General features: G+C 50.3%; 51 protein-coding genes and 1 pseudogene. 7 read left to right on the top strand and 45 right to left on the bottom strand.

The features are described from left to right. Positions 1 to 265: 265 nt before the first annotated feature. From EHO01S_RS19485 to traM, 36 genes and pseudogenes are all read right to left on the bottom strand, one after another. Positions 266 to 440, bottom strand: a pseudogene (locus tag EHO01S_RS19485) (replication-associated protein RepA4); the annotation flags it as partial. 489 nt (positions 441 to 929) lie between these two features. After that, positions 930 to 1850: a Replication protein gene (locus EHO01S_RS15270; protein ID WP_332270044.1), complete on the bottom strand. Its 921-nt coding sequence runs from the start codon at positions 1848 to 1850 to the stop codon at positions 930 to 932. A gap of 151 nt (positions 1851 to 2001) precedes the next feature. Next, positions 2002 to 2076, bottom strand: coding sequence for a RepA leader peptide Tap (gene tap, locus EHO01S_RS19440; RefSeq protein WP_071991036.1), 75 nt, complete (start codon positions 2074 to 2076; stop codon positions 2002 to 2004). 294 nt (positions 2077 to 2370) lie between these two features. Then, on the bottom strand, positions 2371 to 2646 hold the full coding sequence (locus tag EHO01S_RS18495) for a type II toxin-antitoxin system RelE/ParE family toxin (RefSeq protein WP_071991035.1): 276 nt from the start codon (positions 2644 to 2646) through the stop codon (positions 2371 to 2373). Next, positions 2646 to 2915: a CopG family ribbon-helix-helix protein gene (locus EHO01S_RS15265; protein ID WP_024524788.1), complete on the bottom strand. Its 270-nt coding sequence runs from the start codon at positions 2913 to 2915 to the stop codon at positions 2646 to 2648. The genes EHO01S_RS18495 and EHO01S_RS15265 overlap by 1 nt, the downstream gene beginning before the upstream one ends. Positions 2916 to 3189: 274 nt before the next feature. Beyond that, positions 3190 to 3810 carry a fertility inhibition protein FinO gene (gene finO / locus EHO01S_RS15260; protein ID WP_024524787.1) on the bottom strand — a complete coding sequence of 207 codons (621 nt, stop codon included), beginning with the start codon at positions 3808 to 3810 and terminating at the stop codon, positions 3190 to 3192. Positions 3811 to 3824: 14 nt separating this feature from the next. Then, entirely contained in the window at positions 3825 to 4535 is a 711-nt protein-coding gene (traX, locus tag EHO01S_RS15255; protein WP_232238207.1) for a type-F conjugative transfer system pilin acetylase TraX, read from the bottom strand. A gap of 97 nt (positions 4536 to 4632) precedes the next feature. Next, complete coding sequence (gene traI / locus EHO01S_RS15250) at positions 4633 to 9864, bottom strand: conjugative transfer relaxase/helicase TraI (RefSeq protein ID WP_024524785.1); 5232 nt, start codon at positions 9862 to 9864, stop codon at positions 4633 to 4635. After that, complete coding sequence (gene traD, locus EHO01S_RS15245; protein WP_024524784.1) at positions 9864 to 12068, bottom strand: type IV conjugative transfer system coupling protein TraD; 2205 nt, start codon at positions 12066 to 12068, stop codon at positions 9864 to 9866. Before traD ends, traI begins: the two co-directional genes overlap by 1 nt. Positions 12069 to 12156: 88 nt before the next feature. Continuing rightward, positions 12157 to 12675: a hypothetical protein gene (locus EHO01S_RS15240; protein WP_024524783.1), complete on the bottom strand. Its 519-nt coding sequence runs from the start codon at positions 12673 to 12675 to the stop codon at positions 12157 to 12159. Beyond that, positions 12672 to 15524, bottom strand: a complete 2853-nt coding sequence (gene traG, locus EHO01S_RS15235) for a conjugal transfer mating-pair stabilization protein TraG (protein ID WP_024524782.1) — start codon at positions 15522 to 15524, stop codon at positions 12672 to 12674. Before traG ends, EHO01S_RS15240 begins: the two co-directional genes overlap by 4 nt. Further along, positions 15524 to 16885, bottom strand: coding sequence for a conjugal transfer pilus assembly protein TraH (gene traH, locus EHO01S_RS15230; RefSeq protein WP_370447920.1), 1362 nt, complete (start codon positions 16883 to 16885; stop codon positions 15524 to 15526). The genes traG and traH overlap by 1 nt, the downstream gene beginning before the upstream one ends. Then, a complete protein-coding gene (locus EHO01S_RS17965) occupies positions 16878 to 17627 on the bottom strand; it encodes a hypothetical protein (RefSeq protein WP_024524780.1) in 750 nt (249 codons plus the stop codon). The genes traH and EHO01S_RS17965 overlap by 8 nt, the downstream gene beginning before the upstream one ends. Then, a complete protein-coding gene (locus EHO01S_RS15220; RefSeq protein WP_024524779.1) occupies positions 17620 to 17997 on the bottom strand; it encodes a hypothetical protein in 378 nt (125 codons plus the stop codon). The genes EHO01S_RS17965 and EHO01S_RS15220 overlap by 8 nt, the downstream gene beginning before the upstream one ends. Then, entirely contained in the window at positions 17963 to 18535 is a 573-nt protein-coding gene (gene trbB, locus EHO01S_RS15215; protein WP_232238206.1) for a type-F conjugative transfer system pilin assembly thiol-disulfide isomerase TrbB, read from the bottom strand. The genes EHO01S_RS15220 and trbB overlap by 35 nt, the downstream gene beginning before the upstream one ends. Then, the gene (gene traQ / locus EHO01S_RS15210) at positions 18513 to 18746 is read right to left on the bottom strand and encodes a type-F conjugative transfer system pilin chaperone TraQ (RefSeq protein WP_024524777.1); all 234 of its coding nucleotides are present in this window, start codon (positions 18744 to 18746) and stop codon (positions 18513 to 18515) included. Before traQ ends, trbB begins: the two co-directional genes overlap by 23 nt. Before the next feature lie 10 nt (positions 18747 to 18756). Continuing rightward, positions 18757 to 19509: a type-F conjugative transfer system pilin assembly protein TraF gene (gene traF / locus EHO01S_RS15205; protein ID WP_024524776.1), complete on the bottom strand. Its 753-nt coding sequence runs from the start codon at positions 19507 to 19509 to the stop codon at positions 18757 to 18759. A 30-nt stretch (positions 19510 to 19539) separates the two neighbouring features. After that, positions 19540 to 21375, bottom strand: a complete 1836-nt coding sequence (gene traN, locus EHO01S_RS15200) for a type-F conjugative transfer system mating-pair stabilization protein TraN (protein WP_024524775.1) — start codon at positions 21373 to 21375, stop codon at positions 19540 to 19542. Then, positions 21368 to 21949 (bottom strand): type-F conjugative transfer system pilin assembly protein TrbC, encoded by a 582-nt coding sequence (gene trbC, locus EHO01S_RS17675; protein WP_035370763.1) that lies wholly within the window; start codon positions 21947 to 21949, stop codon positions 21368 to 21370. The genes traN and trbC overlap by 8 nt, the downstream gene beginning before the upstream one ends. Positions 21950 to 22453: 504 nt before the next feature. After that, positions 22454 to 22645 (bottom strand): hypothetical protein, encoded by a 192-nt coding sequence (locus tag EHO01S_RS15190; RefSeq protein ID WP_035370758.1) that lies wholly within the window; start codon positions 22643 to 22645, stop codon positions 22454 to 22456. Positions 22646 to 22680: 35 nt separating this feature from the next. Beyond that, on the bottom strand, positions 22681 to 23670 hold the full coding sequence (gene traU, locus EHO01S_RS15185) for a conjugal transfer pilus assembly protein TraU (RefSeq protein WP_370447921.1): 990 nt from the start codon (positions 23668 to 23670) through the stop codon (positions 22681 to 22683). A gap of 14 nt (positions 23671 to 23684) precedes the next feature. Beyond that, the gene (gene traW / locus EHO01S_RS15180) at positions 23685 to 24320 is read right to left on the bottom strand and encodes a type-F conjugative transfer system protein TraW (RefSeq protein WP_024524771.1); all 636 of its coding nucleotides are present in this window, start codon (positions 24318 to 24320) and stop codon (positions 23685 to 23687) included. Between the two features lies 1 nt (position 24321). Further along, complete coding sequence (gene trbI / locus EHO01S_RS15175; protein WP_232238210.1) at positions 24322 to 24675, bottom strand: type-F conjugative transfer system protein TrbI; 354 nt, start codon at positions 24673 to 24675, stop codon at positions 24322 to 24324. Between the two features lie 11 nt (positions 24676 to 24686). Further along, positions 24687 to 27314, bottom strand: coding sequence for a type IV secretion system protein TraC (gene traC / locus EHO01S_RS15170; protein ID WP_024524769.1), 2628 nt, complete (start codon positions 27312 to 27314; stop codon positions 24687 to 24689). A gap of 176 nt (positions 27315 to 27490) precedes the next feature. Beyond that, on the bottom strand, positions 27491 to 28057 hold the full coding sequence (gene traV / locus EHO01S_RS17670) for a type IV conjugative transfer system lipoprotein TraV (RefSeq protein WP_035370756.1): 567 nt from the start codon (positions 28055 to 28057) through the stop codon (positions 27491 to 27493). 11 nt (positions 28058 to 28068) lie between these two features. Continuing rightward, on the bottom strand, positions 28069 to 28272 hold the full coding sequence (locus EHO01S_RS17665) for a hypothetical protein (RefSeq protein WP_035370755.1): 204 nt from the start codon (positions 28270 to 28272) through the stop codon (positions 28069 to 28071). After that, a complete protein-coding gene (locus tag EHO01S_RS15165) occupies positions 28269 to 28640 on the bottom strand; it encodes a hypothetical protein (protein WP_024524768.1) in 372 nt (123 codons plus the stop codon). The genes EHO01S_RS17665 and EHO01S_RS15165 overlap by 4 nt, the downstream gene beginning before the upstream one ends. After that, entirely contained in the window at positions 28640 to 30040 is a 1401-nt protein-coding gene (gene traB, locus EHO01S_RS15160) for an F-type conjugal transfer pilus assembly protein TraB (protein ID WP_024524767.1), read from the bottom strand. The genes EHO01S_RS15165 and traB overlap by 1 nt, the downstream gene beginning before the upstream one ends. Beyond that, positions 30037 to 30768 (bottom strand): type-F conjugative transfer system secretin TraK, encoded by a 732-nt coding sequence (gene traK, locus EHO01S_RS15155; RefSeq protein WP_024524766.1) that lies wholly within the window; start codon positions 30766 to 30768, stop codon positions 30037 to 30039. Before traK ends, traB begins: the two co-directional genes overlap by 4 nt. Continuing rightward, positions 30755 to 31321, bottom strand: a complete 567-nt coding sequence (gene traE, locus EHO01S_RS15150; RefSeq protein ID WP_024524765.1) for a type IV conjugative transfer system protein TraE — start codon at positions 31319 to 31321, stop codon at positions 30755 to 30757. Before traE ends, traK begins: the two co-directional genes overlap by 14 nt. A 17-nt stretch (positions 31322 to 31338) precedes the next feature. Next, on the bottom strand, positions 31339 to 31644 hold the full coding sequence (gene traL / locus EHO01S_RS15145; RefSeq protein ID WP_024524764.1) for a type IV conjugative transfer system protein TraL: 306 nt from the start codon (positions 31642 to 31644) through the stop codon (positions 31339 to 31341). 15 nt (positions 31645 to 31659) lie between these two features. After that, positions 31660 to 32016: a type IV conjugative transfer system pilin TraA gene (gene traA / locus EHO01S_RS15140; RefSeq protein WP_024524763.1), complete on the bottom strand. Its 357-nt coding sequence runs from the start codon at positions 32014 to 32016 to the stop codon at positions 31660 to 31662. A 71-nt stretch (positions 32017 to 32087) separates the two neighbouring features. Continuing rightward, positions 32088 to 32300 carry a TraY domain-containing protein gene (locus EHO01S_RS18490; RefSeq protein WP_071991034.1) on the bottom strand — a complete coding sequence of 71 codons (213 nt, stop codon included), beginning with the start codon at positions 32298 to 32300 and terminating at the stop codon, positions 32088 to 32090. A gap of 72 nt (positions 32301 to 32372) precedes the next feature. Beyond that, the gene (locus EHO01S_RS18950) at positions 32373 to 33065 is read right to left on the bottom strand and encodes a hypothetical protein (RefSeq protein ID WP_148707567.1); all 693 of its coding nucleotides are present in this window, start codon (positions 33063 to 33065) and stop codon (positions 32373 to 32375) included. 226 nt (positions 33066 to 33291) lie between these two features. Further along, positions 33292 to 34032: a complement resistance protein TraT gene (traT, locus tag EHO01S_RS15135; protein ID WP_024524762.1), complete on the bottom strand. Its 741-nt coding sequence runs from the start codon at positions 34030 to 34032 to the stop codon at positions 33292 to 33294. A gap of 56 nt (positions 34033 to 34088) precedes the next feature. Then, positions 34089 to 34475 carry a conjugal transfer relaxosome DNA-binding protein TraM gene (gene traM / locus EHO01S_RS15130; protein ID WP_024524761.1) on the bottom strand — a complete coding sequence of 129 codons (387 nt, stop codon included), beginning with the start codon at positions 34473 to 34475 and terminating at the stop codon, positions 34089 to 34091. Positions 34476 to 34913: 438 nt separating this feature from the next. Here traM and EHO01S_RS15125 point away from each other — a divergent pair, with 438 nt between their 5' ends. Continuing rightward, a complete protein-coding gene (locus EHO01S_RS15125) occupies positions 34914 to 35384 on the top strand; it encodes a transglycosylase SLT domain-containing protein (protein WP_024524760.1) in 471 nt (156 codons plus the stop codon). Between the two features lie 533 nt (positions 35385 to 35917). Here EHO01S_RS15125 and EHO01S_RS15120 read toward each other — a convergent pair. From EHO01S_RS15120 to EHO01S_RS15095, 6 genes are all read right to left on the bottom strand, one after another. Next, positions 35918 to 36835 carry an ArdC family protein gene (locus EHO01S_RS15120; protein WP_024524759.1) on the bottom strand — a complete coding sequence of 306 codons (918 nt, stop codon included), beginning with the start codon at positions 36833 to 36835 and terminating at the stop codon, positions 35918 to 35920. 584 nt (positions 36836 to 37419) lie between these two features. After that, entirely contained in the window at positions 37420 to 38142 is a 723-nt protein-coding gene (locus EHO01S_RS15115; RefSeq protein ID WP_024524758.1) for a plasmid SOS inhibition protein A, read from the bottom strand. Next, positions 38139 to 38570 (bottom strand): conjugation system SOS inhibitor PsiB, encoded by a 432-nt coding sequence (gene psiB / locus EHO01S_RS15110; protein WP_024524757.1) that lies wholly within the window; start codon positions 38568 to 38570, stop codon positions 38139 to 38141. Before psiB ends, EHO01S_RS15115 begins: the two co-directional genes overlap by 4 nt. A gap of 44 nt (positions 38571 to 38614) precedes the next feature. Then, positions 38615 to 40579: a ParB/RepB/Spo0J family partition protein gene (locus tag EHO01S_RS15105; protein ID WP_024524756.1), complete on the bottom strand. Its 1965-nt coding sequence runs from the start codon at positions 40577 to 40579 to the stop codon at positions 38615 to 38617. 110 nt (positions 40580 to 40689) lie between these two features. Further along, positions 40690 to 41235, bottom strand: a complete 546-nt coding sequence (gene ssb / locus EHO01S_RS15100; protein ID WP_024524755.1) for a single-stranded DNA-binding protein — start codon at positions 41233 to 41235, stop codon at positions 40690 to 40692. 49 nt (positions 41236 to 41284) lie between these two features. Further along, entirely contained in the window at positions 41285 to 41515 is a 231-nt protein-coding gene (locus EHO01S_RS15095; RefSeq protein ID WP_024524754.1) for a CCDC81 family HU domain 1-containing protein, read from the bottom strand. Positions 41516 to 41923: 408 nt separating this feature from the next. On the opposite strand from EHO01S_RS15095, the gene EHO01S_RS18945 reads away from it, so the two are divergent. Next, a complete protein-coding gene (locus EHO01S_RS18945) occupies positions 41924 to 42136 on the top strand; it encodes a hypothetical protein (protein ID WP_071991033.1) in 213 nt (70 codons plus the stop codon). A 276-nt stretch (positions 42137 to 42412) separates the two neighbouring features. Here EHO01S_RS18945 and EHO01S_RS15090 read toward each other — a convergent pair whose 3' ends face one another. The 3 genes from EHO01S_RS15090 to EHO01S_RS15080 form a co-directional block, all read right to left on the bottom strand. Then, positions 42413 to 42841 (bottom strand): antirestriction protein, encoded by a 429-nt coding sequence (locus tag EHO01S_RS15090; protein ID WP_024524753.1) that lies wholly within the window; start codon positions 42839 to 42841, stop codon positions 42413 to 42415. Between the two features lie 447 nt (positions 42842 to 43288). Continuing rightward, positions 43289 to 43708, bottom strand: coding sequence for a DUF1380 family protein (locus tag EHO01S_RS15085; RefSeq protein ID WP_024524752.1), 420 nt, complete (start codon positions 43706 to 43708; stop codon positions 43289 to 43291). A gap of 57 nt (positions 43709 to 43765) precedes the next feature. Beyond that, complete coding sequence (locus EHO01S_RS15080; RefSeq protein WP_024524751.1) at positions 43766 to 44446, bottom strand: DNA methylase; 681 nt, start codon at positions 44444 to 44446, stop codon at positions 43766 to 43768. Positions 44447 to 45016: 570 nt separating this feature from the next. Here EHO01S_RS15080 and EHO01S_RS15075 point away from each other — a divergent pair. The 5 genes from EHO01S_RS15075 (at position 45017) to EHO01S_RS15065 (ending at position 47378) form a co-directional block, all read left to right on the top strand. Beyond that, entirely contained in the window at positions 45017 to 45643 is a 627-nt protein-coding gene (locus EHO01S_RS15075) for a ParA family plasmid-partitioning AAA ATPase (protein WP_024524750.1), read from the top strand. Next, positions 45640 to 45942, top strand: coding sequence for a ribbon-helix-helix domain-containing protein (locus tag EHO01S_RS18470; RefSeq protein WP_071991032.1), 303 nt, complete (start codon positions 45640 to 45642; stop codon positions 45940 to 45942). The genes EHO01S_RS15075 and EHO01S_RS18470 overlap by 4 nt, the downstream gene beginning before the upstream one ends. Positions 45943 to 46035: 93 nt before the next feature. Then, entirely contained in the window at positions 46036 to 46293 is a 258-nt protein-coding gene (locus EHO01S_RS18465; protein ID WP_071991031.1) for a hypothetical protein, read from the top strand. A 6-nt stretch (positions 46294 to 46299) separates the two neighbouring features. Continuing rightward, positions 46300 to 46911: a hypothetical protein gene (locus tag EHO01S_RS15070; protein WP_024524749.1), complete on the top strand. Its 612-nt coding sequence runs from the start codon at positions 46300 to 46302 to the stop codon at positions 46909 to 46911. A gap of 44 nt (positions 46912 to 46955) precedes the next feature. Continuing rightward, positions 46956 to 47378, top strand: coding sequence for a hypothetical protein (locus tag EHO01S_RS15065; RefSeq protein WP_024524748.1), 423 nt, complete (start codon positions 46956 to 46958; stop codon positions 47376 to 47378). Positions 47379 to 47470: the final 92 nt, after the last annotated feature.

Here is a 47470-nt window from a genome sequence, read left to right as displayed (position 1 = left end):
TCACATCATCAAACTCCCAAATCACAACACTCTGGACGGGTAAGCCGCGCGCACCCCGTCCTTTGGATGCCGCAACGCGGCATGGAGGCGCCAACAGGTGTTGAATAGAACACTGTCAGTGATTGGCGCCGTAGCCCGGCGCAGCCGGTTACTATCTTGATAGGTTTCACCTTACCCATCCCTTGCCCTGCAAAGTCATAATCCGCTAACAGAGAGCGTAGATATGAATGTGCGCCGTCGGAGTGGTCACGACAAGGCTTGTAGCCGTAGTCGGGGCGTATCTCCGCGTTAGCGGGCCGTTAGGGCCGCTTACGGGCGTGTTATACCGAACCTTTCAGGCGAAGTATTCTTAACAGCAGCGATTAATTTTAGTTACAACATCCACTATTAAAAGCGACATCATCCCGGCCCAGAGGGCCGGGGCGGCGGCGCTTTTCAGTGGTGGGATAGGCGTTGTGGTTTCCGCTGGGCGCGGTACTGATGATGAGTTTGGCGGTGGTGTTTAGTTAGGTGAAGTTTGGGGCCCATCGCAACGCGATGGGAGGTACTTTTTAAATGTCGATGCCGGCTGGCTTTGGTGTTGCTAGGGAAGGGTTTGTGCCCGAGTGAAACGAGGGAGCTATCATCGAGAGCGCCCTTTGGGGTCGCTCGATGGTTACTCCCTTTTTATAAAGGGCTTTTGTTCAGAAACAACGTTCGAAATTAACAATGATGCTGGGTACCTTTTCGAAGTTAATCTGTTACTTCGAATTTAACTGTCTGTTTTCTGCGCAACACGAGTAGGCCAAGTTGGCCATCACCGAAAATCCGTGAATATCGAAGAGAGAGGGGGAGAGTAACGCTCAAAATCTATGCTACTACCCAATCGCAGGGCAAGCGAGGGCCTCGCGTTGATAGGCGAAAACGTGAGGGATTAAAGGGGGGAAGGTTTAGATTTTAAAGGCGCCGGCACGTTCAAGCAGCAACTTGTAGAATGCCTCCGCGTCCTGCTGCAGCAGTCCCGGGCGCTCTTGTTTAAGCGCCTCCTGAAGCATCATCACGTGAATGGTCGTCATACCACCGTTTATTGACCACTGCGTAAACTGCTGGTAGTAGCTATTTTGTTTTTTACGCTTGGCCAGCTGCCGGATGTTCTGATTGGTCTCATCCAGTTGTTGCTCCAGCGCCGAGCGTTGCGCCAGGGTTTGCTCTATCTTGGCCACGGCCTGGGCCTTATCACGCGTCAAGTCCGGGCTGACCACCCAGCGCTTAATCTGGCGCAGCCGATTACGCAATGAGTGACGGGATTTCAGGTCAATGCCGATACGCTCAATGCGCACCAGGTGTTTTTCATAGCGTTGGCGCAGTGTCTCTGTCAGGCCGTTCTTCATCGCCCAACGCTTGAATTTACCCAACCAGTCGCGGATTTCATCGACCTGGATACCGCGCGAGGTAAAGAACGTCTCGGATAGCCAGATACGCAGCGGCTTGTTCTGGCCACTGTCACTGTCCAGGGTATGCAGCACGATGACATAGCCGAGCTGCTCCATCACCGAGAGGGCATGCAAGGCAACATCGTAGGCTTTGCGACCGCTCTCGTAAACGTGCAGTACCCCCATCGCTGAGGCGATCTGCTCAAACGGTACCATCACTTCAAAGGGATAGTCACTATCCGGGTTGTAATCCGTGTGTGCAGCCAACGCCTGGGAGAGAACCGTTAACGCTTCACGGCTCTCTGAGCGCGTGCTAATGCGCATCGGTTTGGGCACAAAATGCGGATCATTACGATAGGTATATGGGATGTAGCCACGCTGGCGAAGCGCGATTAGATCGCTATTGCGGTTCCAGTCATGACGACTAATCCGTGCCACGACTTTTGACGCCATACCACGCGAAACAGTACAACACAGTTTCGGCTGATAGCGGCGATGGATTTTACGCTGTCCCTTACGGGCTGCATTAGCTTCACCGCGCCGTGTAACGTGCGGTCGCTCCTGCACATCCGAGACAAGGATGGGGCTGCTATACACTCCTACCTGCGCTTATGTTGCGCAGACAGAGTACGGAGCACAGAAAGGATTGCAGTTTTCTGAGCATGACTTTATACTCCCTGCATAGAGCAACAGCTTCTATGCAGTATTGTTAAGTGAGCCCCGTTAATCTACTTCGGCCGCCAAACTGAAAAGATTATCGGGGTTTTCGCTTTTCTGGTGCCGAGTAACCTCCCTCCTCACCAGATCCCTGCCACCTTGCGGCGTGGCCCGCCATGAATTTGAACGTTTTTACGTGCTATTTTTCGCATGTAAACAGCGTTGTGACTCTATCACTAGCCAGTGCTTGGATCAATTTGAAGATCAGGATCTTCGGACTTTGCAGTATATCTTTGCTTGTTTAACGGTTTTCTCGAGTATGCCACAATCGCAGTATATAGATACCTGAATCAAGGATCTCATAACGGATCTCGTACCCCCCAACTAATATCCGCCTAACTTCGCGTGGTTCAAACTGAAACAGCTGTTCTCCAATACGTGGATTGGTTAGCAAAGTCATCGGATACTGCGCTAATGATTGCACCGCTCGTGCAGCAGAAATCTTATTAGAACAAGCTAGAAATTCATACAAGCGTGCCAAATCAGAAAGCGCTTTACTGGTCCACTTTAGCTCCATCAGCGCGGTACTGGCATCGGTTGATCGGAACTGAGGCTATCAGCCCAAGCTAGCACCGCCAGATGATCGATAACCCTACCAGCACCCACATCTGCAAGCGCTTCTTGAGTCAAGCGATCTCGAGCCTCCTCTTGGGCTATCCACGCAGAAAGCGCCTGCTTCATAACCCAACCACGCGAACGTTCAAGACGTGCAGCGATCTGATCCACTTTGTCAGCCATAGGTAATGGCACATGCGCAGTCAATACCCTGGTTGTTGCTTGTGTCATATAGCCTCCACATCATTACGACCTTGGTATTAATCATAGTGATTAACAATAAATCGATCAAGATATATCGATACCACATTGCAGCGTTTGGCGGGTCACTGCAAGTGAGCATGGCTATAGTGATGAGATGGGGAAGCTGGGGCACAATAGGCTGCATTGTGAAATTTAAAATTGGAAAAGATGACTGATACTAACGCCCTGCGGTTGTTCAATTGCGTTCACTCCCCGATATTAAATCAGGGCGCAAACACAATTTTATAAAATATAAATAAAACTAAATGCGGTTAGCGGAAGTTGATTTTCGCCGTTGATAGAATTCAATCCGGGCACACGCGTACTGTTGTTCCTCCTCAGTAATCTTCGCAACCGGTTGACCATCAATCCCATAACGATAAGCGCCGACAACCATACTGCGTAAATAGGTCGTCGAGCGCGTAATACGTTTCAGGCAGCGACGCAGCTGTTTGCGTGACAAGGGCAGAGCACGTGCTGCGATATCAGCCAGCAACGCATCCCGTATACCAATTTGCAGCAAGCGTGGCTTATCTCCCTCAAACAACCCAGGCCAATGGGGCTTCATTAATGCTACTGCATCCGCTAATGGCATCAATACCACTCCTTTCGGCGGCTTTGGTGGGCATTTTTTATCCTGCCTGGCCGGGGCGGTGGGGGGCGGCGTGACAGACGGCGCTTTTGTCGGCGCCCGTTTCGCCTCTTTCGCCTGCTTTTGTGCCGCCAGTTTCTGCTTCTTCACTTTCCAGGGGGGAGGCGTGTTCACCACAAACACTTTTTTGCGATGGACAACCACCGGGGCGGCATCCGATGCCTCAGCCGGTGTTTCTTCAACGGGTCGTTTACGCTTCAGACTCAAGGTTGGCCGCTTCTCTGTATTCATCTTAATCTCCCTGTTCACATCACACTGGCCACACAACTCAATACAGCCAGGTGTACCGTATATGTCACCACAAAAAAATGTGAGGGCCAAAACCGCCCTTGACCAGACCATCGCAGGCTCTCCTGCGCGGCAGCTATACTCAGCACCAGGCCACTCACCGCCGCTGCCCAGCTGATATTAACATTCAACATCAGAACACTCAGTCCCCACAGCAGGGCAACCAGCCGGCGCTCCATTGCCGCCATTGGCACAAAAAGGTAGCGGCAGGCTACTAACATCACAACGCCCGCCAGATCATAGCTTGTCAGGGAGAAGGGAAGCCAAATCAGGGTAAGCCCTGTCGCGGCCAGTATCCCCTTGATCCCCTGTCGTTGCTCAAACCAGCGTAAGGCTTGCCCGGTGACCGCGAACACAAACAGGATATTCCCTTGCCACCACGGGAACCCGGCCAACAGATACGCAGGTTGGGCGATCATCGCCCAACACCACAGGGTGTTGAGATTCGACTGGCGTATGCCGGCATGCCTGGCCAGATTGTACCCCCACACCAGCCCAAACAGCGGAAAGGCCCCCCGCCCCAGCCACAGCATGACCTCACTATGCAAGCCAAAGATCCGGTTAGTATGGTCAAGCACCATCAACAATAATGCGACCCCTTTGAGCACATCACATTGCCCGGCACTCCACTGCCAGCGACAGGCCAATCCCTGAAAAACTGATGGCATCACATCCACTCTCATTGAACGTCTCCTCTTGGCCTGGGGTGGCCCCCTGATTTTAATCGGAGGGCCACCCCAGGCTGACAAACCGCATCGCGGTGCGTCAGTCCCCGGCCAGGGTCTTGTCGCGTACCAGCTCACGCTCCATCTGCTGTAGGCGCTCTCGCTGTAAACGCTCGGCAACCCGCTCAATGGCGGACTGTTGGTGATCCGGTAAGGTCGGCAGCGTATCCGCCGGGTGCCGTTCCTGTTCGACGCCGCCTTTGACCACCTCATCGACAATCTGCCGCATTTTCTCTGGCGCCACATCATCGGGCGTGGGCTTCTCTTTTTGCCCCAGCATTTCCCGCGCCGTTTTCTCGGCCTGCTTCTCCAGAGCGACCCGCGCGGCCTCCTCCGACTGGCGCAAGGCTAGCACCTCGGGCGATAACCCTGCCGCATCCCCCGATGTGCCTTGCCCGGTTTCCCCCGCATCAGCCCAAACGCGCCCGCCGGTCATCGCCCCCGGATTCCAAGGAACCCCTTCCCCCTGCAAGCGAACCACAATGCCGGCATCAGGAAAGCGGGCGGCCAGTTTTACCCCCTCCTCAATGCCTGCGGCCAGTCGGCTCTCGCCATTCCGGCTGGCCTGTAACGCGACAAACCGTGCCGCTGTACTGCCAAAAAGACGCCCCTCTCTCGGCAATACCACCGCAGCCGGTTTATCCCCTTGCGATAAAGGACTCAACCAGGCGCCTGCCGCCTTGCCGTTTTCATCAAATGCCGGAAACGCCACATGGGGCTGCGGGTATTTTCGTCCGGGTGCGACAAACCTGGCCAATGAGGTGCCCGCATCCAATCCGTCCTGTTTCAATACTGCTCGCCCTGCCGCCACCGCAGATAACGGTACGGCCTGCGCGAGCAGACGTGCCGCGTTATCGGCAGTACGTTCACCTCGGGGTTGCAAAATCTCATGCGCTGTTGCGCCACGATCGGCTTTCTGGATAGCCGTTACCCACGCCTCACGGTTGTCGGTATAAACCTGTACATGCTGCTTGGCACGCGACAGGGCAACATAAGCCGAGGCGTGGTTGACCATATACCGACGTCCCCCCTCTGTCCCCTCAAGGGCAATGGCAAAGGATTCACTCGCCCCTTGCGCACCATGTGCCGTGATGGCATAGGCCAGATCAATATGACGCTCTGCCAGCTCCGTATGCGGATGAACGATCCGTGTCTCTTGGCCATTTGTTAATGTGACACTGTCACCATTAATGGCACTGACTGTCCAGGTACTGTTGGCCATAAAGCCCCGCTCGATATCACTTTTAGAAAACCGCATACGATCCCCGACGCTGACAGTGATGTTATCGGATTGATAGAGCGTGACCCCCTCCCGTACCGCTTCCTGGGGAGATAAGATCCGCTGACGCCCTCTCTCATCCTGCAAAGTAACCAGCTGGTTTTTCTCATCTATCTCAACGATTCGGTAATAGGTATGATCCAGTAACGGTCGGGCATTTTGGTGTGTTTTCCAGGTGCTGAGACGCCGCAAGGCTCCCTCCGGGATGTTGGCGCTCACCAGGATAGGAAGGGGGCGTTCTTCTCTCGACAGCTCCCCGCTGGCCACCCGCGCATCATGGATCAAGGCATTCACTGCGCGCCGATCCTGGTTCAAATGCGTGATGATCAACGTATTGTCTCGCGCCTGGGGCGTCCGGCCGAGATAGTCCGCCACAATGGCATCATGGAGCGTCGCCGGGACGGTTGGGGACAACGTTGCCGATACTGCGTCAACGCCACCGGGTGACGCGTCAGGCTCTTTCTTTATCTCCATGACAGAGCTGGGCGGAAACCAGGCCTGTGCCTGGCGGGGAACCTGCTGTGGGCTAACCCGCTCCACCGTCTCCAATGCGCCCGCGACATCCCGGGCAATCAAGCTATAGACCGCTGGTCGTAACTCTGGCGTTTGCCGCACAATCTCTTTCATGATGGCCACATCCGCCGCACTGCGCGTCTGTTGCAAATGGAACGGCTGTCCAGGTGCAATCGCCTGCAACTGATCCGTATCACCACTGGCCACTGCGCGTCCGCCGCCACGGGCAATCAAGGCATAAGCACTGGCCATATCGCTGTTACCCAGCATCGAGCTTTCGTCGATCAGGAATAAGGTACGGGAGAAATCAGGGCGCTCGCCTTGCTGTTGAGCCTGCTGGTTATCGAAGAGAAATGACGCTAGGGTTTGTGCCTCTACCCCGGCAGCTTGCATTTCTGCCACAGCCCGATGTGTTGGAGCCAGGCCAACAACACGCGGTCGCTCAGACTCCGGCAACGAAGAAATAGCCGACATCACAGCACGGAACTGCGTCGTTTTCCCTACGCCGGCATACCCTTGTACCACGGTAAAACGATCGGGGGTTTCCAAGATCATGCGGGTCGCCGCCTGCTGCCCTGTCGTCAGGCCTGCCAGATATGACTCAGGCACCTGTGCCATCAGTGGCGCTACAGCCGCCTTCCCTTCCGCAATGTGACGAAGAATGCTTTTTTCTGCCTCAAACGAGGCTCTCGACACCAAAAGATCATTCCCATGCCCAGGAGCTGACCCAATGGGGAGCAAAGCGCCCTCCCGGATCTGCGTCTTGATGGCGTCTGCTAAAGCGGAGAGAGGCACCTGCCCGCCCGCAGCCTCCTGAGCCTGGGCCAATAGCGATACGCGAGAAAAGGCGAGTGATCCCCCTTCCCGCTCTAACACCGGAACAGCCAGGTGGAGAGCCTGTTGTGCTGGCGTATGCAGGGCTGCCCGCTGACGGGTTAGGGCCTCCTCTAAACCCGCCTGGCCCGCGACCTGCTTGAGATGGGTTGTCACCGTAGAAAAGGCCGGGTGCCGCCCTAGGCGGGCAGCCACCTTATCTTCTGCCTGCGCGCTGTACAGGCGAATGCGGCTACCACTACGCGCCAGGCGATTCAGGGTGCCCTGATTCAAATCATTGTGTGCCACTGCCGCCAATACCTGAGCCTTATCATTCACCGAACGGCCCAGGCCCTCCACATAGCCGTATGCCACCTTGATAGCAGTAAAGGGTGTCTTCCCCACCGCCAGGCGCTGCATCTGCCCCTGACGTTCAATCTGAATCCCCTCCTCATCCACCTGATGTACCCGAACGTGCTCCCCCGCCCGCCAGCTTAACCCCTCCATCTTCCCTAACACGGCCAACTGCTCCCCTTGGCTGATGGCCAATGTCTGTGGTTGATAAAGCGACCAACTGCTATCCAGTGATGACAGACGGAATGTCTGCATCTCCCCTTGTTCGTCCCGTAAGGTAATGGAGTGGCTACGCGCGGTGACACGATCGATGACGTAACGGGTCGCCGTTTTGCTCTCGGCATCCCAGCGCTCCATCACCATGCCTTCACGGTAATTATTTCGGGAGAGCCGGCCTTTACTGTCCAGCCAGACAGGCTCTAGAGCCATTAATGTTTGATCGGTTTTCCCTAACTCTCCTTGCGCTTTCATCGCGGTGCGGATCGCTCGGGTAAGACGCAGTTGGTCCGTGGGGCCATTCACCTGTGCGACCACATGCTCGCCCGTTTGCCGCGCTGCGACATAATCCTCAGCTAAGCGCGTAAACCGCTGCTGCTTGTCTGGCTCACTCAAGATCTGCGTCTCCACCGGAGACTGACGCACATATTGCTGTGAATTAATCCCACTCTCGCGCAACACACTCAGGGCATTGCCTGTTGCTTGCCGCTGTGCGGTATCGAGGAGCAGTACTTGAACGTTGTTCCGCAGTGCGTTATCCAGCAAGTTGACTGTTTCTTTTAGGGTCAACTTTTCTCCCTCCGTCACAATCAAGGTACTGTTTGGCACTAACGTCATACCCTCATTTACGATGCGTTGGGGAAAGATAGCCGTTTGATTTAACGAGTTGTCTTGCTCCAAAAAACGCTGTGATTTAGCGTCAGGCGCGAGGATCTGCACCTGGCGTCCCTGTTCCCGGGTTGCCTGCACCAACTCCGCCACTCTCTGTCGCTGTATGCCAGCGCCACCGATACTGGCCAATACAGCCAGTGAGGGGCGCTCGGCCAGGATCTGCTGCACCACAGGACTATAATCGCGAGTTGAAGAAGAGCCGGGACTGACCATGACATGCCCTTGCTCCATCAGGCTCTGGCTGAGCGTTCGCACGGAGAGCTCATCCAGCACATGAATATCGGAGGTGAATACCCCTTTTTCACGATCTAACGGAATGAGTTGTTGTTGCTCGATGGCGTGATCAATACCGGCACGCGCCAGGGCAATCACCCCGTCGGTAGCAGGTAGGAGACTGACCGTGGCGGCCAACATATCCGAATAGGTAAACTGCACCTTACGCTCACTGAGTTGGGATATCGCTTGGCGCACCGTTTTAGCCATATCAACAGCCGCAGGCTCGGCGGGAGCAGGGACGTGTCCTTGCGTCACCCGTTGTGCTGCGGCCTCCCGATACCCCTGGATATCAAATCCAGTCGATTTAAGGGTCGCCATCCATTCCGCCATCTTTTCGGTCGGATCGATGGCCATTTTCGCTTTACGGGTATCGAGTGTTGCCACATCGCGGGATTTCAACGAGGCGTCCGCCCCGACCGCCTTCTGGATGGCCTGGCTACGATGGGAGAAGGCCTCCACCGGCACGCTTTTCATCTCCCACAGGCCATGTTTGCCGACCACCTCAACCTGATAACCCATCGCCTCGACCTCGCTACGCAAAACCTGACGATAAATTTTCCCTAGGGCTATCTGATTAGCGAGGATATTCTCAGAAAATCCGGTTTTCCCCACCGTATCACTGCTTAACGCCTGCCACTTATCACCATTTCGAGTCGCATTGAGCACCACACTATGCGTATGCAGCTGTGGGTCCTGATCGCGCGAGGTGTCATGATTAAAGCGGGCAATGATAAGATTACCGGTGAGTACCGTCTCTGAGACGCCATCCCGCATTGAGCGCGTGGAAGCCAGGGCCTCCGCCTGCTTCAGGGCCACATCCACCGCCCGGTTATGGGCATCAATCAGGCGCCGATCGCCACCCAGCATGGCCATCATCGAGACGCTTTTCGGCGCCGAAAAGGTCAGGTCATACCCAGGTCGATGTTTATTCACACCGTTCTCCAGGCGCGAAAGATCAGCACCATCGGGCAGCCGTCCGTGCAATAACTGGGTAAAAACCGCTTTATCGACGGCGCCTGATAGCCCCAGCTGTTTGGCCCCCTCGCCATACCAATGGTCATCCATGCTGCCCAGCACGTAATAGTTATCTTTGTCGGTGTAATATCCGCCGGCATTACCGGCTGATTTTACCTGGCTAAAACTCATCATCAGAAACCATCCCCCAACTCTTCATCACTCACGACATGGCTGTGGTTAACGTTGACCTCCTCTTGCCGCTGTCTATCGCGTAATGCGTGAGAGGATTGGCCAGCTTGCCATGCAGCATATGCATCGGGATCAACAATCTCACCCTGCGCATCAATACCGGGCGGTAACGCTGCCTGTTGCTGTTCTGACTGAGCTGATGGCAGTAATTCCTGTAAATCACGCTCAACCCCACCGCCCATCGCGACTACCGTATCCGCCCCCCCTTGTACGACAGCAACCGCAGCGGCTGCCGCAGTTGTCACTGGCGTATGACGAGGTGCTACAGTGATGGGCTGGTTATCAACAGGTGTAGGTTGAAAGGGGCGTACACCCGCATCCGCTTGGCTATCGGTTTCAAACAAGCCATCGATACTGCGCCCCTCCTCCTCTCGTGCCGCCAATACGGCGCTAAGGCGCACCTCGGCATCGGTATCGATAACCCGGGGAATAAACTCCTGAGCAATACGGGGGCGCGGCTGGTACTTCAATGTCAACTTCACTGCGGGATATGGCCCAGGCAGGGTGACAAAGCAGGTCAAGTCCGGCAGCGTCTGAATATCGCTATAACTGACCAGCGTGACGCGCTCCATATCCTTGCCAACGGATACCCCATCACGTACCGGATCAGCACCGTAGGAGTATTGCTCACTGGCTTTTTGAATCTCTTTCTCACCGATTTCCCCTGCCGCAAACTCGGCAATCTGTTTGCTGGGTGAGCGGAAAAAGGCCCGGGTGTTAAGCACATCAAACAGCGTGGCTGCGCCTTTAACACCATAGATATCTTCCAGCTGGGCATAGGACTGGAATCCGAGGACATAGCAGCCACCAAATTTGCGTGCTTCGGGAAGAATTTCTACCAAATCAGGCAGCTTATGCAGCGTCGGCAGCTCATCGGCAAAAATCCACACCCGGCGCTGGCGGTTCTCGCCCATCGCCAACAACCCCCGGATTGCGATGGATAACCACATGGAGATCACCGGTTTCAGGGAGGCGTGGGTGTCTGCGTTAGAGGAAATGAACAACCAGCCATTCTGGCCATCTTCCCTGACACTGCGCATCCAGTCGCGGATCGTGAAGGACTCGCCATTACGCTCGATACCCTGCAGGTAACGAATGGCTTTCACATAGTTGGTCAGCACGGCACGAATGGAGATAGCGGTCTTTTCAATTTTTTCCTCTACCAGATTTGCCGCCGGTGAGGACTGTAAGTAGGCACGCAGTTTGTCGATCTTGATGGAAAGCAAGGTATCAACCAGTTTGGCATAGTTACGATCATCGTCCTTACGCATCCGATAAGCAGCTTCTGCGAAGATGGTTCGTCCAGATCCCTGCCAGAATGGGTCTTCGCTGGTTCCCATCGGAATTAAAGTGTTGGCTACGTTATCGAAATCCGGCTGGGTTAAACACTCGCACCACAGGTCCCAATTAGCGCAGCGAGCATCAAGAGGGTTTAGGATTTTATCTTTGGCGGGGTTATAGTAGCTTTTGACAAATTCACAAGAACGGTCGTAGACGATAACCATATCGCCCCGTTGACGGGCATGGTTCATCAGGCGGCGAATAAACTCCGATTTACCGGAGCCGACCGTACCATGTAAGCAAAAATTCTGGATCTCACTGTCCTTAATCAACGGCAATTTTTCGATTCGGATATCAGATTGGCGACCATCTCGCTTTAGCATCGCCGCAACCTCTTTCGGATTATCGGTCAATTGGCGCCCGCCGGTGACCTCATCCTCACTCTGCTTCTTCCCCTGGTGGCCTAAAATCCAGGAGGCAACAAAGAAGGTAATAAGACAGGTAATACCGCCAATAATGGCCGCCAGAACAAAGCTGCTCCATAACTGCTCGCCACACCAGATGGTGTATTTATCCTGTAAGATTTGTTCGGCGTTATAGGCAAGCTTACGGCCATAATATTCAATATGGTAAACCGGCTGCGACCGAAGCAAAGAGCGCATCGGGGCCAGTGTCTGACACCACCAATACACGCAACCATTAACAAAAGTCTGCCAGGATAATCGGGCCATCAACGTTAACGCAGCGATAACCCAAAAAAGCAGAAAAAGACAATAAAAAATAATATTGGCAATTTGGCCAAACATGCGAAAACGCATAGAGGCGATCTGACCGCCCTGGGTCATATCTTTGGCATTAAAACTCATAATATTATCTCTCTTAATCAGCAAGAGCGAAAAGGTCAAGCGAAGAGGAAGTATGCCGCCAGAGAATTACTGGCGGCACAGATACAAATCAGGCGTTTTTCGAATCTTTAAAAGCACTAATAACGTTGGAGAAAGCGGCTAATTGATAACGGCTAAAATCTATTGTCATACATAAGAAAAATAACATTATCAAAACAAACAAAACGACAGGCCATGACATATCAAATACACCACAAGCTATAGATGACAAAAAAGATATACCCAACCCAAATATCATGTAAATTTTCATTTTACCACCCAATTCATTATAGAGCACCGATTTATCCCTAAAATGCTTTGGAACTGATAAAAACAAAGCCCTGGCATTTGACGTAGCCATAATAACAACCAGTCCCATTATCAAACAAAAAATTAAAGAGAACTCAACATCCCTTCCTCTTAAACCACTTGAAAAAATAGACGAAATATAAAAACACATAAAAAACCACACAGCAAACAAAAGGCCAGGCCATACACATAACCACATTGATGGTACCTCAATCTCGCTACTCAAGAGAATATCTTTAAGTTCCTCCGTCTCTCTTTTTATTTGAGATTGCGTAATCATTTTCTCTGCCCTCTCTCATTTTCATCTTGAAGTTTCTTTGCTTTCTCTAACAGTTCTTCTTTTGTATCTGCGCCAGGCATTAAATCCATTTTCGCTTTTGCTGATTGATAACCAACATGATATTTATCTTGTTGCTGCTTATACTCCTGCCCTAAATGACTATATTCCCCTTTGACTTCACCTGTTTGATTATTGATCTCATTTTTAGCAGAATGCTGCCGGTTCTGGTTTTCATCGACCATGTGCTCGACTTTACTGCGCACATTGTTCGGCAACTCCGCCTGCTGAGTCTGACGTTCAATAGTCGCACTATTGGCTTGATAGTCCGCCATCACATCGGCCTGATTACCGCCCGCTGATACCGCGCCCATCCCTTTCCCGACCTGTTGACGACCATGCGCATACTCACCATCAACACGCGGTGCCACCTGTTCACGCACAAACTCACGCGCCAGCTCTTCCCGCTGTGCGGCAACGTCAGGCGACGCAGTGTTGGTCAGGATAGCCTCCGCATTTTCTGGTGCACGTTGCTGCACAAAGTTCACAAACTGTTGCGTCAAGTTTTCACTCATCTGCCCACTCATGCTTTCAGTCCGAGAAGCCATTTCCGCATACTCATGGCTGCGAGTATTGCTGGCCGTATACTGGTCGTAACTGTTCTTGGCTGAACTCAGCGAAGCAGACAACTGATCCACGCGTGAGGTTGCATTATTCTCAGTATGGCTCCCTGACTGACTGGTACGGTGACTGCTGAGATAATCCAGGCTCTCTTTAAAATCGCGGGCAGCCTGAGCATTGCTATCATGCCGCATATCATTGGTTTGACGATGTCCATCAGTAATACTGTCAGTTTCACCATCACTCCAGGTGTTCCCAACAGAACCTCTCCCGCCAGCATACGCACTCATGCCAGTTGCCCATTTACCAAACTTGGAGGGTAACATGTCACCAGAGTCCCATTTACCACCGGCATAACCCTCAAGAGTTTTATTTAACCTTGAGGATTTATCCATCAAGGTATTAAACGCCTGCTCATTACTGATATGGTTAGCCTTGGCATAGCTCTGCACCGCATTCCACATCTGGCCACGCATCATTGACTCTTGGGTATTTTGGGAATTATCTGCGCCACTGACATAACTGCTGCTACTTCCCATATTGGAGCCAAACTGCTTCAAGCTATTCCAGGCGCTGCTTACACTATTGGTATAACCTTGTAATGCACTCTCTGCCTGCACCGCAGACTCACGCGCCATTTGCTGCTGAGCACTGGCAATCTGCCGCGTGACATTTATATCAACGGGTAGTTTTGACATGGCACCACTGCTGTCATAAACCATATTGCCATCCCGCGTTTGTGTCGCCGTTCCCCCCGATCCCGTCTGACTTGTCAATTGTCCAAACGAGGTCGTGCTATTGGTATTCCAGCTATAGCCGTTAACGTTGTCAGTCTGCATATTGGCAAAGGTATAATTACCATCAACGGCACTGGATGATGCTGCGGTAGTTGAACTGAGCGAAGCGGACCCCAGGGATGAACTGATGCTCGAAAATACCTGCCCCAAACCCATCACCATCTTCCAAGAAAGGAACGGGATCATCATTGAGATATATCCAGCAGTGGTGGCGATATCAGAATATTTCACCTGTACCCGTGACAGCTCAGATAATACAACCGGCACGCCATTCTGTTTTGCATAATAGGTCATCGCACTATTAAGTATGGCATATAATAATGGCCATGTCTGCAACCACATAAAGGCAAATAGATAACCTTTGAGCACCGTCAATGTTACCATATTAAACATGCCGGCAACCATCATTATTGGGAATAAACCAATCAGTATTCCCATGATAATCACCTGCATCATCGGCAATGAGCGTAATGCAACCTGACCTACTGAGGCATGAGCCAATCGTTGCTTTTCGAGTGAGGATGTAGTGGCAATATTAATTAAGCTAGATGTGTCACCATTGCGTGCGGCATAACTCAGAACACCTCCACGTAAAGCATTTAATGTTACATTCTGGCGAAGTATCTGAGAGGCATTTTTAGATGAGCCGTAAAAATAATTATAACTATCACCAATCAACTGACTAAATAGCAAGTCGGGATTAGGGCGACCACCAAATAGTTGCCGGACGTAATAACGCCATGTTTTTCCGCCATTCTGCGTATCTAATGCCAGCATTCGTTTCAGATCAACAGCCGCCTCCTGACAAGTTCGAAAATTATTATTTTTATCGAAGACACCACGTAACGGACTTGGACGAGAGAATATCAAAGTATAGGGGTCGGATGAATTCATTAAGTCTTCAAAGGTATACTTATGATTTAGAAAGATGTCCCCCATCACACAATTTTGCACGTAATCCGTAAATAGGTTTATCAGCTCAGGATTACGAGATAAAAAATCGGTGCTATGTGCAACCAGATTGGCACCAAACAACATCCCGGTTTTACTGTATGTCACACTATCCGGTTGAGAGAAGACAGTCTCATAACCTTGCACTAACGCGTGACCTATCCGTGTTGTCAGTGAGGCTGGCAATGCCAGACCAACCGGAACATTATCGACTTGATAGACACGAGCCATATCACTACTATCGATAATTTGAATGGGGGAGCGCATTCCTACCATCATCCCGATTACGGTGATTGAGACTGCCCATCCCAGCATATCCATTACGTTATGGCGCCGAATCCAAATCAATGCCACCGCCAAGGCTGAAAAGAGAATAGCCATGCGTTCAAGCGTTTTCCAAGTATCGGTTCCCATGAAGGCCGCAATGGCATTAAAGGTACCACGCAGCCACTCACCGCCGGCAATCGTGTAGATCTCTAACATCACTGTACCCCGCTAAAGTGGTAATTATTCTGATAGCGCGTCATCATTCGCGCCGAAACCTGCTGACGCATATAACTCATCTGGCGATCTATCACTAATAACGCATCCTGTTGAACCTGAACCCGAGCCTGAAATGCGGCGAGTTGCTGCGTCGCCTGATTAAGATTCTCAATCACTTTATCCATAGCCGCCTCGTCATAATTGCTTACCGCCAACGATGCACGTGCCTGCTGGATTAACTCCTGGATATACTGCAATAAAATGTCATAGCCGATATAGTCGGTCAGTTGATACAACAGGCTATTCGATACCCCCAACATTTGAGGATCGACTAGATATTTGAAAACAGGGATCGTAGTACTTGAAATAAACCCTTTTTCTTGTGGTGTTAATGCTGTATCGGTAACAGCCTTGTTTTGAATGCTTGTCAACAGATTGCGAATCTGTGCTTTAAACGCTCTATCCCGACTAATCGTTACATTAGTATTGGGCACAACTTTCAGGCACTTATCCGCATCATTACAGTGGTAGATCTGTGCGGTCCCACCCTCCATCATCGCTTTAACCAAATCCCGATCGGTCGTTCTGGCAGGTAGCGGGGTGATTTCCCCCTTAGGACCAAACACCAGGGAGCCGGTCAGCGTCATGATGAACTCTTTTAGTTCTTTGTTACCATCGAACATGCGGTTTTTGGATAGGGCATGCCAGATCAAGTTCAAGTTCTTTGTGATACGCTCCTTATCCTTGTCGGCAGCCCTGTCGCGTACACTATCCAACCTCCCCCCAACCGTACATCCTTGGCGAGATGCCGCCCAATCCGCAAAGATATTGCTCTCCCCGGCTATATCCTGACAAACCTTCTGCTGGGAGACCTGAGTCCGGGGAAATAACCCACCAACGATGCCTTGTGCCGCCTGGCACGAACTGAGGTTCATGCTGTTAATGTCACTGGCCATCTTCTGCAAAAAGTCTTTAGCCTGTTTAATCTCCGGCACTGTAGTCTGCAACGCCAAGTCAAAAAAGTAGCCCGCCGCATTGGACATAATCTGTTTGGCAAAACGCTGCAGCTGTTCGCCGTTAATGAAACTGAATGCCCCTAAATAGGCGTCAATCCCTCCGCAGCCGGCATTAATATCAGGCAGGGTCATCGAAATCAGCTGTATCTGCTTTACTTGCGTGCGTGCATACAGTGACCCTCCAGACGCATAACCCGCAGCTTGCCCCTGCCACACCTGAGGTTGGCTGGTATTCGATGCAAAACCGAGGCGATTGAAGAAGTTGTTCATATCATTATTCACATCCGCTATCGCCGTACAGGACAGAGCCAATAATGCACTGCACAAAAAAGCCACCTTATGCATTATCATCCCCCTCATGTTTATCACCATGCTGCCGATGTAATACAGGAAGCATCACAACATTCCCTTTATCACTGGGACCATCCCCATAATATTTTTGATAAAGCACCGCATAGATAGCATCGACATACTGGCAGAGTTTTTTTATCGTTGATTCGGCAGGGCAAAAATACATACACTCTGGTATCCGAGTTTTCTTTTCACCAATCGTCTTTTCCCAAAGATGCCCATAGGCATAAAATTTATTGCCAATCCATACCGAATAGATAACATCACCATATTTTAATGACACCGTATATTTATCAATATTAACAAATTCGCCTTTGTCTATTAAAAGCCTTAATTGCGCGTCCCATCCAGCATTAAAATCATGTTGGTATGGGTAGCCATGTTCATGTTCGACGTCCTCCTTATCAGTAGATAAGGCGTTTTTTTGAGGAGAAAGGTAAGCATCAATGGCAAACCTAAAACGCACCACAAGCTCCAATAACCAAATAAGAGTAAATGCCAGACTGAGTAACAGTAATATAATAGGAATATATTTCATCAGAACATCGTAGATCATCTCTACTCCGTTCACCTTGAAATCAACCACCCCTGCACTGCGCGACATCTCAATGGTGAAGTAAACACTGCCAGTTCCAATAAAAAAGCAAATCCACGAAGAGATCATAAAGCCGAAAGTACATTCACGAAAACGCATACTTTTCACTTTACCCAAAATTACTTTCATTCGGTTAATCATGGGTATTTCCTTCAATATTCCCATACAATTCCTGAGACATCCGCCTCAGGTCAATCCAAAAACTTAATGCTATAATGCAATACACGATCCACACTACCGTAAACGCTATTGCAAACAGCAATAAACCCCCTGGTACGATATACATCGCAACATTCCATATTGCTTTCACCATTTGCCCATCGAGGTCTAACTTATTAATCGAAAATGCAACATCAAAAATCTCGTGACTAATCTGATAGCTCAAAAAGCCCACAATCCAAAAAACAAGAGCCAGATTTGAAAATACTTCTTGAAAAATAGCATTACGTTTCCGTAATAGTTTAATCTTCTCAATTTTATTTAATATTTTTTGATTGTTTATTTTGCGCATTGTTACTCTCCATCACGGTTTCCTGAAACACCGTATCAAGCCGGGTTAAAAACGCCTGACTATCGGTAGCTCCCTGTAACAACGGCCAGGTCGCCAACGTATTCACGTTCACCAGGAATGTCGTCGGGGTGGCGATCGGCATCGGCGCCGGGAAAAAGGCCTGCATCACCTCCACAGGCGCCGGTAAGGCATTGGGATAGGCTTCATCCCCCTGCCCATCAATGGTGTAGGGAAAAACCGAGAATCCAATCTCTTCACTGAGGGACTTCAACAGCGGATCAAAACGCTGGCAGTACGGGCAGTGCCCCTGCATGAATAGCACCACCTTCCACTGGCTTAAATCGACACGCTGACCATTACTCAAGGTGTACCAGCGCACAGCCGGTCGAGAAGGCGCGGAATCTGCGGGTACGGCTTTATCGGCCGTCGCCAATCCCTTCGGGTTATAAAGTGCCGCCACATCATCGCGCACCGACGCCTGGGCGGCGCCGACCATCAGCAGTGTCACGACAAGACTACGCATCACCGTTTTCATCATGCTGACGCTCCTCATGCTCAATATCTGCCAGCCATTTATTCAAGATCTTGTAACCCCCGATAATTACCATCACTACAGCAATCAACTCAGCTAACTGAATGGCCATCATCGGTTGTTTACGCACCAAGCGGGCAACAATGTGAAACCAGCCGCCCAAGGCGGCAACCCACATCCCGGTAATATCAATGTCAGGGAAACGGAGTTTACGCATACAGGTCACCTTAGAAATTGGGTTTAAAATCGGTAGAGACATGCAAGAACTGCTTGGCTAAATCGTCCTGGCTAATAAAGCCATAAGAGAGCGGTTTCACGGTGCCAGCACGTGGATCGACCAACATCATGGCAGGGAAATAATGCACCCCCAGACGGGCGGCCTGCCCTTGATCTTGGCGGGTATCGGATAATAACGGGTTGACGACGCCATCGACAGTCACGGGAATAACACTGAGATGGTAAGTTTCACGGAAATTTTTAATAACCTGAGCCAATTGGCCATCAATCGGCTCTTTCCCGCGATAAAACACCATCACGCCATAATGTTGGCTAAGCTTCTCGATCGCTTCACGTTGTTGTGCATAATCAGCTGCTAACTGATTTTTTACCGTTCCATTGTAATGACTATATTTTAAGTTGTAATCCAGTTCGGGATGCTCAAGCATGGCTTTTTTAGCGCTCATGGAGAATAGCCCCGCTTGCTGTGTCCAATAATTTTGCATTTGGAAATAGCGGACAAAGTTAGGCACGCTCGGATAAAGGATAGCGTTATATAAAGCCTGCTTAGTTCCAGCCTGCAATCGTTCTAATTTTTCCATAATCGTTAACGCTTGAGCAGACTGTGGTGCAGGTTTCGTTTTTGGCTGTTCTTCATCTCGCTGCTTTTTGGGCTCGTTATACCATTGCCATCCAGCATCCTGTGCAACAGAAATAACAGGAACAATGAATAACAGGCAGGTTATAAGCGTCAGAACACGCATGGCGCACTCCATTAGAAAACAAATAATCGTTTATTTTGCGACGCGCTTCATCTTGTCGGCAATCTGATCACGAACCCGATTTAATAATGCATCATGATTCGGTATTGCCTGGTTTTTCATGAGATCTTCTGAAAAATTAGAAAAATCCAAACGATCAAAATTAATACGCTGGAGCTCTTCTACTGTAATTCCTCGGCAATCTGGACTGCTAGCATCGCCAAAGCCGACCCCTAACTGCCACTGACGTCCCTGTTGTTGCACAATTTGCGCTAAAATACTGTCAAATTGACAGTAACTCCTTTTCTTCTCAACACAGACACCCAGCACTTTCTTTGAGCAAAACTCCCCGACGCTGACCGTCAGTTTTTTTGCTTTCGCTTTAGCGAGCGCCTTCTCCTCACTGCTACAACGCGCCAACCCTAGATCCTGTCCCCATCCCGAGTCAGTGCAGCAATTGCTAAAGCCTACGGCAAACTTCTTGCAAAACTTGGGCTGGCCAGTAAAGGCTCGCACATCAATGCCATTCATCGCAGCGATATCCTTACCAGCTGCCGCCACCGCAGCCAGCTCGGAGACGGCCTGAACAAAGTCATTTCCTTTTGTCCCCTTCTGCGTTTTGTCACAACTACCGTCGAGACAAAAGACATCCCCACCACAAATCATCATTTTCCCGGTAGTACGAGTTTCACAGGAAAACGTGGCATTCTCATGCAAACAGATCCCTTCTTCAGAGTTAAAGGCACATTTTCTCGTCGCCAGTGTACAGGACGGATTTTTCATATACGCATCACAGGTGCCATTACTGGCCGGTTGCGTCATATAGGTGTCTTTATATTGCCAACAATCACTATGAAGTGAATAGGTTTTACCTTCACGCTGAATGCTGCGCGTCCCGCCGGGGGAAATACATTCCTGTTTTAGCGGTTTTCCCTCTCGCTTATCAAAGGGGCAATTTTCTGTCCAGACAATACGCGGTTTAAATTCCCTTGTTCCTGTTTTAACATGCAAGGTGATAACAAAATATCCGCTATGTCGATTATAAAAACCAACCGTCATCCAGGGCATACCAACATGGGAAGTAAACATCGTGATTTTTTGCCCAGGCGAAATTCTACCTTTAGGATAAAACATACGTGTTCCCGAGTTCAGTGAGACCCAGGTCCCCAATACGTTAAGTGTCATATCCGTCGTAAAACCTATCTGATTATGGGCCATCTTTGCCCACATGATTTCGCCGCTCATCCCGGCAGGGACGGTAAAGCGCACCTCAGCCCGATAGTGACCCTCGGTAAAGGTCAATTTCCTGGAGTCGATGATAATATCCTGCTCAACCGTTGAATCGACCCAATCTCCCACAATCGAGGCCGTCCGGGTGCAATATTGATCAACCTGGACATCACGCTCACAGGTGTAGTTGATAAACTCGCTGCGCGTGACAGCCTTAGCTTCACAGGTCATCTTATTCTTGCCCACAATACTGTCTGCCCGCTTTTCCACATCCTGGGCTGCCTTGATAAAGGGGGCATCCGGTGAGATAGGCTCTTTAGGATTGTTGAGCACCGAATCATTCACCGCCGTGCCAACCTCACTTTTACTCCAGTGCTGTGATCCCTGATTTTTTAACGCACTATCATCCGAGGCCGTCACACCGCCATAATAGTCTCGCTGAGGCGGTGTCGCCGTGTAATTGGGGATCGCTGTGGTGGGATTGAAATTCTTCAATGTCCGCTCCCCTTGTCCCTGCACCTGTTTAGCAAAGTCTGCTCCCGCGCGGTAATCGGTTTGGCCATCAGCCCATACCGTCACCGCCGAGCACATTAAGAGCAACGCAATGAGCTGGCATCGCCACGCTTTCCTCTTAACCATGCTGCGCCCCCTGCTGCAAAATCTGCTGCGCCTCGCCAGCACAGGTCCCTTGCTCCACCACTTTCTGCAGCGCTAAATCCAGCCGCAGATTGCCCCGGATCACATCAAAGCCCTGCTCGCAATGCACGACCAGCGCCGGTACGCTGTTGATGCCGTACTGGCTGTAGAGTGTGGGGTCTATTTGAACGCCCTCCGTTGCGCCGTTTTGCACCAGATGTAACACGGCGTCTACGGTTTGCTTCATGTCGTTATTGACCAATCCCCGCAGCGTCGCCGGTATCCCATAGCGTCGGGTTTCATTTAGCATCCGCTGCAAACCTTCTTCAGGAATAGAAAATGAGACAAAGTAAATGGCGCCGGTGGTGGGCTTCCTCTGTTGTGCCTGCTGCTGTTGCTGGGCCAGTTTATGAATAAAGCTGCGGTCTTGGGCATTCAGCGGGTTATTTTGCATCTGTTGCTTCAGCCAGTTTTCCATTTCCGGCTGCGGTTTATTTCTCAGCTGCTCGCTGATGTTTTCCTGCTGCTTAAGCCATTCCCTATCAGACGACATTTGTTGCTGCAGGCGCCTTTCCATCTGACGGGTATTTAACTGATTGTTGGCATTAGGCGAAGCGAATACGGGCAAGCACAGCCCCATCATAATTATTGCGATAAATTTCATTGTAACCTCACGACCGAGAAATAATGACGCACTGGCCTGCTGGGCATCGAGTACTTCACGGACCTGTCTGACCGACTCCGACTGTTGCAGAGTATCGGCGGCAATAGATTGGCTGATTTGATGCACGTCCTGCAGCAGAGAATTCAGAACATTACGAGTCATGTACTGGCTCCTAATTTAGGATGCGAACACAAAGTGAATGCTTCATGAACACTCCCCAAGATGCCGGGATTACGCGCCCGGCCGCGTTGTGATAACGTCATATCGTCTGATTAGCGCAGACATAATCTGATATCAACAAGGAGTTATAATGAGCAATAATCAAGTTACAGATAATCATGATAATCCCACACTCAATAATTTATGCAAAGAAATGGTTGATGCTATAATTGCAACGACAAAAATCGTCGATTAATATTACTCATCAGCTCGACGTTCAAGACTGGCAGCCAAATCCTGCCAGTCACTCATTTCATGATTGCTTGAAATTATTTTCTTTGAGCAGTGGATATCTCGTACGGCTTTACCTTTATTCTTGCTATTCAATTGAGGTATTTCTCCTGTTTCCAAATCAACATTAATATCGACATTTCTCTTAATATCATTCATCTTAAACATCTCCTTTATTTATTAATATCATCGGGTTACAAGAACACACAGTTACGTTTACGCCACATCAGGTAGCCGAAATTCTTCTTGCTGTTCGGGGCGTTGTGCCCGGCCTCCCACCGCATGACGCTGCGCCCCATAGGATGACATCGAGCGCTATCGGGGTGCATGTTGACCATCTGATAGCGCCAACGCTCTTTCGGAATAATGGGGGACGGATACTGGTAGCAAACGGCTCGATCCTTCCCCACACTCTCCATAATTTGTCCTTGCCTGTGTAACTTGAATGCCATTCGTTCACTGACCAGTACCGAGGATTGCAACGGGCTAAATTCATTACTGACCCAACCATTAAAGGGATACATCGAGCCTTGGGCGCCTGCGCACCAAAACAGTGGATCGAGGGGAAGATGAAATGCACTGGCCAACGCGTCGGCCGCACACGCACCTTGCGCCAGTGGGTTGGCAAAAATCACCGCTTCCGGGTTCAGGATGGTAGTGAGACTGCTGTCCACCCAGGTCGGATCAATCTCGCTCAGGTAGGCAATATCGAGATCCCCGCCCTCCAGGCATCCCACAGAAGTGATAATGTTCAACCAATAGGTCAATGGGTACTTGTACCAATGCACGTGGTAAAACCCGCCAGCGACATCTTTATCACTTTGCCCTGCCGTACCAGTCCCTGTCTTACCGAGGTTGATACTAAATCCACCCAGGTTCACCATGCAGCCAGGCGATCGCGTCACATCCGTTAACGCCATCGGTTCCCAATAACCGATAGCCAATCCAGGCCGGACAAAAATGGGCGGCGGTGCCGGGCACAGTTGAAGTGGTGAGCTAGGATTAGCCGTATCGGGGGCCGCCCCGCCACCGACCTTAATACTGCCAATCGATAGGGGGAAAATGCACTTCCAGCACACATCGGTGATCGGATTTACAAAATGACCTTCACAGCTAGCATCTGCCTGGACTGCCCTAACAGGAAGTGCCGCCAACACGATCGCCAACCATCCGCTCCAGGCTATCCGGGTAATCATGTTCATTGGTTACTCTCCTCAGGAGGAAAAGTCTCAATGTGCAGACGTAATCCACTCGGTGTAGGCGTTACACGGGCTGGCACCGACGAGATCCCCAGGCGTTGACATAGTGCGCCGTTCTGATCGAAATAAATCCGGCTATCCAGCGCAGCCGACGCGTCAGGAATATTCCCTTTAACCAGAATAATTTTGGATAACAACGTGGTAGGTTTCTGCCGCTTCATCCAGGCGATCTGCGCTGGCGAATCTGCATCGATAAAGTAAAGCGTCTGCATAAACGGCACCGTCTCCAACGGATTAATCACCTCCCCTCGCCTAGCGAAAATCTGCCCCTGGTCATCCCGAATATCCTCCGCAAGTTGCACACTCGGATCGAAATAGCGCGAGGTATAGTGTGTCGCTGTTGTGATCCCCTCAACCGGCGTCGGGCGCTGACTATGCTTAACCACGCGCTCCTTAAAGGCCCGCATCTCTTTATCCCATGCGCCGGATTGTTGTAGCTGCTCAAGCCGTTGTGTAATCAACGTCAGCATATCCGGCTCACTAACAGGGTACAGATCTCCCCAAGTCCCCAGATCAGCCGCCCAGGTAATCTGTGCGGCTAATCCTATGCTTAGCCACCCCCAACGCCGGCACATATCAGGACGCCTCCCGCATACGACGTGCGATATCTTGCTGGATAACACGGGTAATATCTGGCGCGCCCTGGACTACCGCCGGCGCAACCAAAATCAGAACATGGTGTTGCTGTTGATAGGTTTGTAAACTCTGCTCTAAAGCCGAGTTAAACCGATCTGAAAGAGCACGGGTTTGTGCCTCCGAGAGCTTCTTCTGACTGGCACTATCAAAAAACGCGTCTACAGTCTGTTTCATATCAAAGGCAACGGCACGTGGGGCACTGTAATGGCAAATACCCCAGGAAATGGCCGCATTGACCAATAGCAGACTGGCAAACAACACGCCCCACCCCAAGCAGCGTTTCCCCTGTGACATTTTTGGTGATGTCATACTGCCTCCTTTTGGTGCTCTTCGACCCAAGCCTCCAGACTGGCCATCTCCTGTGGGAAATTTCGGCATGCCAACTCATACACCGCCTCATGAATCCCAACCCCTTCTTGGCGCTTTTGCTTGATAAACTCAAAATCTTCACCGTTCGAAGAGTACATAGCTCGACTGAGTGGATCGACAAACAACCGATGCCAAGAGGAATACGCCTCTACGGACAACATAAATGAGCTGAACCACTGCTCTTTAGCCGCGCCAAACTTACCGATCATGTCTTTCTCAAACCGGTTGAACTGGTCTGGATAAAGCTGATTGTATTTGGCAAACGCCTTCGCGCTCTGCTTCAGGATGATTTTGTAAGAGGAGTTGCTCCAGGCGGCACGGGCAGCGCTTGACGCCTCGGGGGAATCAAAATCGACGATATTTTGAGTGATGGTGATATAGGACCCACGGTGCCGGCGAGCGGTTCGGTAACCCTTCTCGATAAAGGTACCGACCTTTTCATTTTTAAAGTCCAGTAGCTTCCAACCTTCATCGATAACGTTCAGTTTTTTCAGACTACGTGGTGAGTGATACATACGGTTCTCGATATAGATAATCAGTGAGAACATCACAGCGATCAGCAATGAGGGACGACTTTCTAGACCACCTAGCTCCAATACCACCATGCGAGCATCATCATGTAACGAGGGTTGATCAGAGTTGAAGTATTCCCCGTAAGTTCCCCCGACCGTGTACTGATCCAACAGAATGATCATCTCATCCAGGCGACTACGAATGGTCGGCGAATCCCGGTGCTGCTCGCTGTTTCGAGCCTCTTTCAGGTAATCCACAACATCATCGATACGGGCACGATTCTGCTTGCTCAGCCACGCTGCTTTTACCGCCTGTAATAGCAGCCCCTCATGCACCTCATCCAGATTACCGTTTGGGCTGGCCATCACTGACAGTTGGTCACGGATACGCTCCGCAGACAGATCGATATCCTGAATATTGGCAAAGGGATTAAATTTTAGGGTATCGCCATCAAGGTAAACCCCGCCCATGTTTTCACAGAGGGACTTATAGCCATCCCCCATGTCAAACACCCAGGCAAACCCGCCGCTATCCAACACGCTACGGATCAACGGTTGAATCAACCCCGTCTTCCCGGCCCCCGAGGTTCCACACACCGCCATATTAAAATTGGTGTTATCCATCTTGTCGTAATACAGATCGATAAAAGCTAATTGGTTGCGATATGTCGGTGCCAATAGACCAGAGGGCGCCAGCGGGCGATCGGCCACTACCGGCATCAGATTGGCGACATTGAAAGACTCAGCCCGATGAACAACGCCGGCATCCTGTAAGTATTTGAATAGCCCTTCTCCAGCCTTAAAGGGCAAGGCGGTAAGGAAGTTGCGCAGCTGATTAAAACGCGGAGAGATCAGTTCAATCCCATTTTTACGGTAGCTATTAAGGATATCTTGCTCATAGGCCAATGCCTTCTCATTATCATCCTCACAAAAGGCTGTCAGGTTGAAGAAATAGGAGACGATAGCAGACTGGTTACTGCTCAAACGCTGACGCAGATCGCCCCACTCCTTCGCCTGCTTTTCTACGCCGGGAAAGAATTTCCCATACGAGGTTTTTGACTTTTTCTCACAGTCTAAATACTTCAGATTGGCTTCTTGATGGGCTTTCACCTGATCTTCCACCATCAGGGTCAGCGTCAGGATGAACGGGCAGGAGATGGACAACTCCGGGTTCAGCAAATTGCTATAGTTATCGGCACTACTCCATAAAAAGGCCATCTCCGGGTTACGCTCTAACTGAAAGTTCAACACCCGGGCGATGCTGTTTTTTTGGCTACGGTTATTTCGCAGCCCGATGGTTAAATTTTCAGCTTTTACCCGTAGATCAAAACTGTCATCCACGCACTGATAGTTCAGGTCAATATAGGGGTCAAGCGGCCGCGCACTCGGGTATAACTGACCAGGATTGTGATTAATCATCTCCCCAACAATGTTGATAAACGCCTGTGCGTCAACAGACTGGGTATAGATACGCGCCCCCTGTAATGATGCACGGATCACCTTCACCGTATTCTCCAGCTCGATCATATTGGCTTTGCTTTTTTTCTTGCTGGGTACACAGCAGGAGATAAACACCCGATAATTCCGCAAGGTTAGCGGTAGGTTTAACCCTTCTGGCAAAGAGAAATGCTGCTCGGCAGCGCGCAGGTAGTAAGCCCGTGTAATCGCGTTGAACTTGTCGGCCTGTGGCCCAGACCAAGAAAACTCGCGTAATCCATAGTCCACCATACCGCCGACTTGCTTGCTGGACATCAGGTGGATCGACAAAGGCGTGCCTCGTGGCATTTTGGTGCGTAGCAAGCTTTCCAATGCCAAAACAACCTGTTCATTGGCACCAACAAGTGGCTGCGCCTCAAGCATAAAGCCAATGGTACTGTCATTAATAAACAATCCGGTTTCCGGGTCATAATCTTTATAAGGAAGAATCCGGCTAAACTGCGGAAATGACAAATTCTCCAAAATCTGGTTTGCCTGCGCGGATTCATCAGGCAGTTTCAAGGCAGTCAGTAATGAGTTAACTGCATGAGTGATAACATCAAGAGGGTTATTCACACAGACTCCTTTATAAAGCACAAACAAAACATAAAACAAAAGGCCTACTCGCTAACGCTCCCGTTTTTAATACATGCAAGAACGCTACCGCCCATCCCTTTTTTACGCCCAGGGCACTCGTAAAAAATAAAGAATGATAGACAGCCAATAACACGCAACGACCTTAGCAACCCCGATTAGTGAATGCGGGGTTTTCCCCAATGTGACGGAGTAATAACAAACAACACCTGACTGGGTTGATGATAAACATCCTGCTTATCGATATAGGGCGCTATCCATAATTGTGCGACCTGCTCGCCGACACGTAATGGTCGAGGATAGCCTGACGCCACGGGAGCCACAGGCATCGGTGCTGTTTTCACCGTCTGCATCGGGCTAATTGGACGATTGGCCGGGGAGATTATTCGCTGCTCAACCGGTGTCGAACCCGTGCCAGTAAAGGGATTACGCGGTGCTGACGGGGCTATCGTGGCACGCGCAATGGGGACCGGCGATACCGATGCAGCCGTCACGGCCAAAGGCACGACTGTGGGTGCAAAACCCCCCTCAGCCAGGCGAGGCAATGCGGCTGCAACCGGCTTTGCGGCCTCCCCCTCCTCACTCAACTTGGCCTTTTCATTTGCCTGTTGCATCGTCATACAGGTATCCGATGTGGTGGCATTACATTCAAAATCACTGCTGGTCCCAGCGCATCCGCTTAATAACAGGGCGCTACCTAATACCGTGAAGATAAGACGCTGCATAGTCACCCCCTTTAATGCTTAGGCGTAGGAAGAATAATTTTTCCCGTCGCATTGTTAAGAATAGAGTCAGGTAATAATGGGTTATCAACAATTGCTTGACGCAATGTATTAATATCATTAAACCAGTGGGCGGTTTTCCCTGCCCCAGCTTTATCCAAAATAAGCGTATGACCCGTTAGGGCGCAGAATGATTTTTGCTTATTAACGTTGCTCATACCCCTTTTTCCTCAGAGGTTATTTCTTGCATCCAACTCACCACTGCCATAAAAAGCAGTCCGATTACGATCCCTCGCCAGCCCATGCCTTCCATTAAAACCGCATAGGTGGCGTCAGCTTGAGATTGAGTCAAGGCGAGTGATGCAAAATCATGATGAAATTGCACCGGATTAAAAACCAGGGCAGACAGCAGAAGCACACCCGATAAAAACCAGAGCATAATATTATAGGCGGCTATCCCAATCACAAAACGACGGAGAAGGTGCAGTGTAAAACCACGTGGGTTAGTGAACCATTGCATTAAAATACGCTGCAAAACAATTTGTGTCTTTTCCTTAAAAGAAAGCTGACGTAGAGGACGCATCATTATTTTCCTCCCGGCATAAACTGATGTGGGTCGATATTTTTAAGTTGCTTCAGCATCTCATCGGTATTAAAACCATTGAGATTATCCGTAGAGGGCATTGCCACTGACGGCGCAGACCGAGGCATCGCCTCCGTCTCGGCAGACTGACGCTGTTGCTTTTCAGCCTCCAGTTCATCAACCGTCTTCAGCTGGAAACCATCTTGAAACACGACGGTAATTTCATTACCGGCGCCAATTGGGATAACCGGATGATATTGCTCCGCCCGCTTGATGTAGTAGTCGCTTAATGTTTGCGCTGCCTTAGCCGAGCCGCCACCAATGCCGGACATCAACACATCGGCGCCACTCATCGAGGCCGTCGCGCCTAGCCCCACAGCTGGCTGCGCAGCCCGATTAATTCCAGATCCGATACCATCAACAAAGCCAGCTCCCCAGGCCCAGCCGAGAATTTTGCCATTACGCATCACGACCTCGCCCTTGATGCCATTTTTCCCTCGGAAATTGACATGCCCAGCGATCGGGAGATCAATCACATCTTTCCCTTTGATACAGCTGAGTTTGCGAGTTCGCACAATGGCGCGTTCACTCGATACATCACCGTATGCCTCCAGACCAACAAAGCATCCCGTCAGGTCATATGTTTTGTTATTCGGCATTTCTAGACGACCGGTGATCCGCAGTTGCATGGGCACCGTGGCTTCATTACCGGTCACAGACGCATTGGCATCGGCCCCTTCGATCAGCATGCCTTTGGCAAAACTCCCTGAGGGAATATAGGGCAGCTTCAGTACTGATTTCTCACCGTGCCCATACGTGAACGTCTTACGGTTTAACTGATTGGGGACCGGAATGGACTGATAGGTTACCTGTGGTGCCGGCGGTGTTCCCACACCAGGGTAAAATGCCGTAGGAGGTGGTACAGCATCTTTCCCTTGAGAAGGAAATATCGCTGGCTGGGGTTCACCCTCTGGTCCCGGTGCCGGTGACGGCGGAGTCGGTGTCGGCTCGCTTGATGCAGTGCCACCAAATTGTGCGAGCTTTTCTTTCAACTGAGCATTCTCCTGCGCCAGCTGATCCATTCGTCGCTGATCTTCAACACGCCCTTTACTAAGCAGATCGATCTCCTGGCTAATACGCTTAAACTCTTTGCGCATTTCCTGCTCAGTCACCTGCATTTCTGTCGTCGCGTGCTGTTGGACCTTGTCATCAAATGCCGTATCTACCACACCTGTCATATCCGGCGCGGGTTCTTGTGCTTCTTCTGCCTGCACATCCCCCTGACCACGAAGATCAAGTTCTGACAGATATAACCCGCCACCGATAGCAATGCCCGCGACCAGAAGAACAACGGCTAACCACAGGTACTGTTTTCGCTTGATCAGAGCATTAATATTCATCAGCGCTCCTCCCCAGAGGTGGTGACGTAAACTTGCATACGACCACCGCCGATAATCTGCTGAGCAGGCCCTACAAACATGATGGCGCGAGTACCGGGCTGCCAGAAATCACGTTCGCTGACATTTTTCGAAGTAGTACCCTGATTTATGACGGTATAACGCACAACTTTAAGGTGATGACCAATCCAGACTTTATCTGTAACGGTCTGTAAGCCTGCTGGCGCTGCTAATGTCTCGTTAGTCACGGGAATAGCATTCCAACCAGCTGGCAAAGTCCCTTCGTGCACACCTTTATTTACCGCGACCAACAGTGCCTCGTAAGGTGAAGACTCCTCCCAGGCGCGCGCCGCCTCCCCGGTACCTAACAAATCACTGACTAACTGAATGGTGCGCCCTTCTCCGGCGCGCGGAACAGCGCGTATCGAAAAATTTAAGCCGCGCTCCGTCTCGATGATGAAGGTAAAGGGTTTCTTATTCAGCGTGGCAACTACCACTCCCCCGCTTGCCGTCTGCTCCTGACGCGTCAACTCACCCTCTAGACTATTGATCGCCGTTATGCGATCGCCGGCCACTGTAAACAGGTTCGGATCGGTGTTACTCAGAGCAATGTTGGCCTGGCCACCGTTGCTCAACGGCACCAGCGTCGGTGCTGTCGCAGTCCGGATACCAGCCTGGCTATAACTGGCAAGCAGGAGCGCACTAACCAGTAATAACGGCTTATTTATTTTCATTGTTCACCTCACCAAAACGCGTTAACCAAGTTGCACCATCTTCACGCTCAAGAATAAGGACGTAATGTTTGATTTCGCTGTAAGGCTGCGAGTTACCGATCCAGGTTTTTAATTCCCCCCGGATATCGACCCGTCCTGCGGCCGGATAAACCTTCACACTAGTCTGATAAAAAGCAGAGTTTACGTTGTTGCCTTTAATCCGCTTGGCATCCTCCGCGAGCCGAATCTTCAGTTCGTTTTGAGAGGCTGGTTTCACAAACGCCAACAGAGCTTGATGAGAAGCATCAACCGTTTCTGGCGTAACGTTCAGGCGCAATGCAATAAAAGAGAGCGCCATTTGCCGAAGGTAGGAGGCATCCTCCTGATTTTGTGAAACAGCAAAGGGAGCTGAGAACAGCATCGGCGTCACCACGGTTCTCTGCTCGTTCTGCAATCGATAGTTATTTATCCCTTGAATAACATTCACGGATAAAGAGAGGAGTAAAAAAACCACCATACCAATAAAGCCGATTGCTAGTACGCGGCCTGTACTCAAACGGGCGCTGTGTTTCATTTTAACTCCTCTGTAACCTACTTAATCCATTGCCGGAAACAGGAGTCTGGAATATCGTGAAAAATACCCTTGAGTAGAGAAGTTGGCATATACCAATAAATCAAATCACGTAACCAAGTGCTTCCCCGCCCTTTTTTGATTTTCTTCACGCACCAGAAAACCAGAACCGCGGCTATAAGGCCGAATAATTGCTTGTTAGTCCAAAAGCCCCACCCCAGGCAGATTGCGGCAGGGATCAACTCATCAAGGTACAGCCCGAACCAACGGTTCTGGTTAGTCAGCGTTTCCGGAAAACGGTATCGACTTAAATCGTTTTCCGACATAAAGGGATCACCCGATTAGTAGCCTGCTACTGTCATCCCAATGTTGATGAAAACAGACAAAATAGCGAAGCCGGCCAGGAATTTGATGTTCTTGGTCATCATATACATGAGTGCCCCGACAATAACCTCAGCCAGGATGACCCACTTAACTACGCTGGAGCCACTACCAAAGGTTTTACCAACCGTGGCATCGCCTGAAGCCAGGAGGTCTTTGCCGCCGCTGGAGCTGGCGATAGCGAGATCCGGGACCAACGTGGCAATCGCTGCCGCGGGTAAGGCAACCTTCAGTGCTTTGATCATACCCTTCTTAGAAAAGAGGGATGATTTCTTTTTAGACGTAGCAACCCCTTGAACACTTAATGAAGTATCCATAATTTTTCCTTAGATTTGATCAAATACAAAACGTTGTATGAGACAACGCAATCTACATTGGCTACATAGAGCTAACTATCTTCTTCCTGATACTCCTCCACACTATCTGCGTTATAAAAATCAGGAAACCGTTTGAGGTGATCAGTCAACCGCAAAACAGCTTCGTTTGTCTTGCTCCGATTGCTGCGTAAGCACGCTGAGATCAATGACTCATTAGCCGCATCACTGAGGCGAATTAATACCGCAGGTCCAGTCCCTAGAGGACTATATTTAGCTCCGGCCATTCCTCCCCCATAAGTATGATTAATGCACAATTATCCTCCCACTATTTTTACCAAATGTAAATAGACGCAAAGTCACGATTTTATTAACATTTTATTAACGCTGATTTTTATTATTTGACTCGTAAACTCAGCGATGCTCACATATAGCCCACTGGCACATGCCGCAATAATTAAATCGTCATTCCGTGTTGTATTAAAATATTTATAAATACCAGTCACATGATTTTTTGACGATCCCACAGAAATAGATAGAAGATTGGCAATCGCACTATGACTCAACCCTGACACCCTCAATCTAAAAACATTCCAACTGATAGGCCCTTTTTCATCACGAAATTTATAGATTTTTTTCTCCATTCCATAAAATGGGAATGACAAACTCTTTTCTACAAAAGATGTTTTATAAAAATGCCATACTGAAAACACATCCTCGTTATAGCATAATGGCTGGAAACAAATTTCCCATAGCACACCATCTATTAATGCGCCACTAAAAAAATGTAGTCCTTTTAAATTAGAGAACATTTCAATCTTTTTCTTCATAAGAGATGACGTTAAATTAGTGGGAAGGCAGGAGAACCATAGCGTAACATTTGCGGAATGATGAAGCATTTCTTTATTGAAATGTGAATTTTGAGCAATAAAATTGCCCTGTTGGTCACGCACACAGATAGGATATTGAGACAATTTAATCATATCGCTAACAGAACGATGTGATTTCAATTGACTGTTAGGCACAGTTTTAATACGATTCTGCGCACACATAGCGCCTCCTGCAAGGTTACTATGGATAGCTGGCATGAAGGGTCGTTACCCCTTCTATGCCAGCGCTTCTCAGATTTTAACAAACAATAAATTGTTCTAACTGAAATAATAAAACAATAATTATTAGTTGTCATCTTATAACAATAGATAATTATTGTTTTATGTTAAAATAAATAGATCATTATTCTAAAATAATAAAAAAAGGGGAGTCGCCTCCCCAACTAAGTTAAAAGATCCCAGCAATAGATTTTGCTAACTGCGCCTCTAAAACAGGGCGCGCTTCATCAAATTTTAAGTTAACCTTATTGGCACTCGACACAATACGGGTTTGATATTTATATTGATCGCCAAACGATGTACTTGTCTGAACTTTGGCTCCCGACGTCCCCTGTCTTAAAGCTGCAACATCATCAGTGCGAACCTTATCTTTCGTGCGGGTCGCAATCTGAACATCGGTCACCATAGTGTAATTAACATCTTCAACCATAGCGTCCGCTGCCATCCCAATTAACCCTGCAGCTAACCCCACACCTAAAGTAGCACCAGCGGAGTTTGAATTATATGCCGTTATCCCTGCCCCTAATGCCGCACCAGTAACCGCACCTTCATACCCCTGATTCAAATATCCCTGAGCATCACGCAGGTTCATTTTATCAGCTTTAAGCACGTTAGCCTGAATCCAGTAATGTGCTGTGCTGGCAGACGATGTAACCCGATATCCTTTTGCCTCCATATCTCTTGCAATCAAAGACTGTAATCCACTTAAATCTTTATCAGAGGTATTCTTAACCTGGATGAATACGGTTTTATCCCCCATAGCAGCAGGATCTAACCAGATAGTCTGACTCATCTGTGTCTTTACTTCGAGATTACGTTTCTTAATGGCTGTTGACATCGCACCACAGCCAGACAGGAAAAACACAGAAAGGACAACCGCAACAGCTAGGGATTGAGTTTTTTTATGTATAAACACGATCTCTATATCTGAATCTAATACCAATACATGACATTTGTACTACTTAGTCACTCATCATTATGCTCACTTGGAAAGAATTTTTCTATAACCTGGCGCACGTCTTCAAGAATATCAGACCTCATATTACTATAGACAAACTTCTCCTTCCCTTGAACGTAAGGACTCAATGACTCCATCCCCATCACTTTACATATCCCAAACTGCGTTTTAAGGACATTCTCCAATAAGACCTTATTAAATTCCATTTGGTTAAATGAGGACTGCTTTCGTTCCATTTGAGCCTCATATACACGCAAGCCTAACTCTAGCAACATAGTGGATATACTAGAAAAGCTCACATCACGTTCTCTAGCCCCCTCCAATCGCCTCTTTTCTACAATCGCATTGATTTTATTGACGACTTCATCACTTACATATGCCTGAATTTTTGCCATAGCGATCACCTATTTCACTACCCATACAAAGATATATTCCTCACGACAAAAACCAACGATTCACCAGCGATTCAATCCTAGAATCGATTCTAGATTCACTATTCCAAAATTGCAATTCACTTGACGATTCACAAGGCGAATCGAACCTAGATTCGATTCGTCAGAAAACCCTTACCACACCTGCTTTGATTCATTAGTGAATTGCCATGGATTTACCAATGAATCGCAAACAATTCATCAATGAATCGCTTTTTATTACACTTTATAAATCACACACTTTTTTCTATAGATAACACACTGTATTTACAAGCAAATCAGCAAAACTTTAGTTTTGCGTGGGGTGTGGTAAAAATGGTAGCAAGGAGCATATATTTTGTTGAGTAGATAATTCGCAGGGTTTACTATATTTCAACCCTTAACTCATTTGAGAAAACCTACATGAAGACTCGCTTCTTATTGCTTCTCTTTACGCTGATATCTACATCATCGCTAGCTAATGACTGCTTTGATATGGCAGGGCGTGACTACCGCATAGATCCTGACTTATTGCGTGCCATCGCTTGGAAAGAGTCAAGGTTCAACCCCAAAGCGATTGGCCGCAGCCCAGATAAAAGTATAGATGTAGGGCTTATGCAGATTAACTCACAACACGCTGACACATTGCGTCCCTTAGGTATCACTATGCAGCGACTATATAATGACCCCTGCCTCAACATCTATACAGGTGCGTATGTCCTCGCACAATCATTTAAAAAACTGGGCATCAATTGGAACGCAGTGGGAGCCTACAACGCAGGATTTAAACAAACACCTCAGCAAGCGCAGAGACGCTATAACTATGCCAAGGAAATACACGCCTATTACCTAGCACTAAAAAACAGCAAGACATCACCTATCCAAACCCAATAATGATAACAATAGGTATAGATATGCAGAACAACATCTGAGGCTTTCAATGAAAGTTAGTTTACAGTGGGTATGCTAAGTGTCCTGACATTACCCTCCCCTTTACTTTGACCGTTTAGCATAGCACTGTCATGATCACAAATATTTGTTGGTAAATAACTCCACACCATACTTGCAGGTAATAATGAATGTTGAACTTATCCACATATCCATAGGTAACAACGCCAGTGCTGTTTTTCCCCCAACAAGGGGAAAAACAAACGAGAAGCGGATTGATTCGGTAACGAATCAATGGCACCTGTGGGGATGTGGATAAGTTTGGAAACATTAGGGCGCCCCCTTTGGGGGCAGATGGGCGGATGCAAATTTATTTTGCATCCGGGTGGGCGGGGGAAATAAGCATTCATACCTCGATGGTATGAATGCTTATCAGGGCGAAAAAAACATTGCATCAAAATAAAAACACCATTACTCTAAACATTGAAACAGTAGTAACATCGCCCCTGGTTTGATGGGCGTCAATCCGGGGCGAAATTTTATTTCGCAACATCTTTGAGATATAAGTGTGCTTTCGATGCTGCACTTGCTGCTTTAAAGATAAACCGTTTGTCATTTTCTAGCACAGCCAACCAGGCTGCGATATAATTTTCATGTTGTACTTCTCCTGACACGCCAAGATCTGCCATCAAGAACGCTGACCCTAACTCAGCGACCAACTCCTCATAGGCATAATCTTTCGAGCCAAAACTACCTTTCATTTCTCTATTTAAGCGACTTTTTCCTCCTGACCAATGAATCAGCTCATGTAAACCTGTTGCATAAAAGTTTGCAGCATCATTAAAAAGATGCCTACACGGCAAAACGATTTCATCTCTTGATGGACAAAAATATGCATCCGTCCCACACTCACGAATCTTTGCTCCTGTAGCCTTGAAAAAAAGCTCAACATCATCGCGAGAATTAAAATTCTCTTTCGGCAACTCCATCGGCTCTATAGCTAAACCGTCCACTTGCTCAACATTAAATACCGTGAATGTTTTCAGAACAGAGAAACGCTCAAGATCGCCATCTTGATTTTCCCGTTCAATCATTGAGTAAAAAAATACAGTTGTGCCATGCTCCCCCTTACGCACCTGCCCACCTAAACCTTGAGCTTGCTTGTACGTTAACCAACGGGTATCAGCATATCCATGTTTTAATGCACTTTCCCACAGCAACATAATATTCATACCGTGATATTGCCCGCCAGTTGTAAGATTCACAGGCATCCCAGAAATCCCCGTCTTACTCCACGGACACACCCAAGGTTTTACCCCTTGCTCTAAAGCTGCAATGATATTATCGGTCACTGTCTGATAGAGATCTTTTTTCTCTCCACATCTTTTTTTTACCATATTTGCCTGGCATCTTTCAGTAGATTCGGAAGCGGCGGTGTTGGAGTTTTGTGTGTTCATGCTGGGCTACTCCTTAGGGTTATTTCAGTCATCTCTCAGTGAGTTCATCGCGGCAATGGGCGAAGGAGCAACGGCAGGCAGGGCATTGCAAGGGCGCCGCAGGCGTGCATTTCACCCTTGTAATGAACTGAATGACGGTGCTACGCCACGCCCACGCGAGAACACACTGAGTGATGACGCCAACCCGACACACACAGCATGAACACACCCGCCACGTCGGAACGACGTGGCGCCCTCAGACGGTCGGCAGTTTTTCGCCGACCGGGTGAGAGCGGCGCGCCGTTTACGGCGCTGCAAGCGTGAGGTTTTCCAGCATCGGTTGGCACCCGTAGGGGCGGAGACACGCTGGCGTGGCTCCGTAAGACTTAGTCGGGCGGCTATAGCCCGGCTTAGTCGTTGCCAGGCGACAGCACGACCGCGTGCGGGCGGGCTGCCCTTGTGGTGCCCCGGAGGGGGCGTCATCAACACAAGTTGGGAGAGATGATACAGCCCCGAGAATAGATAAATATTGTCAGACAAAGCTCGCGAATAGGGAAAAGCGGCGCGTTAGCGCCGCCTTACCTTATGCACCCACGGTGCCGCGTTTATTTGGGGGCGTGCCTTTCCTCACCGTATATCAGTTTGTTCGGCACTATCCAGCGATCGATACCTTGGACAGTACGTGGTGCCGTTTTTGCCGTCTGAGCCATCTCCTCCACCACGCGCCACAGCGGCTCACCCGGCCAATTACGCCACGCTGACAATGAGGGGAAGCGGCGAGACCAACGCATCAACATACTCTCCAGCTCATACTCAGGCACCCCACTGTCGGACCAGCGCGACAACCAGCTACTGACCGTCGCAGGCGTATGAAAGGCCAGTGCTATCTCCGCCTGAGCCCTCAAAGCCTGCAACGCCCGCTCATGCAATCTGGCTGCCTTACGACGCTGGCGGGTATATTTTTCGTCCTGCAGGTCATCCTGCCGGCGCTGGCGCTCCTGATGACGAAACATCACTTCAGGGAACAGTGCCTGACCGGCATCCACTGGCAACGGTAACCAGCAACACGCGCCCCGGCTCTCAATCAACGTATCGATAGCCTGTAACCAGTGATCTTTCTGACCGCGTAACTCACGCTCCGTCAGCACCGGCGCAAAGTACCGTAGTTCGCGCAGCGTGATGCGGCGAACACCCCGCAGATGGCGGAAAAATGCATGAGCATACGGATATTTTCCTCGCACCCGATTTGATTCAACATCAGCAATGGCCTGCATTGCTGCCCGACGATCAGCCTGTAGCGGGACAAGCGCCTGACTCGTCGCCATCATAGCTCGCCCTCCATCGCCAACAAATCAATGATCGCATTGTGGGAATACCCCTCGGCATCGAGACGCGCAATGAGGCCGAGTGTATGATTGATAACCTCCGGGCTATAGGCCAGCAATGTGCGAACCACGGCAAAAGGGCGGCCACTGGCAGGGATAAACACCATCATCCAGACAGGGCTAACTTCCCCAGGGCTGCATACCGCGACATGAAACGCGCCATGAGTCGGGGTGAAACGGACTTGTACCGGGAAGAACCCGCCGAACTCACTGCGATACTCACCGCTCATGCTCCACTGTGCTGGCGCGTTCAGGTCACGCATCACCGCATGAGTCAGCGCCCGTCGAAAATCCTCGCCGCTGGCGCGGTAATCTTCCCACTCTGACGGGATCATGGTTTTCAGGACATCGAGAGTAATCATATTACGCATAGGTGCTCCTTATTGCCGCCCCGCTACCGGGGCGGCGCAGCAGATCAGGCGGCATCAGCCGGGTGGATATCAACGTCAACGGCGGTGTCAGCCTTTTCCGGCGAGTGCATCCAACCGGGAACCCAGCGAGTCCCTGACAGCGCCTGTTCGGCGTGCTCAGCCGCATCGGACTTTTTCATTTTTTCCGCATCACGGGCAGCCCCTAACAGTCCCGCCTCGTTTAACAGGGCGATGATCGAGGGCTTGGGCATATGCATGAAAAAGTTATCCTTTGTCGGTTGCCACCAGTCGCGTAGATGAAAACCGATCGCCGACTCCAGCGGATCAAGGAGGCTGCGCGTGGTATGGCCATACTCACGAGTCTGTACACCATCCACACTACAGGCCGTACAAAAACTCAGTAAGGCGAGTACGTCCTCGCCCGATAGCGAGAAGAACGACGTAACATCACGCTCCCACCGTGGGGGTAAACGGCTGGCAAGACGTTCTTTCTCCTGCATCAGCGCCACAAATGCGGTACCGTCCTTTCCGCTGGGGGCGTCCTCCGTCAAACGGCTATGGTGACAACTCAAGGAAACCTGAATTGCAGTGTTCCCCACGGTAAAGGCAAAAACACGACGGCACAGTGTCCACGCCAATACCGCAACCGCGCGCTCAGGCTGCTTCATCAATGCTGCTTGAACAGCCAGCGTTCTCTCCGATGACATTTTGGTAAGTAACGGAAGGCTAACCCCCTCGGCGACATCTGGAGCAGGGGGAAGAGAGACGAGATCACGGTCAGCATCAACGTCATTATCTCCCTCTTCTTTTAACTGCACTCCCCTCTGCACACAGAGTTGGCCATCAATCAGACTGACAACGACACCAGAGGCCGCTTTTTGCTCCGGCGTCCACGCCCGGATTGCGGCCGCACTTTCGATATCCTCGATCAGCACCTGAATGGCCGCCTCGTCCTCATACGTTTCGGTGGCCACCTGTTTGGCATAGAGTTCATCCAGTTGCTGCTGTTCATCGGCGCTATACTGCCCCTCTGGCACGGGTAGCAACAGATAGCGCTCACGATCCTCGCCATAGTTTTTCAGCGGCATCTCGCGCGCCAGCGACCATGCCCACCCTTCATCCTGTTGAATAGCCTGTACGGTTGCCGCCAGCTTTTCATCGACCAAACGGTCGAGTAATCCCCGATCAGCCGTGCCGCTCCCCTCGATGGTGCTAAACAGATCTTCGCGCACCACCCCGCCCGCCGCTTCATATGCCTCACGCCCGATAAGCACAAAACGGGGATCGCCAATGGAGATTTCGGTATCGATGATAGCCCGCTTTAACAAGTGTGCCGGGGCACGGCTGTATTCAGCTTTCACCTGCTGGTAAATCGCCAATTGACGCGCGGGATCACTCTCTAGGCTCAACGCCTGACACTGCTCCATGTCGATCGTGTTTTCGGCTAAGAGGGCGATCAATTCCGGGGCAAGGTTGGCCAGTTTCAGCATGCGCTTGACGTGTAGCGAGCTATACCCCAGCTGGCCACCAATCTGCTCCGGGGTCTTCCCCTGCTCCGATAGGGTACGAAACCCGATAATCTGCTCGGCGGGGTGCATCGCCACCCGCTGGCTGTTCTCGGCGACCGAGGCCACTGCCGCCAGTTCATCCGAGACCCGCTTAACCGCGACCCGATAATCGGCATCAATACGCTGTTCAGCACACAACAGTTGCAGGGCGGTCAGGCGACGGCCTCCGGCGGCTACGCCCAACAGACCATCGGGCAACGCGTGAACCACCAGATTTTGCAACAGCCCGATGGCGGCGATGGTGTCGGCCAGTTCACGCACACTCTCCACCGGATACGGGATGGTACGGACGTTCAGCGGGGATTTGACCAGTGCCGACAGCGGCACCATTTCAATCTGTGCCGCCTCAAGGGCGATTTTCAGGGCGGCAGCATCGGCAGGTTTTACTGTTTTTTTGCTGGCTCTGGTAGGGGATTTTGCTTTAGACTCGGTTACTGACATGATTAAACTCCTCAGTTTTATGATTGTCTGCCGGACAGCCTCCGTGTCCGGCACCTCTTACAGCTAACTTACCCAGCCCCACAACTCACGGGGTGTATTCAACTTGTTGATCAGAAAGGAATATCATCCATCGGCTGGTAATCCTGTGGTGACGGCTGCGACGCCTGCTGAGATACTGCCGCGCTCTGACGGCCTTTTTTACCGCCCTTTGCTTTCGTGGACTTTGCCGGGGCATCAACGGGTTGCGCCGGGGTTTGCTGTTGTGTGGACTGCTGTGAAGCCGTACTTTGTGACTGGCCACCGTCACGACGACCGCCCAGCATCTGCATGGTGCCGCTCTGACTCACCACGATCTCGGTAACATAGCGAGTCACATTGCTATCGTCCTGCCAGCTACGGGTACGCAACTGTCCCTCGATATAGATCTGCGCCCCTTTTTGTAGATATTCCCCAGCAATCTCCGCGAGATTGCCGAACACCACCACGCGGTGCCACTCGGTTTTTTCACGCATCTCTCCGGTCTGCTTGTCGCGCCACGTATCCGAGGTGGCCAGCGAGAGATTGGCGACCGCGCCCCCATTGGGCATATAGCGGATTTCAGGATCTTGTCCCAGATAGCCGACGATGATGACTTTGTTGATGCCACGTACTGTCATGATTTTATCCTTCCTGCGGTTGCCGCCCCTTGAGGGGCGGCTCACCTCATCAGTTAAATGCGCGTTTCAGTTCAAGGGTGCGGAGCAGCTGCCCAAAGGCCGCGTTATTCATCGCGGGGATGTGTACCCCGCGCCCCTTGCGGATACGTTTTGCGATATGCCGCCCGAATGCCTTTACGGCGGGGTCGATCTCCGGTGCGGAAATATCGGCGCGGTTGATACGCAGATGACGGCGGGGCTTTACAGTCCCGGCAGAAGGTGAAATAATGGTTACTGACATACAGTTAACTCCTTGTAGTTAATGGAGCCGTAAAAACCGTTGCTGCGGCTTTCACGGCGTGGATTAAGCAGGGTTTTCCCTGCTTTTTTCATGTCTGCGGTTTACGCTCTGGGTTGTCTGCCTCCTTAACGCTTATCGCGTTTCGCTGTTTTTTCCCGAGTTTTTAAAGAACATCACCCGTTGAGTTACGGGAGCCGCGGTGTTGACGTTTCGCGGGGGCCTGCTGGTTGTTCCCTCCGGTACTACCATCACCCGTTTGAGAACCTTCGCCGCATGGGCGTAAACGATCACGGGCGATGGCCGCTGTCCAGGGCGCGGTTTACCGCGTGCCATTTACCCTGGACAGAGGACAGTGACTGTGATTGTCTCAGCCCAGGCGAAAGGGGCTTAAACGGGGGAGAGGCACCGATGCGTCAACGAGCAGGAACCCGCCGCAACGACGGGACGCGGCACGCGAAACGGCGTTGCCCCGAAGAAGTCCGGCAGATTCACCGCCGGACTGGTGAGAGCGGCGCGACCGAACAGGTCGCAGCAAGCGAGGTGTTGACGTTGCGACATGGGATGGAAACCCGCTGCCCCGCAGGGGCCGGGCAGAGACAGCGTAGCTGGCTCTGTGCGTAGCATGACAGCCCGGTTCCCGTAGGGAAGTCGCCCGGTGTTAGTGGCGCCACAAAGGGAATTCAGCCGACAGGAGCAAGCACCATAGTGGCCATAACCCGATTCAAAGAAACCGACGTAGCCAGATCACCGCCGATACAATGACACATTGCCAGCACAGGAAACGGACGCGAACGGAAGGGAGCGGCGCGTAGCGCGGCACCCTCCGGCGCCGCAGGCGCGCGGTCTTTTGTGGCACGGCGAAACAGAGGAAGATGGCCTCCCCCCGCAGTCACTAACTTAATCGAGCGCAGCATAAATAGCGTCACATTCGGGATGGAACTCGATATAGCTCCAAAGCTGGGTATCCCGCTGTATATACAGCTCGGTCAGCGCGGTATTACCGCAATCGTGCTGTGTCCAGCAACGGCGATTGATGGCAAGAGATGTCAGGATGATACCCGCCGCCTCGGCACTAATGGTACGATCAAACCAGTTTTCGCCGTTGATCATATGCACCTTGCCGCAATCCGGCATCATGAAGCCGCCCCCGTCAGGCAAGCGGATAAAGTGCCAGAATCCCCCCTCATATTCCGGTATCAGCTTTCTGGCCAGTGCGTACACCTGCAATTCAGCCAGCATGAAATCATCGCCGAACAGATACGGCAGGAAAGACAAACGGTCGGACTCTTCGACGTTCAGGGTGTGCCGATAGGCTGCATACTGCATGATAAACCTCCGCAATCACAAATGACGCGACACCGGGCGGTGCCGTGCATCCATAACAGCCGGGTGAAAAAGCCGGGGATACAAGGGTGCTAGGGAAGCCGCAGCCTGACGCGCACGGCAGACGGGAGCTGGAGGGTGTGGCCGTGAAACCTGAACGGACGAACGACCGGAAGATCACGGCAGACGTGAAGGAAGGACCGGGTGACCGCAGCGGCGTTAGCGAACCCTTGTATCCACGGTGGCCAGGCTACGATGGATGCACGGCACAGCCCGCAGACGGCACCGGGTCGGCAGAGTGGAAAATCATCAGGCAACGTCCTACAGGGACGGGGCCGCCAAAAAAGCGGAGCTGGCGACATCCTTCGAGTATTGGAAGGATTCAGGGGATCGCCCCCCGGCAGTTGACTACGGGGGGCTGGATCACACCGCCGGCGCGGCGTGGGGATTTCAGTTTTTCAGTAAAGCGCGCACTTTAGCCGCATCAGCCAAGCGACGGGTAACACTTTCTGGCACTGGATGGTTATTATCCCGAGCCGCCCACTCTCTGCACCGTAGAGCCTGTTCTGCTGTCGTCAGCAGGGTTTCAAGCAAGTCAGCCGGTACCATCACCGCCGGAACAGCCTGTTTCACCTGATCGATCAGCTCCATTACCGCCTCGCAAGACACGCCAGATTCAAGCCGCTGCTCTTCTGATATGGTATCAATGCGCTCCAGTACCTCCCTAATGGCTTGTTTAGAAAGGGCATAATCCATTCCGTCGATCAGCGCTTCGATATTCTCCGGGGACCAGACAATCAGGTTCAGAGGGGTTTCAGCGGGATATTGCTCACTCAGCAGCCGGCAAAGGGTTTCACGAGTTCCAAACATACTTTCTCTCCGTTGATTCTGTTATGCGGCACTGCCGCCCAAGGTCAGATCAGCGTCTCACGCCGCCTCTGGATAAAAGACGTCATTGGCGGCCCGGCGCTGTATGGCTCGCTGTACGGCTGACAAGCGCTCAATGCCGGCTTTGTGGTACTGCTCCATCAGCTCGATACCGATATAACGGCGGCCTGACTGGAGGGCCGCCACGCAGGTAGAGCCTGAGCCAGCAAAGGGGTCGAGAACAATGGCGTTCGGACGTGTGAAAGACTCAATCAGTGGTTGCAGGCTGGTAACGGGTTTTTCGGTCGGATGGTGACGATTGCCTGAATATTTCCAGCCCAACACATCCGGCAGTGGGTTTTGGGGTAGTGATGGACGGCCTTTCGCCAGAATATAGGCGCATTCATGGCGGTAGCCGACATAAGCGGTTTTCGATGTGTAGGTTTTGGTAAATACCAGATGCCCGACGACACTAAATCCGGCCGCTTTCCATGCCGCCATAAAGCGATCAACGCGGTTCCAGCCGTAGAAGCTCACCATCAGCGTGTCTTTTTTCAGTACGCGATACATCTCATAACAGGCGGGTTGCAGCCATTCATCGGTTTTGTCGCCGGCAATGATACGCCTGGAACGATCGCAAAAACTTACTAGATAAGGAGGGTCAGTCAAGATGAAATCGACGGAGGCCGCAGGAAAACCGGCCATAATATCAACGCAATTACCTAGGATAAAATGGAACATAGGGATACCTCGCGGTTACAGGGGGCACCTAGGAGGACGTCGATACGACGTCCGTTCCCTGCTGCCCGTAGCCTGTACGCCGCGACCGGCAACGGGTCAAGCTGACCGTGGAATAACGAGCCGACAGTCCCAGCGTCGGCGAGCTTATGCCGCGAAAGCGGCTTGAAGGGCGTTCATCAGAATGCGAGTGGACGGCGTAAAATCGAACAACGTCGGACAGGAGCGGAAAAGTCGCCCGCCCCGTGTCCGTCCGGTCGAGGCAGACTGGCTACGGGCAGTGGATATCCCCGCGCACTGCGCGGTATGGATGAGGAGCAACGCGACATCCTCAGCGTCAGAATCAAAAAGCCGGGCAGATCGCCACCTTGCCATCTTACTATCTTACTATCTTACTATCTTACTATCTTACTATCTTACTATCTTACTATCTTACTATCTTGTTATCTTAATTTCATTATAAAACATAAAGTTAACACATTATTAAGTTGTTATCATAACAAAAACATTGCACAATCTATCTGCGAATGGCAATATTAAGTTGTTAATTTAACAACTTAATATGAGGCTATAATGATAATTGTATTAGGGAGTCAAAAAGGTGGAGTTGGTAAAAGTACACTGGCGGTATCAATAGCCGCATATCTGATGTCATTAGGCAACCGCGTGATAATTGTCGACGCAGATGACCAAAAGTCAGTATTAACCTGGTACAACAATCGTCCTGAAGATCTGCCTCATATTCCGGTTACAGGCGCGACTGGCAACATCAAAGCAATGTTAAAGGAACACGAAAAATCTTATGATTTTGTCATTGCAGACTGTGCTGGTCGTGATAGTGCAGAAATGCGCAGTGGATTGATGGCAGCAGATGTATTCATTTCTCCGTTACGACCTTCTCAGATGGACCTAGATGTTGTACCTCATACATGCTCCGTTTTTACAGCAGCAAAAGATTTTAATGAGGATGTTCGAGGATATCTCGTTTTAAACATGACGCCCACTAACATGTTTGTTAATGAAGCCAATCAGGCAGCAGAAGTTCTCAAGGACTACCCTGAAATGCAGTTAGCAAATTCCCGAGTATGTGATCGAAAAGCACATCGAGATGCCTGGGCTGAATCAATGACAATTTTTGAAACACAAAATGATAAAGCACAACAAGAAATTGAAGCATTAGTTAAAGAGGTTATTCTGTGAGAAATAGAGCAAAAACTCCACCTCGTGACGAGGTAGCATTTATTAACGGTGGTACGGCTGGTATTGATAATACCAAAGTGTCATCAAATAAACCATCGGTTGTGAGAAAAGCCAAACCAGTAAGCATTTCCTTTTTTGAAGAAAACCTAAAAGACATTGATGACCTTATAACGGCAGAGATGGTTTCAGGTAAAGGTAGAGCGAATCGTTCTGATGTTGTCAGGGCTGCGGTAGAGGCACTAAAAACACTATCAAAAACAGAGATATCGCGATTAATAGCAGAAGCAAAACAAAGATAATGTGCTTGTTATCTTGTTATCTTGTTATCTTGCCATCTTGTTATCTTGTTATCTTGTTATCTTGTTATCTTAAAGAGATTTTAAGGATAATATATGCTGAACAAAACAGAAAACAACACAAGCATTAATAATATTACACCTTGTTCTATAGATGGGCTAATTGCGCTGACGGACAATAAAAACCGCACACATATTTTCCAGCGCGAGTTGATTTCACACACAGAAGATGCCTCTGGTATAGAAGGAGGAAAACCAGCAACAACTATTTTTTTCACATCAGGAAAATGGATGAGGATTTTCTTATCAGGCGAAGAACTTGCTAAACGATTAGGAATAAATATAGCTGAGTGATAAGCAATGACGCCAGCACGCCGACCATCACCATTGCAGCGGCGGGTACTGATTGTGCTGGCCGCCCTCGATGAGAAACGTCCTGGCCCCGTGGCCACGCGGGATATTGAGCGGGTGCTGGAGCGGGGCGGAGACGCGCCGGTGTATGGCCCCAACCTACGCGCTTCCTGCCGACGGATGGAAACGGCGGGCTGGCTGCGTACCCTGCGGGCGCCCAACCTACAGCTGGCCGTTGAACTGACAGAAGCCGGGCGGGCGGTTGCCCTACCGTTGCTAACGGCTGAACAGGATCGCGTCCAGGCCGAACAGCGCGCTACGGCGGTGCTCGTTCTTCCCTTAGTTCCTCTCAGAGCGGCAGATACGGTGTCCCCTCATACTAACGATCGGCCGGTCACGCTGAATAACATCAGCCACATGGCGTGTCGGGGCGATTTTGTGGTGCGTCTTGACGGCAGCACCTGCCTGCAGCTGTGGAGCCGTGCCGGACACCTAACCCGCCTCGCGGGCGATCCCCTCCAGGTAGCACAGTGGCTACAGGCCTGTCACGAGGCGGGTATCTATGTCAGGATACAGATCAATGAAAGCTACACCCCAGAAGTGGGCGGATTAGCTAATTGAAAGCCCAAATCTAGGAGTCTCCCTAGTTAAATAGGGTTAATTACATGATGAACAATACAAAACAATTCTTTAATGAAGAATTTCAAAAAAAATTGGAGTGCATCATCGAAAGCTTAACCCATGCACCACTAGGAGAACGAAGAGAGGTAATTATGCTTAAATTACATAATGCCCTCAAATACTCCAAAAAGAAAAAAGTCACCCTGTTTTTTAATAACAGCATCGAGGCACTTAGACAGCTTAGAAAAGCTCGAGATGAGCTAAAAGGAAAAGGAGTAAACGCTGAAAGTATAGAAAGTGCTATTTTTCAACTAGCTAGCGTACATAAACCAGGTCTTGATTTTTTCAAGCATAAAACAAATATAGGTACGATAAAAATGGTAATGCTCGTATTTGGACCTTTTATACTGCTTATCGGAGCAGCAATGGTCAGTCTCGCTAAACTAGTCCTCAATTCCGGGCACTGACCGGAATAGCAGAACTGGAAAGCGATCTGTAGGAACAGATGAGAGAGGTGAAACAAAATGGAACAATGTACTATCTTTTCTGAGTTAGGCGG

The sequence above is a fragment of the Edwardsiella hoshinae NBRC 105699 = ATCC 33379 genome, assembly GCF_000474215.1.
GTDB classification, from domain to species: Bacteria; Pseudomonadota; Gammaproteobacteria; order Enterobacterales; family Enterobacteriaceae; genus Edwardsiella; species Edwardsiella hoshinae.
This window is presented reverse-complemented; position numbering and strand designations above follow the sequence as displayed.

Coding starts and splice junctions, on each gene's coding strand:
- EHO01S_RS18495 (WP_071991035.1), bottom strand. CDS start 2,646: ATGGAGCTAAAGTGGACCAGTAAAGCGCTTTCTGATTTGGCACGCTTG.
- EHO01S_RS15265 (WP_024524788.1), bottom strand. CDS start 2,915: ATGACACAAGCAACAACCAGGGTATTGACTGCGCATGTGCCATTACCT.
- finO (WP_024524787.1), bottom strand. CDS start 3,810: ATGAATACAGAGAAGCGGCCAACCTTGAGTCTGAAGCGTAAACGACCC.
- traX (WP_232238207.1), bottom strand. CDS start 4,535: ATGCCATCAGTTTTTCAGGGATTGGCCTGTCGCTGGCAGTGGAGTGCC.
- traI (WP_024524785.1), bottom strand. CDS start 9,864: ATGATGAGTTTTAGCCAGGTAAAATCAGCCGGTAATGCCGGCGGATAT.
- traD (WP_024524784.1), bottom strand. CDS start 12,068: ATGAGTTTTAATGCCAAAGATATGACCCAGGGCGGTCAGATCGCCTCT.
- EHO01S_RS15240 (WP_024524783.1), bottom strand. CDS start 12,675: ATGATTACGCAATCTCAAATAAAAAGAGAGACGGAGGAACTTAAAGAT.
- traG (WP_024524782.1), bottom strand. CDS start 15,524: ATGTTAGAGATCTACACGATTGCCGGCGGTGAGTGGCTGCGTGGTACC.
- traH (WP_370447920.1), bottom strand. CDS start 16,885: ATGCATAAGGTGGCTTTTTTGTGCAGTGCATTATTGGCTCTGTCCTGT.
- EHO01S_RS17965 (WP_024524780.1), bottom strand. CDS start 17,627: ATGATTAACCGAATGAAAGTAATTTTGGGTAAAGTGAAAAGTATGCGT.
- EHO01S_RS15220 (WP_024524779.1), bottom strand. CDS start 17,997: ATGCGCAAAATAAACAATCAAAAAATATTAAATAAAATTGAGAAGATT.
- trbB (WP_232238206.1), bottom strand. CDS start 18,535: ATGATGAAAACGGTGATGCGTAGTCTTGTCGTGACACTGCTGATGGTC.
- traQ (WP_024524777.1), bottom strand. CDS start 18,746: ATGCGTAAACTCCGTTTCCCTGACATTGATATTACCGGGATGTGGGTT.
- traF (WP_024524776.1), bottom strand. CDS start 19,509: ATGCGTGTTCTGACGCTTATAACCTGCCTGTTATTCATTGTTCCTGTT.
- traN (WP_024524775.1), bottom strand. CDS start 21,375: ATGGTTAAGAGGAAAGCGTGGCGATGCCAGCTCATTGCGTTGCTCTTA.
- trbC (WP_035370763.1), bottom strand. CDS start 21,949: ATGGAAAGGCGCCTGCAGCAACAAATGTCGTCTGATAGGGAATGGCTT.
- EHO01S_RS15190 (WP_035370758.1), bottom strand. CDS start 22,645: ATGAATGATATTAAGAGAAATGTCGATATTAATGTTGATTTGGAAACA.
- traW (WP_024524771.1), bottom strand. CDS start 24,320: ATGTGCCGGCGTTGGGGGTGGCTAAGCATAGGATTAGCCGCACAGATT.
- trbI (WP_232238210.1), bottom strand. CDS start 24,675: ATGTCACAGGGGAAACGCTGCTTGGGGTGGGGCGTGTTGTTTGCCAGT.
- traV (WP_035370756.1), bottom strand. CDS start 28,057: ATGCAGCGTCTTATCTTCACGGTATTAGGTAGCGCCCTGTTATTAAGC.
- EHO01S_RS17665 (WP_035370755.1), bottom strand. CDS start 28,272: ATGAGCAACGTTAATAAGCAAAAATCATTCTGCGCCCTAACGGGTCAT.
- EHO01S_RS15165 (WP_024524768.1), bottom strand. CDS start 28,640: ATGATGCGTCCTCTACGTCAGCTTTCTTTTAAGGAAAAGACACAAATT.
- traK (WP_024524766.1), bottom strand. CDS start 30,768: ATGAAAATAAATAAGCCGTTATTACTGGTTAGTGCGCTCCTGCTTGCC.
- traE (WP_024524765.1), bottom strand. CDS start 31,321: ATGAAACACAGCGCCCGTTTGAGTACAGGCCGCGTACTAGCAATCGGC.
- traL (WP_024524764.1), bottom strand. CDS start 31,644: ATGTCGGAAAACGATTTAAGTCGATACCGTTTTCCGGAAACGCTGACT.
- traA (WP_024524763.1), bottom strand. CDS start 32,016: ATGGATACTTCATTAAGTGTTCAAGGGGTTGCTACGTCTAAAAAGAAA.
- EHO01S_RS18490 (WP_071991034.1), bottom strand. CDS start 32,300: ATGGCCGGAGCTAAATATAGTCCTCTAGGGACTGGACCTGCGGTATTA.
- EHO01S_RS18950 (WP_148707567.1), bottom strand. CDS start 33,065: ATGTGTGCGCAGAATCGTATTAAAACTGTGCCTAACAGTCAATTGAAA.
- traM (WP_024524761.1), bottom strand. CDS start 34,475: ATGGCAAAAATTCAGGCATATGTAAGTGATGAAGTCGTCAATAAAATC.
- EHO01S_RS15125 (WP_024524760.1), top strand. CDS start 34,914: ATGAAGACTCGCTTCTTATTGCTTCTCTTTACGCTGATATCTACATCA.
- EHO01S_RS15120 (WP_024524759.1), bottom strand. CDS start 36,835: ATGAACACACAAAACTCCAACACCGCCGCTTCCGAATCTACTGAAAGA.
- EHO01S_RS15115 (WP_024524758.1), bottom strand. CDS start 38,142: ATGATGGCGACGAGTCAGGCGCTTGTCCCGCTACAGGCTGATCGTCGG.
- psiB (WP_024524757.1), bottom strand. CDS start 38,570: ATGCGTAATATGATTACTCTCGATGTCCTGAAAACCATGATCCCGTCA.
- EHO01S_RS15105 (WP_024524756.1), bottom strand. CDS start 40,579: ATGTCAGTAACCGAGTCTAAAGCAAAATCCCCTACCAGAGCCAGCAAA.
- ssb (WP_024524755.1), bottom strand. CDS start 41,235: ATGACAGTACGTGGCATCAACAAAGTCATCATCGTCGGCTATCTGGGA.
- EHO01S_RS15095 (WP_024524754.1), bottom strand. CDS start 41,515: ATGTCAGTAACCATTATTTCACCTTCTGCCGGGACTGTAAAGCCCCGC.
- EHO01S_RS18945 (WP_071991033.1), top strand. CDS start 41,924: ATGCGTCAACGAGCAGGAACCCGCCGCAACGACGGGACGCGGCACGCG.
- EHO01S_RS15090 (WP_024524753.1), bottom strand. CDS start 42,841: ATGCAGTATGCAGCCTATCGGCACACCCTGAACGTCGAAGAGTCCGAC.
- EHO01S_RS15085 (WP_024524752.1), bottom strand. CDS start 43,708: ATGTTTGGAACTCGTGAAACCCTTTGCCGGCTGCTGAGTGAGCAATAT.
- EHO01S_RS15080 (WP_024524751.1), bottom strand. CDS start 44,446: ATGTTCCATTTTATCCTAGGTAATTGCGTTGATATTATGGCCGGTTTT.
- EHO01S_RS15075 (WP_024524750.1), top strand. CDS start 45,017: ATGATAATTGTATTAGGGAGTCAAAAAGGTGGAGTTGGTAAAAGTACA.
- EHO01S_RS18465 (WP_071991031.1), top strand. CDS start 46,036: ATGCTGAACAAAACAGAAAACAACACAAGCATTAATAATATTACACCT.
- EHO01S_RS15070 (WP_024524749.1), top strand. CDS start 46,300: ATGACGCCAGCACGCCGACCATCACCATTGCAGCGGCGGGTACTGATT.
- EHO01S_RS15065 (WP_024524748.1), top strand. CDS start 46,956: ATGATGAACAATACAAAACAATTCTTTAATGAAGAATTTCAAAAAAAA.